At 48.9% G+C, this 44,096-nt stretch carries 39 protein-coding genes and 1 pseudogene; 33 read left to right on the forward strand and 7 right to left on the reverse strand.

Features of this window, described 5'->3' with window-relative positions; all coding sequences use genetic code 11:
- From HYD27_RS28455 to HYD27_RS28525, 15 genes are all read left to right on the forward strand, one after another.
- On the forward strand, positions 1 to 281 hold a 281-nt coding region (locus HYD27_RS28455), incomplete at its 5' end, for a hypothetical protein (protein WP_219220964.1).
- A 155-nt stretch (positions 282 to 436) separates the two neighbouring features.
- The gene (locus HYD27_RS28460) at positions 437 to 742 is read left to right on the forward strand and encodes a nucleotidyltransferase family protein (RefSeq protein WP_219220965.1); all 306 of its coding nucleotides are present in this window, start codon (positions 437 to 439) and stop codon (positions 740 to 742) included.
- Positions 732 to 1,121 (forward strand): HepT-like ribonuclease domain-containing protein, encoded by a 390-nt coding sequence (locus HYD27_RS28465; protein ID WP_219220966.1) that lies wholly within the window; start codon positions 732 to 734, stop codon positions 1,119 to 1,121. Before HYD27_RS28460 ends, HYD27_RS28465 begins: the two co-directional genes overlap by 11 nt.
- Before the next feature lie 1,091 nt (positions 1,122 to 2,212).
- Positions 2,213 to 2,695, forward strand: coding sequence for a hypothetical protein (locus HYD27_RS28470; RefSeq protein ID WP_219220967.1), 483 nt, complete (start codon positions 2,213 to 2,215; stop codon positions 2,693 to 2,695).
- Positions 2,676 to 3,911, forward strand: coding sequence for a MobP3 family relaxase (mobP3, locus tag HYD27_RS28475; protein ID WP_219220969.1), 1,236 nt, complete (start codon positions 2,676 to 2,678; stop codon positions 3,909 to 3,911). The genes HYD27_RS28470 and mobP3 overlap by 20 nt, the downstream gene beginning before the upstream one ends.
- A 99-nt stretch (positions 3,912 to 4,010) precedes the next feature.
- Positions 4,011 to 4,172 (forward strand): hypothetical protein, encoded by a 162-nt coding sequence (locus tag HYD27_RS28480; RefSeq protein WP_219220971.1) that lies wholly within the window; start codon positions 4,011 to 4,013, stop codon positions 4,170 to 4,172.
- A 49-nt stretch (positions 4,173 to 4,221) separates the two neighbouring features.
- A complete protein-coding gene (locus HYD27_RS28485) occupies positions 4,222 to 4,812 on the forward strand; it encodes a hypothetical protein (RefSeq protein ID WP_219220973.1) in 591 nt (196 codons plus the stop codon).
- Between the two features lie 36 nt (positions 4,813 to 4,848).
- The gene (locus HYD27_RS28490; protein ID WP_219220974.1) at positions 4,849 to 5,556 is read left to right on the forward strand and encodes a hypothetical protein; all 708 of its coding nucleotides are present in this window, start codon (positions 4,849 to 4,851) and stop codon (positions 5,554 to 5,556) included.
- A gap of 32 nt (positions 5,557 to 5,588) precedes the next feature.
- The gene (locus tag HYD27_RS28495; RefSeq protein ID WP_219220976.1) at positions 5,589 to 6,440 is read left to right on the forward strand and encodes a hypothetical protein; all 852 of its coding nucleotides are present in this window, start codon (positions 5,589 to 5,591) and stop codon (positions 6,438 to 6,440) included.
- Positions 6,437 to 6,952 carry a hypothetical protein gene (locus HYD27_RS28500; protein ID WP_219220978.1) on the forward strand — a complete coding sequence of 172 codons (516 nt, stop codon included), beginning with the start codon at positions 6,437 to 6,439 and terminating at the stop codon, positions 6,950 to 6,952. Before HYD27_RS28495 ends, HYD27_RS28500 begins: the two co-directional genes overlap by 4 nt.
- Complete coding sequence (locus tag HYD27_RS28505; protein ID WP_219220980.1) at positions 6,903 to 8,507, forward strand: VirD4-like conjugal transfer protein, CD1115 family; 1,605 nt, start codon at positions 6,903 to 6,905, stop codon at positions 8,505 to 8,507. The genes HYD27_RS28500 and HYD27_RS28505 overlap by 50 nt, the downstream gene beginning before the upstream one ends.
- Before the next feature lie 35 nt (positions 8,508 to 8,542).
- Positions 8,543 to 8,863, forward strand: coding sequence for an Mbov_0395 family pilin-like conjugal transfer protein (locus HYD27_RS28510; RefSeq protein WP_219221014.1), 321 nt, complete (start codon positions 8,543 to 8,545; stop codon positions 8,861 to 8,863).
- A gap of 63 nt (positions 8,864 to 8,926) precedes the next feature.
- Positions 8,927 to 9,157, forward strand: a complete 231-nt coding sequence (locus HYD27_RS28515; protein WP_219220981.1) for a DUF6133 family protein — start codon at positions 8,927 to 8,929, stop codon at positions 9,155 to 9,157.
- Between the two features lie 62 nt (positions 9,158 to 9,219).
- Positions 9,220 to 10,056: a conjugal transfer protein TrbL family protein gene (locus HYD27_RS28520; RefSeq protein ID WP_219220982.1), complete on the forward strand. Its 837-nt coding sequence runs from the start codon at positions 9,220 to 9,222 to the stop codon at positions 10,054 to 10,056.
- A 4-nt stretch (positions 10,057 to 10,060) separates the two neighbouring features.
- Positions 10,061 to 10,270, forward strand: a complete 210-nt coding sequence (locus tag HYD27_RS28525) for a mercury transporter (RefSeq protein ID WP_219220983.1) — start codon at positions 10,061 to 10,063, stop codon at positions 10,268 to 10,270.
- A gap of 104 nt (positions 10,271 to 10,374) precedes the next feature.
- Here the strand turns inward: HYD27_RS28525 and HYD27_RS28530 are convergent, their stop codons facing one another.
- Positions 10,375 to 11,634: a HipA domain-containing protein gene (locus tag HYD27_RS28530; protein ID WP_219220984.1), complete on the reverse strand. Its 1,260-nt coding sequence runs from the start codon at positions 11,632 to 11,634 to the stop codon at positions 10,375 to 10,377.
- 167 nt (positions 11,635 to 11,801) lie between these two features.
- Here HYD27_RS28530 and HYD27_RS28535 point away from each other — a divergent pair, with 167 nt between their 5' ends.
- The 18 genes and pseudogenes from HYD27_RS28535 (at position 11,802) to HYD27_RS28620 (ending at position 28,234) form a co-directional block, all read left to right on the forward strand.
- Positions 11,802 to 12,137 carry a hypothetical protein gene (locus tag HYD27_RS28535; protein WP_219220985.1) on the forward strand — a complete coding sequence of 112 codons (336 nt, stop codon included), beginning with the start codon at positions 11,802 to 11,804 and terminating at the stop codon, positions 12,135 to 12,137.
- Complete coding sequence (locus HYD27_RS28540) at positions 12,134 to 12,574, forward strand: prepilin peptidase (protein WP_219220986.1); 441 nt, start codon at positions 12,134 to 12,136, stop codon at positions 12,572 to 12,574. Before HYD27_RS28535 ends, HYD27_RS28540 begins: the two co-directional genes overlap by 4 nt.
- Positions 12,575 to 12,586: 12 nt before the next feature.
- Positions 12,587 to 13,345, forward strand: a complete 759-nt coding sequence (gene cpaB / locus HYD27_RS28545; RefSeq protein ID WP_219220987.1) for a Flp pilus assembly protein CpaB — start codon at positions 12,587 to 12,589, stop codon at positions 13,343 to 13,345.
- Positions 13,335 to 14,186, forward strand: coding sequence for a CpaE/TadZ family protein (locus HYD27_RS28550; RefSeq protein ID WP_219220988.1), 852 nt, complete (start codon positions 13,335 to 13,337; stop codon positions 14,184 to 14,186). Before cpaB ends, HYD27_RS28550 begins: the two co-directional genes overlap by 11 nt.
- Positions 14,183 to 15,526: a CpaF/VirB11 family protein gene (locus HYD27_RS28555; protein ID WP_219220989.1), complete on the forward strand. Its 1,344-nt coding sequence runs from the start codon at positions 14,183 to 14,185 to the stop codon at positions 15,524 to 15,526. The genes HYD27_RS28550 and HYD27_RS28555 overlap by 4 nt, the downstream gene beginning before the upstream one ends.
- Complete coding sequence (locus HYD27_RS28560; RefSeq protein ID WP_219220990.1) at positions 15,523 to 16,461, forward strand: hypothetical protein; 939 nt, start codon at positions 15,523 to 15,525, stop codon at positions 16,459 to 16,461. The genes HYD27_RS28555 and HYD27_RS28560 overlap by 4 nt, the downstream gene beginning before the upstream one ends.
- Before the next feature lie 15 nt (positions 16,462 to 16,476).
- On the forward strand, positions 16,477 to 16,722 hold the full coding sequence (locus HYD27_RS28565; RefSeq protein WP_219220991.1) for a hypothetical protein: 246 nt from the start codon (positions 16,477 to 16,479) through the stop codon (positions 16,720 to 16,722).
- A complete protein-coding gene (locus HYD27_RS28570) occupies positions 16,700 to 17,449 on the forward strand; it encodes a JAB domain-containing protein (protein ID WP_219220993.1) in 750 nt (249 codons plus the stop codon). The genes HYD27_RS28565 and HYD27_RS28570 overlap by 23 nt, the downstream gene beginning before the upstream one ends.
- Before the next feature lie 18 nt (positions 17,450 to 17,467).
- Entirely contained in the window at positions 17,468 to 18,340 is an 873-nt protein-coding gene (locus HYD27_RS28575) for a secretion protein F (RefSeq protein WP_219220995.1), read from the forward strand.
- Between the two features lie 36 nt (positions 18,341 to 18,376).
- A complete protein-coding gene (locus tag HYD27_RS28580; RefSeq protein WP_219220997.1) occupies positions 18,377 to 18,769 on the forward strand; it encodes a DUF4320 family protein in 393 nt (130 codons plus the stop codon).
- Positions 18,766 to 20,016: a DUF6550 family protein gene (locus tag HYD27_RS28585; protein ID WP_219220998.1), complete on the forward strand. Its 1,251-nt coding sequence runs from the start codon at positions 18,766 to 18,768 to the stop codon at positions 20,014 to 20,016. Before HYD27_RS28580 ends, HYD27_RS28585 begins: the two co-directional genes overlap by 4 nt.
- 72 nt (positions 20,017 to 20,088) lie before the next feature.
- Positions 20,089 to 21,837, forward strand: a complete 1,749-nt coding sequence (locus HYD27_RS28590; RefSeq protein WP_219221000.1) for a DUF8193 domain-containing protein — start codon at positions 20,089 to 20,091, stop codon at positions 21,835 to 21,837.
- A gap of 18 nt (positions 21,838 to 21,855) precedes the next feature.
- Positions 21,856 to 22,527, forward strand: coding sequence for a hypothetical protein (locus HYD27_RS28595; protein WP_219221001.1), 672 nt, complete (start codon positions 21,856 to 21,858; stop codon positions 22,525 to 22,527).
- 3 nt (positions 22,528 to 22,530) lie between these two features.
- Positions 22,531 to 23,364, forward strand: coding sequence for a C39 family peptidase (locus tag HYD27_RS28600; RefSeq protein ID WP_309242141.1), 834 nt, complete (start codon positions 22,531 to 22,533; stop codon positions 23,362 to 23,364).
- 4 nt (positions 23,365 to 23,368) lie between these two features.
- Entirely contained in the window at positions 23,369 to 25,183 is a 1,815-nt protein-coding gene (locus HYD27_RS28605) for a VirB4 family type IV secretion system protein (protein ID WP_219221003.1), read from the forward strand.
- Between the two features lie 95 nt (positions 25,184 to 25,278).
- Positions 25,279 to 26,295, forward strand: coding sequence for a hypothetical protein (locus tag HYD27_RS32250; RefSeq protein WP_228745405.1), 1,017 nt, complete (start codon positions 25,279 to 25,281; stop codon positions 26,293 to 26,295).
- A gap of 261 nt (positions 26,296 to 26,556) precedes the next feature.
- A pseudogene (locus HYD27_RS28615) lies at positions 26,557 to 27,021 on the forward strand (IS110 family transposase); the annotation flags it as partial.
- A gap of 952 nt (positions 27,022 to 27,973) precedes the next feature.
- Positions 27,974 to 28,234: a hypothetical protein gene (locus tag HYD27_RS28620; protein ID WP_219221005.1), complete on the forward strand. Its 261-nt coding sequence runs from the start codon at positions 27,974 to 27,976 to the stop codon at positions 28,232 to 28,234.
- 85 nt (positions 28,235 to 28,319) lie between these two features.
- Here the strand turns inward: HYD27_RS28620 and HYD27_RS28625 are convergent, their stop codons facing one another.
- From HYD27_RS28625 to HYD27_RS28650, 6 genes are all read right to left on the reverse strand, one after another.
- Positions 28,320 to 28,700 (reverse strand): hypothetical protein, encoded by a 381-nt coding sequence (locus HYD27_RS28625; protein WP_219221006.1) that lies wholly within the window; start codon positions 28,698 to 28,700, stop codon positions 28,320 to 28,322.
- A 450-nt stretch (positions 28,701 to 29,150) separates the two neighbouring features.
- A complete protein-coding gene (fabD, locus tag HYD27_RS28630) occupies positions 29,151 to 31,451 on the reverse strand; it encodes an ACP S-malonyltransferase (protein WP_219221007.1) in 2,301 nt (766 codons plus the stop codon).
- A 13-nt stretch (positions 31,452 to 31,464) separates the two neighbouring features.
- The gene (locus tag HYD27_RS28635; protein ID WP_228745406.1) at positions 31,465 to 32,151 is read right to left on the reverse strand and encodes an MBL fold metallo-hydrolase; all 687 of its coding nucleotides are present in this window, start codon (positions 32,149 to 32,151) and stop codon (positions 31,465 to 31,467) included.
- 38 nt (positions 32,152 to 32,189) lie between these two features.
- On the reverse strand, positions 32,190 to 32,942 hold the full coding sequence (locus tag HYD27_RS28640; RefSeq protein ID WP_228745409.1) for a 4'-phosphopantetheinyl transferase family protein: 753 nt from the start codon (positions 32,940 to 32,942) through the stop codon (positions 32,190 to 32,192).
- Positions 32,942 to 43,462, reverse strand: a complete 10,521-nt coding sequence (locus tag HYD27_RS28645; protein WP_219221011.1) for an SDR family NAD(P)-dependent oxidoreductase — start codon at positions 43,460 to 43,462, stop codon at positions 32,942 to 32,944. The genes HYD27_RS28640 and HYD27_RS28645 overlap by 1 nt, the downstream gene beginning before the upstream one ends.
- Positions 43,459 to 44,096 (reverse strand): acyl carrier protein (locus tag HYD27_RS28650; protein WP_219221013.1); only part of this gene is annotated, 638 nt, incomplete at its 5' end. The genes HYD27_RS28645 and HYD27_RS28650, both read right to left, overlap by 4 nt.

Raw genomic sequence — 44,096 nt, forward strand, 5'->3', positions numbered from 1 at the left:
ATGCGCTCTGTCCACTCATACTGGCGTTGTTCGGCTTTGGTCATCTGGCAAATCTCCTCGATTTAAGATACGCCTATGATCTCATGCTTTGCCGGGGGTTTATAGGTGGGTTAGGTTTGACGCTTACGATTATAACGCCACTTATCGTGACGGCAGCCCGGCTCCCAACTGGGGGCAGCAGGCTGCCCTTCTTTTTGCAAAAAAGTATGCCAACCTTGGGTTTCAAACTTCTGTGGAAAAACCCCAAACAAAAGATTTTAATGAAGATTTATGCGCATTGAGGTATATAATAGATAGAGAGCATCCCATGGATTCAGAAGAGGTGTCTCTCGCGGAACGGTAATACCCCATTAATTCTTGCAACTGCTCTATTTCCTCCTCTAAGCTTGAGGTGTCATTGTTTGTTAACTCAATTATGTGATTGGCGGGTGAAAATATGAGTACTCTTCAAAAAATTGACGAGATAAAATCAAAACTACACTCTGTATTTGCAAAAGCTCCTGTGCACCGCGCAATCTTGTTCGGCTCCTATGCACGCGGTACCGCAACCGATGAAAGCGACGTCGATATTGTGATCGACAGCCAAGGTCAATTATTAAACCTTCATTTTTACGGCCTGCTAGAGGATATCACCGAGCAATTGGATACATCGGTTGACTTGTTCGAGTGGACCGAACTGAAGCACAATCCTGCCATGTGTGCTGCCATCGAGCAAGAAGGAGTTGTACTTTATGAAAAGTAAAGAACGGATTATTCTCCAGAAGCTGAATAGTTACATCCTGGACGTATTGCAATACGTCCAAGGATATACGTTTGAGCAATTTATGGCCGACAAAAAAACTGTCTCCGCCTGTGCCTTTACCGTATCGCAAATGGGTGAGTTGGCCAAGTACATCAGCGATGAGACACAGGAACGATACCCTGATATCCCATGGAGAAGTATAAGGGGAATGCGAAACCGCATTGTCCATGATTACGAGAACATTGATTTAGCCGTGCTTTGGGGAACCATTACGGCCAGCTTGCCAGAACTCCAAAAACAAATTGAACACATATTGCTTCATCAAACGCAGGATAGTGAACTTCTCTCCCGAGATGAAGATGAGGATCACGAGAGGTAACGCTACACACAATGCCTGGCTAGTCTGCCACGTTCTCCATGAGAAGTGGCTTAGACATTTCAGAATCTATTATCAAATTGCAAAACAAAGATCGTATAAATAATATTAAAGTCCAAGTTCCTTACTTTTCTTGGGAGCTTGATAAAATTAATGCAAACTAACGAACTTCATATTAGACTTTTCGCTTGGGGGGTACTGGTTGTTGTACCGGTACCCCTACTTAACTAAAGTAAGGATGAAGTGTTATGTTACCGATGGAAGCCGAAGTATTGTCTTATTTGATTTGGGGATTCATTATTGTCATGGGTCTTTCCTTTTTTATTGTAATAAGAAAATTATATATCGAAAAAAAATCTGTTTATGATGGTTCCTCTCGCATTTAATCACTTTATCAATTGGTATTATCTTGTGGATTGTTGTTATTAAAGGGAATTCTAATGTACCTAATGAAATGAAATCAGAAGAGAATTCTAAACTTATAGCTGCTGCTGGTGTAACATGGGCATTGAGCATGTTTTTCTTCATGAAGGGAATTCAAAGAGTTACACAAAAAAAATAAACGATCTCTTGGGTCAGTGATTCATTGATGGATGATATATCTTGCCCTGTTAGCATCCAGTATAGGTTATTGTTCTTCTCATTCAGCCGCTACTTATGGTTAAGTATGGTAGAAACTGATCAATTGATTAAGGACAAGGTGGAAAAACATTTGAGATGCTACAAACCTGTATGGAACTATAGATACTTCGAAGTAAATAAAAACTTAACAACGATGTGACTATTTCTATGTTGAGCGTTCTGCATCATCTTTAAAGCCACTCCATACGGATGTGGTTTTTTTGCGTTCCACCTATTTTGAAAGGTGTGATTGACCTTATGCAATCCCCCCTTTTTTCTCACTGGATATGGTTACTGCCGTTCCCTACCCCCAGAGGCCCACCTCTGGGGGTAGGGTGTAAAGGCAGGAATAGCAAAATGTCATTTTGCGAAGGAAACCGCGTGGAAGCAGAGCTTCCACCGACATTTTTGAGGGTTTTCCCCCGGCAATCGAATGTCGCTGGCGGAAGACCCTCTAAAGCGAGGTGCTGCTGTTGGCGCAAACAGAAAAAACCGTGCAAATTACCGTCAAGCTGCCCAGGAAACAATATGAGTCTCTCAAAAAGTATGCAGCTACCAAACATCTAAGTATGGCGGACATTGTCCGAGCCTTTATCACAAAAGGCATGTCGATAGAAGCCTACACCGAGGAGATTGATTTTATCACTGTCATCATCCGGCAGGAAATCAAGATTGCCATTGATGGCCTAAGCAACCGTCTGGCCGGACTGGCCAGCAAGGATCTCATCATGTCCGCTGCCTCCTACTACTCCACCATTGCCATTATTGCCGACCTCATTGACACGAACCGCTACACCACCTTCCGCGAGATCGAAAAGAAAGCCCGCCAGCTTGCCGTCGAGTACATGAAGATGAAGCTGACCGATGCCGAAAAGTTATTCCTCTCTGGTGACACTTTCGACCATAATCTGGAACGCTTACGCGGAGGCGACACCGATGTCAGCCCTGATCTATAAGCAGCGCTTCTTCCACCCCAACCACCCAAAAACGGCTGTTAGCAATTATGTCCACATCGGGTACATCGCTACCCGTCCCGGCGCAGTGCGCCACGAAAACCTGTCCCATGGCCTATTCGGCAAGCTTAAGCCCGGCGAATTACAAGTGTTTCAATCTTGGCAGGAAGTCGCTCGTATCGCCCGTCAAATTTCCAAGGACGGCAAAAACATGTACCGCAGTGTGATTTCTTTCCGTACCGAAACGGCATTGGAATTAGGCCTGACCGATTTTGCCGACTGGCAGCAATACATCGAGCAGCACATCGCCACTCTCGCTACCCACAACCGAATCAAGACAGAAAATCTGTGCTGGGCCGCTGCTTTTCACAACGAGAAGGATCATCCTCATCTTCATGTTGTGTTTTGGGACAAGGGGCAGACGATCATGAAAAATTTCACCCATCCTGAAGTCCCCAACCGTATCCGCAAGCAGCTCATCAAAGACACCTTCGCCTATAAAATCAAGGAGTTTTGCGCTTCTCGGGATCGATTCAAGTCAGGCATAACCGAAGTGACCGACCGAATGGTTGAAGAATTTGAAGCCTACCTGAAGCAACTGAATCCGAAAACATTTCGAGCATTCCAGGAACGTTTCAAGAATGAGGATGAAGACTCCCTGCTACGTTTTCCAAAACATCATTTGGCAGAACCCGCTGCGGTGAAGAGGCTGGCCCACAGGCTGTTTGAGCTGCGCAGCCAGATGCCGAAAACCGGAAGACTCGCTTACAAGCTACTGCCGCCGGAGGTGAAAATAGTTGTAGATGAGTTGGTGCAGGATCTGCTACAAGAAAACCGTTATTTGGCTCAAATGGTAGAGGATTATGTAGAGGCGAAATTGCAGCTTGCCAAGCTGTATACCTCCGACCCTGAGAATCTGGAAAAGCAGCGCAGGAAGTATCAGAACGAGGCGGAAAAGCGAATTGCCAATCGTATCCTCTCCACCATCCGCACCATCATCAAGCTGGAGAAGGAAGCGGACTTCGGTATCAGGCAAGCCCATCGACAGTACACCATGGCCGAACAGTTACTGCTTGGACTGCTGGACCTGATGGAAAGCCTCTCCATGCACGCTGGGCTCGACTACGACGACAAGGCAAAAGTGTTGAGCGGCGATTTATCCAAACAGGCCAAAAAGGAATGGCTGCTGAGGAATAAGGATCGTGGTATGGAACGATAGACCAAGATGTTCACCCGCACGCTCCAAGCAGCGTGTTTTTTTGTGGGAATTTTGTTAATAACCTGTGGATAGTTGAAGGTCCACAAGAGGAAAGGACGAATGAACATGCTCTTTACCGATGGCAAGCTACAAGCCTTTGAACAGATGATGAAACAACTTCCTCGTCGCCCGATGCAAACCAATGATAGAAAACAAAAACCAAAGCCTGCTCCGGTTCCTGCCATATCAGTCCGAAAGGAGAAAACAGATGGAGAACAATAAGCGGCTGCAAGATGTACTGCGTTGTCAGTTAGCTAAAGCAGGATTCACATTGGACTCGCAAACCAATCCGGACGAAGCCTTTGTCGTTTCTTATCATGATCAGCCCACGGCCTTTATTCAGGAAGATGGATTTATTCTTTATCCTGCCGATAGACCCAAGGAGCTTGCCTTCCGCGTAGCCCCGATTGTATCCCAGGTATGGGAAATGGAGCGGGCCTATCAGGAAGCGCCGCCGATGAATGTTCACTCCGTCAGCGAGTACCGGAAGCTCTTGGAATACAATCGGCATGTACTGGCGGCGCGATATGACGGGGAAGGTGAATTTCGTTTCGTCACGTGGGAGATCAATGCTGAGCGAACGGGACTGGCATTGGGACATTACTTTTACCAGAATGAATACGGGAAAGCCAAAGAGGATTTCCTGTCCCGCAGCGGGCTGGCAGAAAAAACAACCTTCATCGGACCTCACGAGCTTTCTGTCATCCGCGCGGCTCTTCTGTACCGCGGCGCTCAGGATCGGGACATGGGAGTAGAAGAACGGGAAGACATCGACCGGCTGCTGCATCAGATTGATGCCCGGCTGCTTCCTATTGATGAGCTTTTGTTGGAGGCCGAGAAGGAAGCCGACAGGGAACGTTAATCGCTGCACACTTTGTTCTCAAGGAGTGATCTAACGATGAAAAGCAAAGCTGAGTTCTACAAAACCTATTTCGCCGCCTTGGCGGAGCAGGGCATCGAGGTTCGCCGCTCCACCTCTGCCGACTATTTGGCTGACCTATACGTAAACGGCCAACTCGTCGCCTTCTATACGCGGATGGACAGCATTGAGAAAAATCCTTTTGTGACCGTCCCGGACCGGCTGATGAGCAGCATTCAGGACCTGGCCCGAAAAACCGCCCTGCAGCTTGGCATCTGCACTGAAAAGCCATTTACGGACAAAGACGCCAAAATCGCTAGTGGCGTCTACAAGCTCAGTGAATACGGTGATGTGACTCTAGCCTGCAAGCATCATCCGCTGTTCGAGTATGTCTTTTCCACCTATCGCTTGGCCCCAGACAATCAAGTGCCGGTGCAGCGCCAATATTTCTATAACAAGGATGAAGCGCTGGAAAACTTCGCCGTTCGCAGCGGGCTGGTGGATGGGAGGAAATTATTGAGCGAATCCGAGTTCGTGCTCATTCACGATGAAATGGTCAAATTCCTCATCACCCCTAATGACAAGTCGATGGAGCAGTTCGAACAGGTGCAGATCCTGATCGAGAAGCTGGAGGACTTCCTGCCCGCCCTGAAAGATCGGGACATCCATCTAAACTATGAAGCGGAATTTGCCCACGACTATGACGGCAACCCGGAACTGCTGGATGTGGCTGAATTGTCCCGGTAACAGCACCCATTCTATAGAAGGAAGTGATTCTCATGCCGCAGCCAGAAACCTCCATTTGGGGAACGATCTTAACCTGCGTAGAGATTGGCCTGCACATCTATGCGATGCAAGCCGAACGCAACAACGGCCTTGTGCTGGACGCCGATTATGCCAAAGAAGCACTCAGCGAAGAGGCGCTGAAATGGGGAGATAAGCAAGGAGAACATATTTACTTTGACGATGTAAAGAGCGTTGTACCGGCCTATGAACTGGCCCAACAAGGAGCGATTACCCATCCCGAGTTAAGCGAGTTAGCCGAACACCCGGAGAAGCTGGCCATGGAGGGCAAGTATTTTGCCCCGGAATATTTTGGCGAGTTTGCACCACCGCAGGACACAACCTGGAAATCCCTCTCCAACCTCCAAGCCTTATGCAACGGGATTTACTTCGTAGATCGAGACAGTCAACCAATGCTGGCCGTGCATCAAACCATCGGGGAACAGGTATTGTCGGAGATGGCGGTGCATGTGTCCTCCGGCCAAGGGGAGTATCTGTTGTATTCTCTGGATCGTTGTGCCATTCCGGTATTTGAATTGTCCGCCTCCCACCCTGCTGTTCTGGCACAGGTCGTCGATGAAGCCAGTCTGCTGCATACGCTGTGTGACGATCACCCGGAGTATGTGGGAATGCACAACCTGCATACCGAGGAATGGGGCCATATTCATGACCAGCCTGCACCAAAGTCGCTGTTTTTGCAGCGGCAATTGGACCAGGCAGCCAATCAGGAGCTACAACTGCTTGGTCAGGCAGAGGTTTACACGCATCAAGAGATGATCCCCACCTTGCAGGCGAGAGAAGCGCCCGAAGATTTTTTTGAACCTGCCAACGAGGAAATGGAGTGGTGAAAACCAAACAAAAGCTGCTGCTGGCGGCACTGCTGTTTGGTTTCGGAGCGGTCTTCAATCTGTTTTTCACCTCCGCTTTGCATGGTGTCTTGTCCGGCACGACGAAATCTCTCGCCCTCCCCTCCTTGGAGCAAAGCTTGGCCAGTCTGCTCACCCACAAAGCCCACTTTTTGCTGTTTTTTTGCCTGCAAGGAATCATTCTACTTCTTGCCGTTCTCTTTTTCGTCGCCAACAATCAGCCCTATCAAAGCAAGCTGAAACAGGTTGCGCCCGGAATCGAAACGCCGGTTCCCGTTGGGCAATATCAGCATGGTTCAGCCCGCTGGCTACGGGAGGAAGAACTGCCTCATGTGTTTGAAAACCAAACGCTTGAACTCTCCCAGCCCTTTCTCCAGCGGCTGATCCAGACCGGCTATGATGACCTGGAATTTCTTAAACGAAAAGACAAGGAGGAATCCCTCGATGAAACTCCCCCACCCGAAGAATATTCCGAAAACGAAGGAAGCGGCTGATCCGCCTGCCGATACCAAAAAAACGCTCAGGCTCTCTTCCGGCGGTATCGTGCTGGGGCTGCGCCAAGAGCATAACCAAGAGCGGCTATACTATATTGGCGATGATGTTCATTCCCTTTGCATTGGAGCCACCCGCAGCGGCAAATCCCGGACTGTGGTGCTGCAAACCATTGGCCTGCTGGGACTGGCCGGAGAGTCGATGGTCATCAGCGACCCTAAAGCCGAGTTGTTCCATTACAGTCATGTCCTGCTACAAAAGCTCGGCTATGACGTGCTAACACTGGATTTTCGTCACCCGGAAAAAAGCCACCACTACAACCTGCTTCAGCCGGTCATTGATGCCACGCTTGCCGGAAATCAGGAACAGGCGGAAATGCTGGCCTGGGATATGACCCAGGTGCTGGTGGGCAAGGCTCAGGGCGAGAAAATCTGGACCAATGGCGAAATGTCCGTGATTGCTGCTTCGATTCTCAGCGTGGTGTGGGATAACGTCAAGCGGCCGGAGTACCAGAACCTGACCAATGTCTACTGGTTTCTCGCGGAGATGTCGAAGCAGATTGGCAATAAAACACCGATGCAGGAGTATATCAAACGGTTGCCGCAAAACCACCCAGCCCGAGCGCTGCTCAGTATATCCGATGTGGCTCCTGCTCGCACCAAGGGCAGCTTCTACACATCGGCTCTGACCACCTTGCGCCTGTTTACCTCCAAATCCATCTACGCCATCACCCACAAAAGCGACTTTTCTTTAGCCAGCCTTGGCGACAAGAAACAGGCGCTTTTTATCATTCTCCCGGATGAAAAAACCACGTTTTATCCGGTCGCTTCTCTAATGGTTTCCCAATTGTATGAACTCTTAACCGCCGAAGCGGATGAGCGCGGCGGACGTTTAAAACGGCGCGTTAATTTTATCCTAGACGAGTTTGGCAACTTTACCCCTATTGCCGACTTCACCAACAAACTGACAGTCGGCGGTGGGCGGGGAATGCGCTTCAATCTGTTTTTACAAAGCTTCGAGCAGCTCAAGGAAAAATACGACGACCACGCCGCCAGCACCATCAAGTCTAACTGCCAGACGTGGATATACCTGCAGGCCGACGATCTGGAGACGCTGCGGGAAATCAGCGAAAAGCTGGGGACGTATACTACCTCCAGCTACCAGCTATCCGCTTCCCACAGTAAATACTCCACGCCAAGCACTTCCCACAGCTTAAACCTGCTGGAGCGGAAGCTATTGACCGTGGATGAGGTGCGGCGTGTCTCCCGGCCTTATCAGATTGTTATTTCCCGCACTCACCCAGGGATGATGTTCTCCCCCGATCTCAGCCAGTGGGCCTTTAACCGCATGATGGGACTGGGAGACAAGGAGCATAACCGCAAGGTGCGGGAAGAACGTGAACATCGACGCCCCATTTTAACAGATACGACCCAGGAGGTGAAACTGTGGAACATCTGGATTTATTACCAAAAGGACATTACCCGACAACTGACCGAGCAGCGGCAACAGGCGGCGGGAGCAGCAGGTGGCTTTATGCCGCCAGCCTCCGACGAATGAGAAGTGGCAAGCAGCGGGCTTGGCTTCCTTTGCGGATGCGCTATACCATCCTAATTGCTTACACCCTCTACTGGAGCCTGCTGTCCTCTCCCTCCGCTTTTGCTGCAGGCGACATAAAGGACAGTAAATTGGTAACCGGAACCGAAAAACTGATCGGAGATGTTACCACTTGGCTGATGATTCTAGCCCCTGTTATAGCTGGCCTGCTCATTATTTATTTCTGCATCCGCCGCTCCGCTGCCGATGAAATGGATCAAAAAAAATGGAATAATCGCATCATCGTTGCCATTGTGTCCTGCATCGGCGTAGTGCTGGGTTCGGCTACGCTAAATATCATCATTGGCTATTACAAGTAAGACGAGCTTGCCCACTGCGGCAGGCTCTTTTCTATTCATCATCAATCAGGAGGTTATGGACAAATGAAAAACGTGTTGAAGAAAGTAAAGGAAAAGAACATGTACGCGGTTGTTGTTATTAAAAACGCGCTTGATAACCGCCGCGGGGAAGGCTTCGTTGATTCCGCCGTGAAAATTTTGATTGCCGTGGTCATTGGAGCTTTGCTTCTGGCCGGGCTGTATCTGCTGTTCAATGGCACAATCCTGCCAACTCTTACCCAGCGGATCAAGGAGATGTTCAATTACAGAGGGTAAGCCCGGACAACCTTCAGCGGAAGCGGCACTAGCGCCGCTTCTTGCGGAAAGGAGGAACCATCTTGGAAAAAATCCTGTTGCTGCTCATTATCGCGCTTTTGAACGGCTCCCTGGTGTACCTGGACAGCTTGCTGAAAGAGATTGTCCCGATCTCACTCTATGCGGAGAAGTACATGACGCTGACCACCGGCGCGAACCTGCTGGAAGACCTGTACAACATTGTGTTTACCTTTGGCGTGGCCCTGATGATACTCAAATTTCTTAAAAAGGGCTTTGAAATCTATGTGCTGTGGACAGATGGCGACCCGGATGAGGAACCGCTGTTCCTCCTGACCAACTTTTTCAAGGCAATGGCCGTAGCCGTTTGCTTTCCCACCATCTACACCTGGCTGGGCAGTATGGTGGAGGACTTGACGGACCAGTTACTCACAGTAATCGGCCAATCCACGCAGTACAACTGGCAAACCTGGATCAATGCGCTGGAATCGGCGGGACTCGTAACCGCCGTGTTCGGCCTGATCTTCATCGTTTGCTTTTTTATTCTCTACTTTCAGTTTCTCATGCGGGGCTTGGAAATGTTCATCCTGCGGGTGGGCATCCCTCTAGCCTGCGCGGGACTGCTCGACAATGACAAGGGTGTATTCCGGGCCTATGCTCAAAAATTCACCCAATCCATGCTGGCGGTGGTGGTTCAGATTGCCCTTGCCAAGCTGGGTGTGGGGCTTATGCTGCAAAATCATGTCTTTTGGGGCATGGCCTGCATGATGCTGGCGATCCGAACGCCGCGTTTCCTCTCCGATTTCCTCATTACCACAGGCGGCGGAGGCAGTGTGGTCAACAACGTCTACCACAGCATCAAGCTGGTCGGCATGGCCCGCAAGCTGACGAAGGCCGGGTGATCGGATGATCACGCTGGAAGAGTTGGCCCAGGCATTGATGAGCCTGATCCGCTTGGGCTGCGTCTGCCGCTTCATCTATACGATGATCCGCCTGTCCGGTGCGGATGAGGAAGCGGCGAAATATAAAAAGCGCGCACGCAATGTCGTGCTGTTTTACATTTTGGCCGAAAGCATTTGGCAGGTAAAGGAGATCATCTTGTTTTACTACCGGTAGCGGAAAGTCTTTACCGGAGATGGGGGACACAGTAAAATCCCTGCGAATCCTCACTAACCAGACTTCACAGGGACAATATGTTCTTGGGGTTTTACCCGCCTATTCTAGGATCGTTCCCAATCCTCCTCGTCTGGCACACCGCTGTAGGCGATGTCCCCCTCAACATCCGTTTTTCGATCATCCGACCAAAGCAGACTCGTGCGGGAATGGACAACCTCTGACAGCATGGCGATCCTTTTTTGCAAGGCAAAGCAAAGGGCGTCACATCTGGCTTCATCAATAAAAAGCGAGCCGCGAAAAAGTTCTCTTATTTCCTCCTCGATGCCTTGCAGCGCGGACAGGTCGAGCCAGTCAAAGGATGTCACCAGCTTGATTTGCTCGTTGTGGTCCGTCTTAAACGGCTTACAGGTCAGCTTTGCCGTCGGTGAAATCAGCGACTGTGGCTTGGAAAACCAGAGGGATGAACCGCTGTCATAAATCGGAGCGGCCCCAATCCACTCCAGGGTTTCCGCATTTCGGATCACGCCAAAATTGTTTTGGTGCCGATCCTCATTGGCAATGATATAGTCCACGACGATCATGCGGTCTAGGAAATCTGTCATCCCGGAAATACCCAGCGCCTCACAGCAGTTCAAGTAATGCTGGTACACCGACACATGGTTAGGCTTGTGCTGAGTCTGCATCACATACCATGCCGTAATCAACTCCGTCTCGGGAGTAATGAAATTCTCGCACACACTGTACGGATAATCGTCCTGCACCATCAGCGTGTAGGGAACATGGGAAATGCCCAGCCGCGCCATGATCCTGCTGGCAACCACTTCATTATAGGGCTCCTGTTGGGTCGCGCCGCTTCCACCTTTAATGAGACAGCGTTTTCCGTCCAGAATACTCCATTTCTTTTTCAACCAGCCGTCCGAGGTATTATCCGGCGACATCAGGCTCATGTGCTCCGATGAGCCTTTACCAAACAGTACATTACCTACATCATCGGAAAAAGGATTGTCGAAAAAGTTAACCTTGGACCAGCTTGTCTCCGAACCGGCGGGGCAAATCCAATAGTGGTCGGATAAACTCAAACCCAAGCTTTTTTCCAGCAGCTTTTGGGTGGTGCTCAGGTTGAGTTCAACAAGAGCTTCTCTAATTCCATCCCGGCTGGCAGGGATGGCGCGGCCTCTCCACCATTCATTCAGGGCGGAACGGTCGATTCGTCCCCGTTTAACCGGTATTCCGGTGGGAACATGACGTTCTTCAATCACATGGCCTATAGCGGAAATCGCGCAGGAGGCTTCGTCAAGCTCGATCTCGGCAACAGGGGTGTTCTTATGCATGAGAACGTATTTTTTGTGCAAGACATCCGCCATACCATCCACTCCATTCTTATCCTGTAATTGTACCGAATAATCCGGTTGGTTTCCATTCCATTTGGTGTATGAGGCATACTCAGTTCCTTCTATTATATCAAGCTAGTGATGCATCAACCATGGCGCTTTCTTTATTTTACAGAAAAAAGGAGGTTTCCCGTCCCCTCATGACACAGGAGCAAACCTTGTACATCCCCATGGGCGTAAAGCCGGAGGCGGAATGGTTTCCTGGCTTTGGCAAGCAGCAACTGGCGCAATCGATCCTGGGTTCCGGCCTTGCTGTTATCTTGTCGGTCCTGATCTGGCTCTTCAAAGGCAGCGTACCCTTTGCTATGGTCACCTTTTTGACCGGCGTATCTGCTTCGGTAATGATGACGACCAAAGACCGGCATAACCTGTCGGTGCTAGATCAAGTCCGCTTTATGATGGTCTTCAAAAGGAGTCAAAAACGGTTTCCGTATCGCGCCATTAATGAATGGCCCTTGCAGGGAGAGAAGCTATGAGTCTCCTGTCCGCAGAGGTTATTCAAGGCATCCTGTTTATGTTATTGCTGCTTTACGCTAGCCTGCGCGACCTGAAAACTCGGCAGATCCCGGACAGTCTTCCCTTGGCAATCGTTATTGTAGGGCTGCTGCGTTTCTCTCCCGTTTACGCTTTCTTGGGTCTCCTGGTCGCTGGCTTGCCTTATCTGATTGCCGCCGTATGCTCCAAAGGCAAAATAGGTGGCGGCGACATCAAGCTGATGGCTGCTTGCGGCTTTGTGCTGGGTCCTGTCTATGGGACACTACAAAGCATCATCGGCTTAACCCTGGTGCTGCTCGCTGCTGCCGGAATTGGATTTCGTGCCGGATTTCAAACCGCCAAACAAACTGCGCTGCCGCTGGCTCCATTTCTGTCAGCAGGCGGCGTTTTGGCGTTTCTCATCCATTTGCTCTCTTAGGAGGTTATCCAGTTGAAAAAGCTTTTCCGAAACCGCACCGTCCTGGGCGCAGCTTGTATCCTGCTGTCCCTGGTGCTGTGCCTGGGCATTGCCCCGCTGTTAAACCAAACGGCCAGCGAACAGACCGATATTGTCCGCATCATCAAAGACATATCGAAGGGAGCAGCCATCACCGCCGATCAGGTAGAAACCGTTCAGGTGGGAGCCTACCATTTACCGGCTGACGTGCTGAAATCACCCGATGCTGTCATCGGCCAATATGCGGCTGTGGACCTAAAAAAAGGTGACTATTTGTTGCCGTCCAAGTTGTCGAGCCTGCCGCTGGACGCTTATCTAAATCGGCTGGACGGTGCCAAACAGGCGATGTCCGTCACCATTAAAAGCCTGGCTGCAGGGTTATCCGGCAAGCTGCAGCCCGGTGATATCGTAGCCCTGATCGCCTCCGACTACGGCGAGCTGCGGTCCACCACCCTCCCGCCAGAGCTGCAATATGTGGAGGTGCTGGCTGTAACCGCCAGCAGCGGTTTGGATGCACAAAACAGCAGCACCTCTGCTGACTCAGAGGAAGAGAAGGAGCTGCCGTCTACCCTGACCCTCCTCGTGCTGCCGCAGCAAGCACAGCTTTTAGCCGACCTGGAGAGTAAGGGAACGCTGCACACGACGCTGGTGTACCGGGGAGATCCTAACACCGCCAAAGCCTTTACCGACAAGCAGGCTGCTTACTTTACTGCGAAGCAAGCAGCCTCGGAGGAGCCTGCCCATGACCAATAAATCCTTGATTGCCGTGTGGGGAAGTCCGAACAGCGGGAAGACCATCACCGTCGTCAAGCTGGCACAAGCCCTTGCCGCCCGCAATCAAAACGTGCTGATCCTCTGCTGTGATGCACTTTGCCCTTCCCTTGCCACGATCGCGCCGCGTGGAGCCGACAATCACGCTTCTCTGGGACAACTGCTTAGCCTTCCGGCACTGACCCAAGAAGAATTGCTGCGCTACGCTCTGCCGCTGGATGTTTCACCGCATATCGCCCTGCTGGGCTACAAAAAAGGAGACACCGCCTTCACGTATGCCGCCTATGACCGGGATCGGGCAGTGGACCTCCTGACCTTGGCCCGCCATCTGGCGGATGTGGTGCTGGTAGATTGCGCCAGTTATCTGTCCGCCGACCCGCTCTCCACGGTTGCTCTTGAACTGGCGGACAGCGTCATTCGCCTGCATCACTGCGACCTGAAAAGCCTGATGTTCTACGCCTCCTACCTGCCACTCTTAGCAGATGCCCGTTTTCGACGTTCCGCGCTGGTTCCGATTTTATCCAACGTGAAGCTGGAGCAGGATCACCGGGAGTACAGCCAAGTTTTCGGCGGCGTTCAGGTCATGCTTCCCCATGTCGCCCAGCTTGAGCAGCAAGCAGCCTCCGCCCGGCTGCTGGAGGATTTATCCGGCAAAGAGGCTGCCGTCTATCAGGCCGCTATCCAAAACATCCTCGGCTTGCTTTTTCCACAAGAGCCGGAAGCTCCATCACGTCCCCGTTCCCCGTCTGCGGTAGATCCCACCGGCAAAATCACTGCCGTGCTGCAACGCTTATGGCCGAAACGTCGAGGTGAAAAGGAATGAATCAAGCTGCGCTCTTTTTCTCGTCCACAGAGTCCAGGCCATTTACCGATGTGCTAAAAGAGGTGCAAATGTATCTTTCCGGCAAATACGCTACCCTGATGAGCCGCCGCCCGGAGGAGCAAAAGCAACAGATCACGGCCTATATGAGCCAATACCTGACCGATCACCGGCTGCATGTGCCCGGAATGACTTTTGATGAGCTGATCGACCGGCTGTACGCCGAAATGGTGGAATACTCCTTTCTGACCCGCTATCTGTTCGCCAGGGAGGTGGAGGAGGTAAATATCAACGGCTACAACGATGTCAAAATTAGCTATACGGACGGACGCATCGTTCCAGCAGACGAGCAGTTTGCCACGCCGGAACATGCGGTAGATGTGATCCGGCGGCTCCTGCACCAGTCGGGCATGATTCTCGACTACTCGCAGCCCATTGTTCGCGGCAGTCTAGCCAACAACATCCGCATCACTGTCTTTGGCGCACCAGTAACAGATAAGGAAAAGGGCATTGCCGCCTCCATTCGGATCATTAATCCGAAAAAACTGGCTCGGGAGGACTTTATCAAGAGTGGTACCGCCACGGCCGAGATGCTGGATTTTCTAAGCCTGTGCCTGCGTTACGGTCTGTCCATGTGCGTCACCGGAGCAACCGGCAGCGGCAAAACCACCCTCATGAGCTGGCTGCTGTCTACCATCCCTTATGACAAACGTATTTTTACGATTGAACAAGGTGCGCGTGAATTTGATCTGGTTGTCACAGACGAAAATGGGCAGGTACTGAATAATGTGGTTCATACCGTGACCCGGTCCAGCGAGGACCCCCGGCAGCACATCGACCAGGAAAAGCTGCTGGAATTTGCCCTGACCGCCAACCCGGATGTCATTTGTGTAGGAGAGATGAAATCGTCTGAAGCCTTCGCCGCACAGGAAGCGGCCCGTACCGGGCATACCGTCATCACGACCACACACGCTAACTCCTGCTTGTCCACCTATTACCGGATGGTGACGCTTTGCACTCAAAAATACGAGATGAACGACAACACCTTGTATAACCTGGTTACAGAGGCGTTCCCGCTGGTGCTGTTCGTGAAGAAGCTGGAGGACAATACACGGCGGATCATGGAGATCACCGAGTGCTGCATCCGGCCCGATGGAACCCGCGACATTATCACCCTGTACCGTTACGCTGTCCATGCCACACGGGAAGTTGCCGGGAAAATCGTCATCGAAGGAGCCTATGAGAAGGTGGATGATATCTCGCACGGCCTGCAAAAGCGGCTGCTGGAAAATGGCCTGCCGGTGTCCATGCTGCAATCGCTTCTTGGAGGTGAAGCCCGATGATGATTCTGCACCTGCTATCCTTTGCTGGTTTGTCCATAGGATGCCTGCTGCTGCTGAACCTCTCTCCCCAACGATTCATCCCGGAGCTTGCCCGACTGTTCGCTCACCTTCCCGCCCGCAAGCAACATCTCAGCAAACAAATCCGGGCGGTGCAGCATCCCAAAAAGTTCAGAGGCTGGCGGGCTACGGTGCAGGAGGCCAGGGCGATTCTCAAACAGACCGGGCAAAGCGACAAGTTGGGCATGCTTTTTGTCGGTTCCCTGATGCTTGCACTTACGGGCGCGCTGCTGGCCATCCTGCTGCACAATGGGTGGCTGCTGCCGGTGCTGGCAGGGGGTTTTGCCCTGCTGCCCTTTTGGGGGGTGCTGTTTACATTCACCTTTTACAAGAAAAGGCTTCATGGCGAACTGGAAACGGCACTATCTATTATCACCACCTCCTATCTCCGCAGTGAAAACATTTTGGCGGCAGTGGAGGAAAATGTGCCATACCTGAATCCGCCTGTAGCCGATGTGTTTCAGGCGTTTTTATCCGAATCCAAGCTGATTCACGCCAATCTCCGTCTGGCTCTCCAAAGCCTCAAAGGCCGGATCAACGACGGCGTATTTCAGGAATGGTGCGATGCGCTTACCGCCTGCCAGGAAGATCGAACACTGAAATCCACCCTGATGCCCATTGTCACCAAGCTGTCCGATATGCGTGTGGTATCGGCGGAATTGGATTATCTGCTCTATGAACCGCTTAAGGAGTTTTTGACAATGGCTCTGCTGATGATCGGCAACATTCCACTGCTCTACTTCCTGAATCGGGATTGGTTTCACACCCTTACCGCCAGTACTCACGGTCATATCGTATTGGCACTCTGCGCTCTGGCGCTGTTTGTTTCATTTGCGGCGGTGATCCGTTTGACCCGACCTTTGGAATATAAGCGATGAGAAAGGAGTGATTTCATGCATTCCGCCGATGAATCGGCCCGTTTGCTGGGCGAATTGCTGGAAGCTACATCGCAGGAAACCGGGCAGATCGCTCTACTTATTCACCAGCATGGGACAACCGTCTTTTGGGATCGGCTGGAGGATTGGAGGCTGCCCGCTGAATTAGGTGAAAAGCTGTTGGCCGTTAAGCATGTCCTTCAGGTAATGACAACTGCTGCTGCGGAAAGGAGCGCCCCCGATGCCCCCGGTCCCTTTAGATGAAATGATCATTGCCGATTATGTCCACTCGCTCCATCAATTGACCGGTATCCCGTTGGGCAAATTGCAGCGTTACGGGACCGCCAACAGCCTGATGAATCCCATCGAGCACCCCCATGTCCTGGAGCTTAACGCCAAACAGCTTCTCAAAGTCGAGCAGCTCCATGCGTTTATCCAAGCCTACCGGGTGCTCCAGTGGGAGGAGGAAAATGCCAAACATAAAATTACCACCCCGGAGCTGGCAGGCAGCTATTTCTCTGCTTTTTTAAGCGGACTCAAGGATCGGGAACGGTTTATGGTTGCTTTTCTGGACAAAAGCAACCAAGTAATTGAGACTCGCATTATCTCCGAGGGAGGCATTGCCGAAGCGCCAGTTTATCCCCGGCAGGTGCTGAAGGCTGCACTAAATTGTGACTGTTCCTCGGTGCTTTTAGCTCACAACCATCCGAGCGGCAGCTTAAGGCCCTCTATGGAGGATGTCCTGCTCACCGAGCGAATGGTAGCCATCTTTGAGCCGTTAAGCATCGACGTCTTGGACCACATCATCATTGGTGGCACAGGTTATGCCTCTCTTGCCAAGCTGGGGCAGATGCCGAAGGTGGCAGAGAAATCCGCCAGCTATGAAATGATTACCCTAAAAAGTAAGGAAGAAGCGGTTCCTTGTTCCGCTGACGAAATGCTGGTCATCGAAACGATAGAAGCTGCCCTTGATGAAGAATGGGAGCGATAAAGGAGGGATGATTCTTTTATGACAGGATTACTGCTGGGCTTCGGTTTGCTGGTTGCGGCCGGAGCCTATTTTCTTTTGGCCGATGTATGTAAACTGCCCACTCTTGCCGCTACCCGCGCTGTCATCCAGGTGGCAAAAATCGGCAAGCACAAAACGTCTTCCCTGCACATCCTGCTGTTCCGATTGTCCGCTTGGCTGGCGGGTAAGCTGCCTCTTAGTGACTACACCAAACGTAAAATGGCTGCGACCCTCCGTTCTGCGGGCATGACTCTGACGCCGGAGGTATACCTCGCTGGAGCGATAGTCAAGGCGGGCCTTATCTTTTGCGGTGGGCTGCTTGTCCTTCCACTGCTCCCACTGCTCTCCCCCTTGTTTGTTTTTCTCGCTATTGCTGTTTTCTTCAAGGAAACCCGTGCCGCTGATGAAGTGGTGCGGAAGAAACGGGAGCAGATTGAAGCGGAGCTGCCCCGTTTTGTGGCGACGATTGCCCAGGAACTGAAGGCCACGCGGAATGTGCTGCGAATGCTGGAGGTGTACGCCAAACATACAGGTGGCAGCTTGCAGAGCGAGCTTCACATGACCATTGCCGATATGAAAAGCGGCAACCAGGAAACGGCGTTGCTCCGGCTGGAATCCCGCATCGGCAGCACCATGCTGTCCGATGTCGTGCGAGGGCTGTTGGCGGTGCTGCGCGGCGACCAGGGCATGGTTTATTTTGACATGCTCGCGCATGACTTCAAATTGCTTGAAATCCAGCGCCTCAAACTCATCGCCATGAAGCGCCCCGGCAAAATCCGCAAATATTCCTTTTATATGCTGGCCTGCTTTATGCTCATGTACATGGTCATTTTGGGCATGGAAATTATGAAGGCAATGGGCAAGCTCTTTTAAACCCATTGCTCGTCCCATGAAGAAAGGAGAAATCCCATGCCATTCATTCGATGTAAACGCGGGGAAGGTTATGTGGATGTAGTCGTGCTGGTGCTGGCGGCTATGCTGTGCGTGGCCTTGGCTGTGAAGGTATTTCCCGTATTCGTGACCAAGCAACAACTGGACACCTTTGCAGCAGAGCTAGTGCGAGAAGCGGAGATTTCGGGCCGGGTCGGTCCTGAAACGACTCAGCGGGCAGCGGAATTGCAGTTACAAACAGGAATAGTTCCCACCATCTCCTGGAGCAGAACCGGGCAGATCCAGATCAATGAAGAAGTGACCCTCACGCTGCAAAGTAGCATGAATATCGGCTTGTTTGGCAGCTTTGGTTCCTTCCCTATCGACCTGACGGCGAAGGCTACCGGAAAAAGCGAGGTGTTTTGGAAGTGAAACGTATCTGGACTAACCGCTCCGGCAGCGGGTTTCCGCTCACGGTGGCGATTGTGCTGGCGATACTTATCTTGTCCTGCGCGATCTATGAGTATCTACGCCTAAGCATCATTGCCAGCGGTGTGCGCGATGCCGTCCAAAGCGCAATCATTGCCGTAGCCACCGAAAATTACAGCAATGTCTATGCCGGACTGCGGCAAGGCTACTCCGGTGGTTTTTCACGCGCCTCCAGCCGATGGACAGAGCAGGTATCTACAGGTCGTATTTATCCCCGGCTTAGTGAAACCCTGGGACTTGCCCAGCAGGGCAATCAGTACGTGAAGGGAACAGGCGATCAGATTGAATACACCCTTTCCGGGCTATCTGTTACTATCCTGAATACACCTTTTGCCCCGGATACCCCGGGCAACATTCGGCAATTCACGGCCCAGGCTGTCATTCATCTAGAGGTGCCCCTCTCCTTTGGCTGGAGCCATTTGCCTCCCATCAAGCCGATTTGCCTATTCAGGCGGTCTATATGCCTAGATTTAGTGAAGCGGGAGCAGACGAGGTTCGCTAAAAATCAGATCGCCGGTTCTATTGGATTTTACAGAATTATACAGTACAATGAAGGTAAGCATAATTCCTTGCAACTACTCTTACTCCTAAGGAGATGCATGATTGTGAAGCGAAAAGCCTTGCTGCTTGCTGTTGGAATTTTGATTGTTGGCGTAATCGGAATATGGACCATCAGTGGCTCGTCCGATCCAAATAGTGAGGACACGAATGCTGCTCCAATCGTTACTCCAACGGCAACAACAATCCCTGACGTAAACGTACTGAACCTTTCCCCCAGTCCAACTGTCCCTCTGAATAGCCCAAGCCCTTCTCCTGTGTTGGTTCCCGATATTACACAACTGCCGGTCCCTTCTGATGCTCCAGTGCTTCAACCCGAAAAAGAAAAGAAGCAAGTCGAAGTCTCGATCACCCAACCGGAAAAGACATCCAAACCCACAGAGCCACCAAAGCCCAAGGAAAAGGTAACCGATAAACCTCAAACTCCTGCGTCCACGCCTAAATACGAGGTAAAGGACACGGAGCCGAATAAGAAAACGGACGAGCCAAAGGCTGGAGATAAAAATAGTAAAGGACAGGTTTATTTTCCCGGATTCGGCTGGGTAGAAGACCAAGGTGGTGGAACTCAAGGTACAACGGTAGGTAACGATGGAGATGAGCTTACCGGGAATAAAGTTGGCTCAATGGACTGACATCCAAATAATAATAAACAGATTCTAAAAGCGCAGCGACCAAGCTGCGCTTTTAGAATTTCACAGGAGGTCATGCATGTGAAAAAGCACATTGCTCCCAGCATAATTTTGACCTTGCTGATACTACTTATGTTCCCTATCAGCAGCTATGCAGATGGAGACGGAGACGGAAACATTGATCACGGCGGTGGCGGGATGGGTAGTGGAAGCGGTCAATATTTTTGGAATACACATGATGAAGGTGTTCGCGTCACAATTGTTAGAGATGATGACAGAACCCCTGTAACCACTCCAGTTGATTTCACAAACCGAACACCTTCCAGAACCTTGATGCATTTTGGAAAGGTAAGCAAGCTGCAATATAGGAATGGCATAAACCTAACACCAAATACAGCTGTCTATAACTATATTCAACCGGAGAAAGAGCTTCCCTTTATTATTAAGTCTGATCGTGGTCAAGCCAGCATAGAAGAAATCAAGAATTACTTTACAGATGAGCTGGTTGTTCGTTATATTGCCGAAGTGACAGCATTTGACTATGACACCCTCATCAATGGCAGCTATAAGCTCCTCCTCGAACCTATTGCATACATCACCTTTAATGGAGTTAAAATGGCCATGACTGCCCATGAAGCAGCCCTTTATGATCAAGTTCTGAATGGCGGATTGCGTTCCAAAATGGTTAGTTTGTCACATCAAAACCTGCCCCTGGCCATGTTTCTGGAAACGCCCGATCTCGGCTTTCCCGCTTGGGATGGATCAACCAGTGACCGCGTCAGCAACGACCAAATTATAACGTCCCTGGGCCTGGGCATTGTTCGCTTCAAGGAAGCTCCAACAACACCGCCGCCCAGCCAGACCCATTATCAGTACCGCACTGATACCGATGTCATTACCTCCATCCGTCTTTCCACTTCCGTGCAAATTACTCCGAAAGACCCGGCCCGCGTCACCTTTTCCCTCATGGGCAGTAGCTACACGGTCACAAACATTGTCATCCCCGAGGGAGAGAGCCAGTTGGTATGGATCAAATGGCGAACACCAAGCACCCCACAAACCGTTACGGTTTCCGTCCAATCCTCACAGGGCAGTGTAAGCCAGAATAGCATCACCGCCTCTATCGTTGATTTAAGCCAAAATCCACCCCCTGATCCGAAAGTAACGGATCGAAGACCGTCCTTTCAACTTCCCTCCATCCATGCTTATTCAACCAAGACAACCGCATCCTGGGGCATCTGGTCAGCCCGTTGGCATGAGTATTGGGTATGGATTCCTAACTGGCAATGGGTTGGAGACGGAAAAGGCGGCGGATATTGGGTCGATTATGGGTACTGGAAGGATAACGGCTGGTGGGATTACGACTGGACGGGCTATACCGCTTCTCTCCTTGCCCATCAATCCGTTGTCCCCGACTCCAAATCCCCCTCACTTTCATCAAACCGCATGAAATCCGGCTATGGCCTGGAGATCAACAGCTTTACTACTCTATCCTCCAATGCGCCGAGCAGTCATATCACTGGTGCACAACATGCCGTTTCCTATTTCCCGGAGTTTGGTTATCAGGCATACTGGCGGCTCCATGATCTTAAGGAACGTGGTTACAACGCCAACTTTTGGCTGAAGCCCAACGAGTATTCCACCTACAATAGCCGCGTGCATTTCAGTCCGATATGGTTCCCGGATGGCCCATATACACCCATCACACGCATTCTGGATGCGTGGACGCCGGATGGAATGCTGACCCTCCAGCTGCAAGACACGATTACGATTTCCGGCAATCTGTTTTCGGACTGGCACATTGCTCCGCAAAAAACAAAATAGAAGGGTGGTGCCGCATCCATGCTGCTGCCTATTCTCATGCTGCTCCTCTGCCTAGTTGGCGGGGGAGCTGTTTTCGTTTACTTGAAAAAAAGCAAACCAAAATCCAGAGAGCAAACGGGTCTCGCCTCGCAAACAGCCCAGCAATTTGTAAATGTTCAAGACATTCGTGGGAACTTCCTGTACACCCAGGACGGCTGGCTACTCTGTTATTTGCGGATCTTTCCCATCAGCTTGGATTTGTTAAGTCCTTCCGAGAAACGAATGATTATTAGCAAATTAACAGCAGAACTCTCCTCTGTCCGTTTCCCGTTTAAGTTTCTTGCCGTCAGCCGTCCAGTCGATATCTCCCCACTGATTTCCGAGCTTGGCGCGTTGCTTCCTGCTGCCGATCCCAAGCAGAAGGAATTGCTGCGACAAGAAATGCTGGAGATGAACACCTTTGCCTTGTCGGGGGAAGTGGTAGAACGGCAATTTTACCTGATCCTGTGGCAGCGCCAGGAAGCAGGGGAACGGGATTTGCAGGAAAAAGCCAAGCGTCTGGTTCAGCATTTTGAGGACGGACAGGTTCAGGCTCACGTGTTAAAGCAGCAGGAGATTGTCCAGCTATGTAATCTGGTCAACAATCCGGCCTATACCCACCTGGAAAACACCGAGCCAGAAGTTGTCATTCCATTTCTCAGGGAGGTGTAAGTCGTGGAACCGGCCACTGCAAAACTGCTTGCAAAGCTTGCTGTTAAAATCGCTGCCGATGAGGATTCCCGAAAACGAATACTGATGCTGATCCTGGCTCTAGTCATCGGGTTTCTACTTCTTGCCGCGATGCTGCTGCAACTGCTCACTTCTCCCATCGAATCACTCAAGCTGATGCTGGGAGCCAATGAAGCACCCGTTGTCGATGAAATGCGGATGGATTACGGCTTCACCCAATCGCTGCAAGAAACAGACGATGGCTATCTGGAGAGCCAAGGCCAGCAATATGAGGGCGTCACCTTCCAGGACGGCAGCCGGGAAGTGGTCTACTATAACCAGATGGATATCCGCTGGGCAAACAAGCCCTACGGTCCACGCGACACCATCGGTGTTTCCGGCTGCGGGCCAACCTCCTTATCCATTGTGGTTTCTACATTAACCCAAACCCCTGTTGACCCAGTCTCTATGTCGAAATGGGCTTATAACAACGGCTATCTGGCGGAAGGCACAGGCAGCTATCATAGCCTCATTCCAGACGGAGCCAAACACTTTGGGCTGCAAGTGGATGGAGCCACAACCCATGAGCAGCAGAAAATCATCGACGCCCTCTCCCATGGCAAGCTGGTTGTTGCCATCATGGGCAAGGGCCATTTTACCTCCTCCGGCCATTTTATGGTGCTGCGCGGCGTAACCGCTGACGGCAAGATTTTAGTCGCTGATCCGGCGAGCCGTAAGCGCAGCGAACAGGCATGGGATTTTTCCATCATTTTAAACGAAGCCCGAAAAAACGCCGCCGCTGGTGGTCCTTTTTGGATCATTAGCGAAAAGGAGTTGTGATTGTATGAAGCAAACACCGTCTGGAAGCTCCGTGAACGCCTCACTCTTGAATGTGATTACACCCATGGGACTAGAGTTTTCCCGAAACGGTTTGGTTATCGGAGAGCAAGCTGCCAAGCTGTACGGCGTCATCCAATATCCACCAAAAGCCGATGTAGGCTGGCTTTCCACTCTCACCAACGTGCCAGCCACGATGGTATCCATCGGCTTTCAGCCCATTGATAACAGTGCCCTTGTTTCCGCTATTTCCAAGTCCATTACGCAGAACCGCAGCCTGGCGGACAGTGCCAAGGACCCGCTCACCCGACAACGCGCCGAAAAAGCAGCCAGTGATGGCGAGAGTATCATGCTGCAAATCGACCAACACGGCGAAACCGTGGGACTGATGAATGTGTTAGTCATGCCTTTTGCAGAGGATGACAAATTGTTTGCGCGCACCTGTCGGCGCGTGGAAAATACCTTTAGCATGATGCGCTGTAAAATACGCACGCTGGCTCACCTGCAGAAAGAGAGCTTCCGGCATCTCTCCCCGATGTATCCAGCCCAAGCCTCTATTGAAAGCATTCTGAACAAAATCATGCCCATGAGTACCTTCGTTGGCGGCTTTCCCTTTGCCAGCAGCGGCTTCAATGATGGAACCGGTTACTATCTGGCTAAGGATGCCAGCGGCGGGCTGGTTATCGTCGATCTATGGAAGCGCGGCGGGGATCGCACGAATTCCAATATCGTCGTTATGGGCGTAGCGGGCGTAGGCAAATCAACAGCCGTGAAGCATATCGCGCTCAGTGAATATATGAAGGGAACCAAAATCATTTTTATTGACCCAGAGTCGGAGTACAAGGAACTTTGCAAGTTACTAAACGGCGACTGGATCAATGCCGGGGGTGGCTCAAATGGCAAGATTAATCCCCTGCAAATCCGTCCGGCTCCCCGCGACGATGGGAATGAAGAATTTCCGCTTTATAAGGATGAGGGCAACGGCATGTCCGACATGGCTTTGCACCTCAAGAACCTGGAGATTTTCTTTAATCTCTACATTCCTGACCTAACCATGATGCAAAAAGCGGTTCTCAAGCAGTGTCTGATTGAATTGTACAACCAGTTCCACATTACCTGGACCACCGATATCTCTAAGCTGCAAAACACCGAATTCCCTACCTTCTCGGACTTGCACCTTCTCATCCATAACAAGGAGAAAACACTCGGTGACGACGTGTATAAGGAACTGTCCCTGCTGTTGTACGACATTGCTCACGGCGGGGATTCTTTTTTATGGAATGGCCACAGCACGATTCAAACCCACAGCCGCTGCATTTGTCTGGATACTCACACGCTGCAAAATACATCCGACAATATCAAGCGGACGCAGTATTTCAACTTATTAACTTGGTGCTGGGAGCAGATGTCTAAAGATCGGACGGAACGGGTGCTGTTAATCAGCGACGAATGCTACCTGATGATCGACCCCAATGTGCCGCAGAGTCTGATTTTCTTAAGAAACGTGGAGAAACGCGCTCGGAAGTACGAAGCAGCTTTAGCAATCATTTCTCACAGTGTTGTGGACTTCTTAGCTCCCGAAATTAAAATGTATGGTCAAGCCCTTCTGGATATTCCCTGCATCAAGATACTGATGGGAACAGACGGAAAAAATCTGCAAGAGACGCGGGAGTTGTACAATTTGACGGATGCCGAAGAGGAATTGCTCGCCAGTAAAAAACGGGAGCATGCCCTGCTGATGATTGGCTCCAAACGACTGCACGCCCACTTTGAAATCCCGGACTATAAGTTTGCCTACATGGGTACGGCGGGAGGGCGATAACGATGGACAAGCGGAAGCAGCTCATTGAGCTTTTCTTCTACATGGGCCTGATGATCGTCGGACTCATTCTACTGCTGATGAGAGAAGGATGAACAATGATTTTATATCTGACAAGCAATGCAAACATCAATCTGTTGGATTTTTTGGAGGACGAACAGGAGTTGCCCGTGAAAAAACTGACCGGGCAATTCTCTTTATTGTCCTTCGTTGTCAAAGATATGCGACATTTTGCCCATGTCCACTATGTCGCCCTGGATCGAACGGCTGTTACGGAATCGGATGAGGAATTAATTCAAGCCTTGCTATCCTATCTGACCATGTATGATATGCGGGTGATTATGGTTGCAGAGGGGCTGCCGACAAACAGTCCCTGCTTGCATCAATTGACGCAAGCAGGAATTCTGAATGTGGTAACCGCTACGAAAATTGAAGCGATCCGGGCGGAGCTTCGGGAATGCTTTTCTGAGAATGGGATGCAGCGTTACCAGCCTGCCCCGCAAGTATTGGCGATACAGGAAGGACTTCCGACTCCCTCAATAAATGAAGAGCTGTACCGCTTTGATTGCACCAATGTCACAATTGCCATTGCCGGATGTGATCGACGTGTGGGTGTAACCACTACAACCTTCAATCTGGCACTTTGGATCAACATTCATGGGGGAACGGCCTGCTATTTGGAGGAGAACACCAGCAAACATCTGGCGCATATTATCCAACTGTTTCAGCCGGATAAAAAAGAAAACGCTTATGTCATAGAAAACATAGATTTCTATTTAACGCCTGAGCTGAATCATACCTATAACTTCATTGTGGTCGATTGCGGAACGTTAAGCGAACGCGCTTTACAAGAGACATTTGTACATGCAGATGTCCGGTTGCTCTGCGGTTCGGCTATGCCCTATGACTTGCCCGTATTCTATCGGGCGATGGAGCGCTGTAAGCCTCTTTCCGTTCAAGCGCTAGGACTGTTTGTTCCCGATGACCTAAAACCTTATCTGGTACAAACCATTAACCAAGATATCCTATTCGGCAATAGTTCCCATGATTTATTTGATCCAAAAACTAATGGGCTATTGTATAAACAGTTACTTCAAACGTATCTAAAGCTTTAACAGCATGTAGATATAACATATAAGACCCTCATGCCGCTGTGCGGCACCACTGAGGAATGAAAATATGGGCGATACTGGGTAATGGGCTGGCGAAGTTAGGTCGGAAATTGTTGGTGATACGAACCCGCATATAAGAAGAACCCCAACGACCCGGTGCATCACAGATTGTTGCTCCCTTCGGGGAAGCACGCAGGGCAGAATAACCTTAGCATTGGTCTTTGCACCGCCTTAATAAGCGCCAGTAGGCAGGAGAATCAAACGATGGAAATCCTCATTGAACGTTGCTGTGGACTGGATGTGCACAAGAAAAGTATTACGGCATGTATCATCACCCCCAAAGGAAAGGAGATTAAAAGTTTTGAAACATTGACCAGATGACTTGTCGATCTGGTGGATTGGATCAAAAGCGAGCGATGCACCCATGTCGCGATGGAGAGTACCGGGGATTACTGGAAACCGATTTATAACCTGCTGGAACTGGAGAAACTGATGCCGGTCGTCGTAAACGCCCAGCATATCCAAGTGGTGCCTGAACGGAAAACGGACGTAAAAGATGCGGAATGGATCGCAAAGCTTCTGCGGCATAGGCTCGTGCAAGGGAGCTATATTCCAAATCGGGAGCAGCGTGAGCTTCGGGAAATCATTCGCTATCGGCAAAGTATCATTGAAGAACGGAGCCGGGAAGTGAATCGTTTGCAGAAGGTACTGGAGGGTGGGAATATCAGACATAACTGTTTGCCTAAAACGGATGCTGTTAATGCTGTGCCTTTCTTTGTTAAATTCCAAGAAGGCTCCATTTGGCCATATCGAAACACTTAATGAATCTCCCTATTTAACAACCAGCTACGGCTTTGTGATTTACTTAAATCCATTTATATTTGATTTTATTGCATGAAACCTGAATTACTTTGAATAATTAAACAAAGGTGTGAAATGTCGGTCAGCTTCTACCGGTTCTTATCCCCATGCAAATTGGAGAGATCAAGCCACCAGAGCTTGGTGATAAAGATTTATTGGAGCATGAGGCTCCACAACCACACTGGAACTTTTTAAAAGGCTAAGGAATTTCAGATAGGGACACGCTGGCATGTATGAACAGAGCGAGGACGATGAAATAACATGGTATGAACTATAATGAAAATATGTGGAAAAGGAACTTAGATAGGAAACCTCAATGCGCCGAATCAGTGGAAGAACGAAGCGAATCAAAACCTGGCCCAGCTCTTTGTAGTTGACTCTCCAAGAAATCACAAAGATGAAAAAAGAATATGGGCAAAAAATCGAAGATCTCTACACCGAAGTGGGCAAGCTAAATCCCCAATTGTCATGGGTAAAAAATCTGGCCGATTACCTCAGCCGAGACGAACGGCTACTCCCCATCACAAAACGCTGCACTCCCCGTTCAAACACAGGCAGACTTACTTGGCCTGAATCGTTTCAGTGCAATACAGTTACTTGAGCTTGTTTGGAATGCATGTTGAGTTTTTTTACAGACATGCCCTTCTATTCCTATGTGGTATTCTCGCTTCATTGTATACTGTCAAACTGATCAGAGTCTGAAGATTGAATTCGTTCTGGAGATGATGAAACGTACCTTTACAAGGCGCATTCCCTCCATTGTGAACTGTGACCAGGGCAGCCATTTTATAAATCCCAAGTAAAAGAAGTTCAAGTCAGCATGGACGGGGAAAGGTTTTGGGCCAAAGACAATATTATGATCAAGCGCTTCTATCGCGGCCTGAAGTACAATGAAATTTACATCAACGACTATGACAGTCTGAGAGAAACCCAGCAGGGAATGAGTGGATTTTATTTGCTAAACTACACGCCGGCTGCTGTGTATAACAAGAAGGTCCATCTATGGATTAACAAGCGAAGGCGCGGAGGGGAATTTGTCCCCCTCCGCGCGTTATCCTCCACCTACAACAGCTCCATGTGATTTCCTTGTACCTTTTCCCACATATTAATCATATCAAATTTGTATCTTGATATCTTATAGCACCATAATCTCAACAATTCATCTTTCATGTGAAAAATCTATTAAAGAATGCTTCAACTATTTTCTGTGATAAAGCATAACCATCAAAAGCATATTCTTCTCCTAACATCTTTTTATAAAATAAGACATCATTATAAATATAATCCTCAATAAACAAAGAAGTCATTAACCTTGAATATTTCTCCATAAAATTAGATTCTCTATTATCGTTTTGAGTAGAATTAAACTGTACTAATTGCAATTGATCCCCTCGGTACGCTAAATGAAGGTTGTAGTCAAAAACATTTGAAGTGTCAGTGTAAATAACATCAAAATCGATACTTACTTTATTAGATATATAATTGTCGTTCTCAAATGAAACAAGGTTATTTTTATCCTTGTTTAATCCTATCTTATTCCCACTCATCATATCACCTCGTAATTATTAAATTCCCCAAAAATTTCATCACGGATTGACCTAAACCCGAACAAAGATAATGTAAAATAGTTGATTCTAGAGTTATATAACTCAACTTTTGCAGAGCGAAAATTGAGTTACTAAAATACTTCGACACTGACCTGAAACGTGGCATGATTTATATGCTCATGGCTCTTTATGCTCACTGAGTAGGTTTTGCTTTGGCTCCTCTTTGTATCACCCTTCCCTTAGACGATGATCTCAAACGGTTTTGACGATTCAGAGTAAAAAGCTCCATTATCGATAAAAGCGTATAGATATCTTCAAAAAGTCAAAAGTATACAATCACTTCTCAATTCAACTTGCTTTCTAATAGATTTCAGCGCTATCCATAAACTGGACGTAGGCAACCTACACATAATCAACAATGAAAATCATTTTACCGCTTTCTTAAATCCTCTAAAATCCCCATTTCGATAGCCGTTCTTTCAATAATTTAGACGTCTCTTCCATAAGATGCTTGCCAATTTCATCTACATGCCGATTTGTCCACCTCTCCCATGGTGTACCCTTCATCCATTGATTAAAGGCTCCCAGCGCAGGACCACAATGAATTTGATAATTCACTTTTTGTTGCTCATCGCCCATCAAGGCAGCCCTAGTACTGTTAGCAAAATACGATTTGAATACGACAGTCATTTTATGCTTGGGATTCCGTTCCGCCTTCTCAATTTCCGCTGGCGAGTAATATTTCTTCACATCCTCATAAACCTGATCCAAATTGCGTTTGAAATATTTTTCTTCTAGTTGCTGTCTAAGCGCCGCGTCTATATCGTCTATAGAAGCAAAAAATTTGTACATATCGTACAGCTTATTGGCACGGACAGGGAAAAACACTCCCTTTTTGAGCACTTGCACCTTTGCCCCTAATTCGAACATATCCCCTGCGGGGGCATAATCGGTATCTTGAACATTCATTTGATTCAGCATGTACTTTACTGAATCGCTGGTCCCCGCTTCAACGGTGCATTGATTGATAGAGCCGGTGACGATGAAATCTGCACCCATGACAAAAGCCGCAGCCGCAGCTTCTGGAGTCCCTATGCCTCCCGCCGTCCCCACTCTGATTCTTTTAGAATAGTTGTATTTCCTCTGCAGTTCGTCTCTCAGCTTCATAATTACCGGAACCAGCACATAGGCTACCCCCATGTCCGTATGTCCGCCGGAATCGCATTCCACGCAAATATCATCCGCCATAGGAACTAAGGGCAGCAGCTTCGCCTGCTCCGAAGTAATCAGCCCTTCTTCTGTCAGTCGTTGTATGAGCTTCCCTTCGGCAGGACTTAAAAAAGCTTCGGCAACCTCCGGACGCGACAGCTTGGCCATAATTCGATGAGTGGTTTCAATCGTTCCGTCAGCCCGGGTCCTTAATCCATGGGCCCGGTATCTAACAAGAGCTGGAGTAATCCCCATGTAAGCTGCGGCTTCAACATTCTGAATACCGTGCTTGAGATATAACTCCACCAGATGCTCTTCCACCTGCGGTTTATCGGGATGGTGAAGCAGGTTCATTCCGTAAGGCTGGCCTTTGACCAATTCCCGCTGAATATACCCAATCGCTGCTTCGATCTCTTGCAGCGATAACCCTCCGGATCCGAAGAAGCTGAGCATGCCTGCTTTGCCCATTCGAACGACAAGCTCTTTGGAAGCAATGCCTTTGTACATCGCACCTGTCACATAAGCATATTGTACACGATAATCTTGCCTGAATTGTTCGCAGCCAAGCGTTACTGCACTCAGCTTAATTTTCCGGTCGCCTAAGTCATCTGTCTGCTGCTTTTCCTTAGATTCATCATTGCGGGCAAGCCAATCGATCGTATCCGTTAGAGTGATTTTCCCTCGCAAGTCCAACGGCTCCGCCTCTGAAGCAATGTTCTGGACCAGGCGGGTCAGGACATTTCCGGGGCCAATTTCTTCAATCTGAGCCTCATGTGCAAGCAAATAGCGGATCGAATCCGTCCAACAAACCGGAGCAGCCAACTGGCCGACCAAGTTGGATTTGACCTCATCTTGTGCGTACGGCATTCCCGTTAGATTAGCGAGCACAGGGATTCGCAAACTATTAAAGGTAAAGTGGTCCAAGTAGCGGGCAAACTGCGTCTGACATTCCTTCATATATCTGGAATGAAATGCACCGCTCACTTTCAATACGACGTACATGGACGCACCGGCAGCCTCGAAAAACCTTCCGGCCTTTTCAATGTCCTGTTTAGGGCCTGTAATGACAATTTGCCGTGGCGCGTTGTAATTGGCAATATCGATGGACGACAATCGGCTATCGTGAAGCACCCTCATAACCTGATCGCCTGTTAAACCGATTACCGCCGCCATTGCCCCTCCCTCAATCTTAGACATCAATTGTCCCCGCTGCTGAACCAGCTTCAGTCCAGTTCCAAAATCAAATGCTCCGCCTGCATATAGTGCCGTATATTCCCCAAGGCTATGCCCCGCCAGCACGTCCGGCTCTTTCCCTGCTTCTTCAACTTGCTGCATATAACTAAGCACACTTACAGCATATAAGGCTGGCTGTGTATATTGAGTCTGATTCAGACATTGATGCCGATCTTCCAGACAAAGGTCTTGTAGCGAGTAACCAAGTATTTCATCGGCTTGAGCAGTTAATTCATGATAACGGTCAAACAACGAAGCGCCCATGCCTTTCACTTGCGAGCCTTGTCCGGGAAACACATATGCTCTCACAGCAGAATTCCTCCTAATACGGGTTCCTGATCACTTGATTTTTTCGCATACGGAAAGAAATGAAATGCTCTTGCTTGTCCAATTGCAAATAAATGTTGTATTCCAAAATGGATTCAAAGGTTTGCCCCGGAGGCTTGCCATAAGAATGGCCCGGATAGACCTTAGTGTACGGGGGCACTACCCGCTTGATCATCTGCAGACTGCGGAACATTTGCTCTGCATCTCCGCCGGGCGTGCTGCAAATGCCGCAGCCTTCAGCAAACAATGTATCCCCGGAAATTAGAGACTCGTCAAGCAGATAACAAACACTGCCTGCAGAATGGCCCGGTGTAAGCAGAACCTCAACCCTCGTTCTGCCGATACAGAGACAATCCCACTCATCCAACAGGTTCAAATTACTAGCGAAGTACTGATAGTATTCGGCTTCCTTCCTTGACACATAGACCTGTGGATCATACATTCGAACTAAAGGCTCTACCAATTGAATATGGTCATCATGCGTATGGGTTATCAGAATGGATTTGAGATTGACCTGCTTTTCCATTAGCCATGTCTGAACCTTATGCCACTCCCCTGAGGGATCCACTATCGCCGCATACCTTGTTTCACGATCCACGATTAAATACACGTAGTTCCTCAAAAAACCATACTCCACCTTTAATTGATGCATTTCATAAGTAGATCTTCTTTCAAATGTCAATTCTCTCTGCGTCCTTTCCTATGCTGCAATAAATACACTTAAATGGATTCTCCTGCGAATGAGATTTCCGACTTACGCGGGAAACATAAAGAGCACATATAATCTCCCCACTTAAAGGCAACTGACTTATATTGAAAAAAATTGCGAAATGTACATACAAGTGTTATACCATTAGAGCCCTTTTCGAATCTTGCCGCATCGATCTCAAATATATGCAGAGGAGTTGTGAGTCCCGTTCTAAGCGTCTTGGACAAAGCCTCCTTTGAAGCCCATAACGCAGCAGCCGAATCCCTTCTGCTCCATGGCCAGCTCTCAAGCAAACGTCTTTCGAAATCGGTCAACTGCTCAAGCACTGTCTCCAATAAAAGCCCAGGTACATGCTCGATATCTACTCCCATCGGATGTGCTTCTTCGTATGCCGCGGCTGCAGCAACCTCCCCGCTATGCGAAATTGTTACGCCTATTTGTGACGCCTTGGGATGCCCGACAATCGGTTGCTGAAACACCCCGTGACCGACATGAACTTCATGCATCGCAAGAGATGGATCGAAAGAGTGAATGGCAACCTTGGCAGCATACCTGCCCATATAATAATCCTGCCGCCTCTTCTCATAAACCAGTGCAGAACCGTACGCAAGCTCCGAAGGATGAAGCACCAGTTCCATCCTCGGAAAGGCCTCTTGGTCGGATTTGGAATACATGCAGAGAGCTGCACGGTAAACTTGCGGATCTCTTGAAAAATGCAACTTCGATACCCTTGCAGCATGCAATCGTACCCCTTCATTCGTCATCAACGATCTGAGCCCCCGATAACAACAGACTCCTTTATAGCGTAATCTTTAAGCAATTCAACTGGATGCGATTCCGTAAGCGCTATCCATTTGCTCGAAGCCACAAGGCCCTCATGTTGAAGGAAGAGCTTAACAAGTCGGTTGAACGAAGACGGATTAGTGATATTGGCACAATGCCCCCCTCGCAGAAAGCGAACATGTACGGCCTTTGGTATATGCTCCGCGATAATATCAGATTCATGACAATTGACAACAGCATCGAACCTGCCTGATATGACCAGAACGGGAATATCAATGCTGTTAATTTCAGGAATTGAAGTATAGCTGGTTAAGCTAGCGTTGGGCAAGTATTCAAATGCAGATTTGTTCACGCATTTGCTCGCTAGGTAAAGCTTATAATATTGATCGGCGTTACGCATATTTCCGAAATCCGCCTTAAATTTTTCTTCTAGCGATTGCTCCGAAGTATCCGCCGAGTCGGTGCGCGTAAAACTGCATCCCAGCGTCAATGTACGGAATCTTGCAGGGTATTGCTTAATCAATTCTTGCGCAATTAATCCTCCGAAGGAGAAACCCATCGCATGGATCGGTACCTTGATAGCAATTGCATCAAGCACTTCAATAATCGTCCTTGCGGCAGTCGGCGGGTTAAGCAAGTCTTTCATTCCTTCGCTGAAGCCGCTGCCCGGCAAATGGATAACCAACAGCTGGTATCGCTTGGACAAATCAGCCAATTGATGGATTAAGCTCATGCCAGATATACCAAAACCCGGAATGATGAGCAATTGGGGGCCTTTTCCTATCGACATGATCTCCACTTTCCGCTTCCGGACTTCTACTAACAGATGAAGGAACGTTTTGGAGCTCTGTGGTGCAGCTACTTCTTCAGGTTCTATTGTTGATAATTTCTCCGGCAATCGATAATTCGCATCCTGATACCAGTGCGAGCATTGCAGTAAATAAAGCCTTAATGCTTCTTTCGTGCGAATATCCTGCTTGTCAATCAAATAGATACCGGGAGCATATTCTACCGCTATCTCAGCAGCAATCTCGTTTGCAAAGTCGGCGCTGACACCAGCTTCCTGCATTTGAGCAATCTCAGGTTCAATCAGGAGCCCGATATACCGGGCTAAAGATCTGATCGTTGAGTACTCAAAGAAAATAGTCGGATTAAGCTCAAGATCAAATTCTTCGTTTATAAGACTGGATAATTCCGTAATCGTCACTGAGTTAAATCCGTAAGCATCCAACTTTTCAGTCACATCTAGTCTTTCCGTATTCACTTGAACCATATTGGCAACCATGCCCTTAATTCTCTCTTCGATATCCTGGAAAGCGTTACGATCCGGACTCTTCGTTACATCTTGAAAAACAGGCTTCGCAGATCCCTGCAGCTCAGCAGTGATTTCTTCACCTGCATCGCTCGGTGATAACCATCGCTGAATACTACCATCATTTCCTGCAAAAACGGCTACATGACTGCATTCTTGATTTAACACACCCTCTAGCACTTTTAACGCATCCGTGGTCGTTAAATATTGCATACCCAGCGCTTGAAGCATCTGACTCTCAGCTTCGCGACTGCCCAAATGCATGCCGCCGTCTTCCCATATCGGCCAATTAATCACATAACTCACCCCGGAGACAAGCCCTTGTCTGCGCCGTTCTTCCCTATAGACCGTATATTCATCCAATACATTGTTAGCTGCGGAATAGTCACATCTTCCATAGTCGCCCAATATAGAGGAAGTCGAGGAAAACGCTAGGAAGAAACGTAATGGCTCCCGCTCAGTAACACGGTCAAGCACAATTGTCCCAGTTAGCTTTGGGTCAATAATTGGGATCATATCTTCCGCTGATTTATGCAAAAAGTCCTTTTGACTCATAATACCTGCCGCATGAATGACCCCATCAATGGAACCTATCTCCAGATTCCATTGCTGCTGGGCGTGCTTCAGTTCGACTTCTCTTGTCAAATCACAAGCACAATAAACAACCTTGCATTCATTACTTTGCAATTCATCCACAAAAGCACGATGCTCCTCATTTAATGCCGATCTTCCTAGCAAGACAACATTGGCATGATAGGTTTGTACAAGATAGCGAGTAATGATTTTACCAATCCCACCCATCCCGCCGGTAATCAGATAATTCCCGCCCATTCGTATAAGCGACCCTTCGTGATCCGTTAAACCAATGGGTTTGAATCTCTGCTCGTACCGATTATTCGTATCCGGTAACAACTTAACTCTTGTGCTCTCTGAAGCTTCAAACAACTCGCACAACAAGCGTTCCGGCTGTTTTTCAATCATCCGAACGGGCAGTTGGACTGTCTTTATCCTTATCGAAGGCATATGAATCTGCAGCGAATGGGCAAATCCACGTATCGTGCTTGATAGTACACGATCCAGCCCATCTGTGAGCGACTCGCAAGCAAGCAGCGTTACTTCCTTCTTATCCAACACCTCTTTCCAAGCCTTCAACAGGTGGAACACAGCGATCGCGCTGTAATTCAACTCGGCATGCAAAGTTTCGCGGATATCATGATGAAGAAACATCTCTTCAAGAGTAGTTTCCCTATCGGAAGCCGAGCATCCCATAATGATATGCGTAGGAAATTGGCCGTGATCAACCAAGTCGCGTAAGAGTCTCGCATAATCACTCGACTGATCGAATCTTATCGTGTAGGCAGACTCCCCAATCTGTTGAAACCCCTCACCTTGCTTAACAAGTACAACTTTAGCCGGAGCAGCCTTCTTTATCATGTTCCTGAACCGTTTTCCATTCAAATCAAAAATAACGATTAAATCCGCCTGATCTCTTGGTGTGAAGTTATCATTAATAGAATTAGGTTCCCAAGCAGGGATATAATAACGAATAGCTGGAACCGCTCTCTCCTCACTGGCCAGAATCACGGGCTTCTCCTCATTCGTTAACTGACTTGCCGACTGTTCTAATTGGGCTGCTCGCGCAGTGAACCCTTTCAATTCAATAAGAATGTTACCCGTAGTAGATAATAACTGGCAGTTTAGTTTCCGTATACCAGAATTTCCACCTTCATTCGAATTCGCCCGAGGTGTCAACGTAATATGTGCGCAGCATTCCCGTTCCAACGGCGCGTACATGATCGCTTCCTCCAGGAAGAAAGGAATATGCGTGTTAGGGCTGGATAGTTCCTGCTCCGATTGAATGCAGATACCGCCCTGAAATGCCGCATCCAATAATGCAGGGTGGAATCCATAAAGGTTGAAACTGCTTTCCAGCGAAGCCGGCAGCTTTAGACTGGCCAGTGCCTCATTCGCATTGTAACGAACAGATTGGACCATCTTAAAGGCCGGGCCATAGTTAAGCCCGCCCGCCTGATAATATTTATACATATCAATTCCTTCTAAGTAACCATCCATTCTTGCATGCAGCAGTTCAAGAGAAACCGGGGACGGCGCCTTCATAGTCCCTGTAATAATTCGGCATGAGCCATGTACCGACCGCTGATTCTGATCGTCGACAGAACTGAACTCGCATCCAATACCTTTTCCATTACGGGAAAGTTCCGTCACCATCGTAAGCGGTGCAGCTTCAAGTTTAAACACTCGGCTCCACATCATGTTGCGGATACAAAGTACCGGTTCTCCCGTTGCCTGCGATGCTGCATATCGGGCTGCTTCCAAATAGGCCATACCCGGGAGCACTTTCTGATTCAGCAACACATGATCATTCAAAAAGAACTCGTGTCCATCAAATGCTGTTGAGAATAATGTCCGATCAAAGGTAGATACATTATGCCCGACGAGCGGGTGCAATTGATGACGTTCCGACATCAAGCACGGTTTAGCGGGTGTTTTCACCCAATAACGTTCTGGGTGAAAATCATAGCCAGGAAGCGGTAACCTATATACAGGTTGTGTTGGCACTAATGTGCTCCAATTTACCAATTGTCTCGAAACCCAGCTCCGTGCAGCCTGATGCAAAGCGTTGTTAGAAGAATGCTGTTCTTCTCGTTCAGATGGAATGACGGTTGCAACGTTGGCAAATGTACTGTAGATCTCCGGGTGGATAGTTGCTTCGGATTGACTCAACCATATCTGAAGTTTCGAACATAAATCCGAAGGAGAGTGAACCACTAGAGCAAGTCGCTCCTTCAACGGTTCACGTCCCACTTGCAGTGTATACGCCATATCACACAGACGGTACGGCACCACTTTGTGATAACATTCAGGCTTAACCGAATCACCCAGTTTCCGGATCAGACCGCCGATAGTTTCTCCTTCCAGTCCGCTCTCCGGTCTCAACGGTGGATACCCCAGCTCGCTCAGCTTCTGGAAAAGCCTTGTCCAATCGAAATAATCAACGATATAATCGCCGAGATTATGCTCGTCTCCAAGCAATTCTTGTGGCACATGGACCAACTCTTCCAATATCCGGTACACATCCGGTCTAACCCGGTCAATCGTTGTGTCATCAACTTGAGAAACTGCAGCTGACCCCCTCAATTCCACAAAATCATAAAATCGCTTGACCGTTCTGCGAAGCGACGGGGCATCCATTGCCGAGAACACGAATAATTCGCTTCCTCCGGCAGAACCGTCGAATACCTTTAGATGATCGTTATGGTGCTCCTCAACAATCACATGTCCGTTCGAGCCTCCAGCGCCAAAAGCACTGATTCCTGCCAGGCGCGGCCGTTCGATAATCGTACCGTTAGCAAGCTTTTTTGTAACGGCAGGCCACGGCGCAATAGATCGTTGTAAGATAAACGGAGTTTGGGAGAATTCAATGTCCGGATTTATTTCGTCTGTATGCAAACTCGGTACAAGGAGCTTATACTTCATCTGCAAAAGTACCTTTGTCAGCCCTGCCATACCTGCGGCAGCCTCTAAATGACCAATATTGGATTTTACCGATCCGATCGCACAATACTGCTTCTTCTCCGTAAACATCCCGAAAGCCCGTGTCAACCCTTGTATTTCAACCGGATCACCAAGCGGCGTACCCGCACCATGAGCTTCCAGGTAGCCGATTTCCTCCGGAGAAACACCGGCCTGATCCAAAGCGTCCATGATCACCGCTGTCTGCCCCTTCGGATTCGGTACCGTATAACCATTGCTGCGGCCGCCGTGATTAATGCTGGTCGCTCGAATAACCCCATAAATATAGTCGGCATCCGCTTCAGCAGCAGCTACTGGCTTTAACAACACAGCTCCTACCCCTTCGCCCGGAACATAACCATCGGCAGACTTGCCAAAGCTATGGCAGCGTCCCTTTGGCGAAGCAAACTTGCTTAAACTAAGCTGTACTTGTTTATATGGATGCAAGATCAGGTTCGCACTCCCGGCGATGGCCAAATCGCATTCGCCCCGCTTCAAGCTTTCGCTGGCCAGATGCAAGGCCGTAAGAAAAGATGAGCACATCGTATCGACGGCCAGACTTGGCCCATCCAAATGCAGCAAATAAGAAATACGATTCGCAATAGAAGCATACGAATTTAGAGGACTCACCAATTCGCCAGCAATCTCGGTCTCATGCAGCTGATAATGACCGTTTGTCACGCCGACGAATACCCCTACTCGTTTCCCCTGCAGTGTCTCCCTTGTATATCCTGAGTCTTCTAGTGTATGCCACACTTCTTGAATGAACAAACGCTCCTGAGGGTCCATCCACTCGGCTTCTTTGGGCGAAATTCTAAAGAAGAGCGGGTCGAAGTGATCATATTCCGAAAGATAGCCGCCATATCCTGGGACTGTATCTCTCTGATTATCCCACCGGCCAGGAGGGGTCTTTTCAATACAGTCTGTTCCCTCTCTCAAGCGATCCCAAAATGCCTCCAGATCAGGTGCCTTTGGATAGATACCGCTCATCCCAATGACAGCAATGTCTCTGCGTTGGTTTGCCGCTGCCTCTCCATCCGGCTCATGCTCATTCTCAATCGATTCCGTCAATTTCTCAACCTCAGATGATGACGCAGCGATATTATCGAATAAATCCCTGCATTCGGATGCGTAGCGATCATTCAAATACAACGCCAGATCATCCAAGGTAAATACTTCAAAAAAGACGGTTTTGGGGAGTCCCGGAAATACCTTCACCAATCTCGCCGTAACATTCGTGATCATCAAGGAGTCCATTCCCAGCGATTCGAATTCCGATTGTCCATCCAAATCCTCGGCCGGAATGCCCGTTTCCTGTGAAATGATTCTCCGCAGTAGAACGACAAGTTCGCTGCTGTACGTCTTGGTATCTCTATTCGCAAGCGCGTAATCCAAGCCTTTCAAGTTCCTTTCCGTCTGTTTCGGCAGCGAAGGAATAGAAGACTTGACCGCCCGACGGATGGTAGACGGCTCTCCGCTCAGAATCAACAGGTTCGCATAATCCGACTGAAGCCAGCGCTCGATTGCAGCCGTTCCCTGTTCGGTTGTAACCGGCTGTACACCAAAATCCCGTTGCATATAACGCAGCAGTTCAGGCTCGGGGTGCATTCCACCATTCAACCAATGAAACCAATTCGCGCTCAATAAATAAGGCCGTTTCATGCGGCTCATTAGTGAGAGATGGTCCATAAAACTGTTCGCGTATGCATAATCAGTCTGCCCTTTGCCGCCAAACAATGACGCAATAGACGAGAATAACATAATGAAATCGTTTGTTATTGGCTGCAAATATTTCAATAAATGAATCGTTCCTACAACCTTTGGACCGATCACATGCTCGATTTGTTCCTTGCGCTTGTCCTTCATTAAGTCATTCGAGATAGAACCGGCGCAGTGAAAAATACCATCTATCCACATACCGCTCGTCTTCAAGCCACCGGCAACTGACTGAACTTCCGCAGATACCGTCACATCGGCCTGTATATACCGAGCATCGCCGCCCGTTTGATGCAAACGGTTCAATAACGCTTCTATTTCTCTGTTTATAGGAGACCTGCCCATGAGAATTAAACGAGCATGGTAAGCTTGCGCCAAATAAATAGCCAGCGCTTGTCCTATTCCTTGCGTACCGCCTGTAATTAGATAAGTTCCCCCCGTCCTCAGCGTGGCGGGCTGCGCATTCACAGCCGGAAGCTGTACTTCGAATAGCGAGGAAATCCGCCGCTCCCCTGATACATAGCGTACATAAGCCGATCCTCGGGATAAAACCAGATCATTTAATTCCATACAAAAAAGCGTGTCCCAATCATAAGCCGCGTCCACCGTTTCTTGATGCTCCACAATGCGAACAGCAAACCGGGGTTGCTCAAGCACAATAGCCTTTGCCAGCCCTTCAAGAGCTGCAAAGAACGGTTGTGTCATTCCCTTAGCAGACTGGAATATAAACACGATATCCACAGCGGTTGCCTTAACCTGCAATAAAGAACGGGCGATCTGAAATAAAAGATAAAAACTTTGCGCCAATTGTTCCTCATAGCCAGCTTCGTCATTCCAATTCCGCTGTATCTGCGCATCCAGATGAATTACCAACTTCACGCGCTCCAGTTGAACTTGATCAAGTCCTTGCACGATTGAAGCAACACGTTCCCCCAATTGCTGACATCCATCCTGCCAATCAGATGGGGACACCGTTATAACTTGTACACGACTAGCTGGTATGACATTCCCCTTAGCACGATCCGTTACGATAATTAAAGGTTCCTTACTATCGTTAGCTACATTTTCCAAGGGAGATATTACCCATTTTTTGGTATAAAAAACAGTTTGATTCCCGCAAGATTCTTCATCTTCCTGATGGACAACATCAGCAATGTGCGATGACAGCATCTTGTTCTCTGGTATATCCAGCCAATAACGGCGCTTTTGGAATGCGTACGCGGGCAACGTAATACACTTTACATCCTCATCCCGGTACAAGTGGTCCCACTCAAGATCTGCGCCCTCTTTATACCGCCGCATCACTTCCTGCAATCGCTCAAAATACCACTTACCCGTCTTATCCTTACAGTCAGCTATCTCGGATAATAACCCTGTCGGGCCCGAGTTGCCTGATAGGACTGCTCCCTGGATCATTCTTTCATTATGTGCGGTTAAATCGGTAATCGCTGCTTGTAACTGCTCCACAAAGTCGGTCAAACTGCGGACAATAAACGCTGTTCTGATTGAATAATGCTTTCTTCGGCAGCCGAGCGTATACGCAGCATTAGATAATTCCAGATCGTTTCCATCCATTATTCTTCTGGACAATCGAATCATTTGTGCTATCAAAGCATCTGATGTCCGAGCAGACAATGGAATAATGTACGGCCGATTATCGCGTGCCTTCCTGCGTAGAGCACGCGGTGACTCGCTTACGACGATATGGCAATTCGTCCCGCTGAAGCCAAATGAGCTTACCGCCGCCCTCAACTTCCCATCATTGGCGCTGGGCCATGGAATTAGCTCTTTATTTATATAAAATGGACTTTCTTTCAAACGAATATTCGGGTTTTCTTGTTCAAAGGTAATACAAGGAGGAATCTGCTTGTGCTTCATAGCAAGCAGCACCTTAATCATGCTGGCAATGCCTGCCGCAGTAGCAGCATGACCAATATTAGCCTTAACAGAGCCGAGCGCGCAGAATTGCTCTTTGCTCGTGTATTTGCGAAACGTGCGAGACAGCGCCTCGAACTCGATAGGATCTCCCAGAGGCGTGCCAGTCCCGTGTGCCTCTACATACGTAATGGATTCCGGGTTGATATCAGCCTGGCGATATAACTTTTCTTCCAATTCGGACTGAGAGAGTGAGCTTGGTGCCGTAATGCCATTTGTTTTACCATCCTGATTCAGTGCACTAGCGTTGATGACACCAATAATCGGATCTTTGTCCTTAATCGCCTGGTTCAGCGATTTCAGCACGATCACCCCAGCCCCTTCTCCCGGTACAAATCCGTTGGCGCGGTGGTCAAACGCGTAACAAGCTCCGTCCGGAGACAGCATCTGGGCATTGCTGCTTACAATAAAGAAATTAGGTGTTGTTCCGATGAATACACCGCCTGCCAGAGCCATATTACATTCGCCGGACAAAATACTTTGACAAGCCAAATGAATCGATACCAGAGAAGAGGAACAAGCAGTATTGATAGCAATGCTAGGTCCTTTTAAATTTAAAAAATAAGAAATACGTGAAGCCAGGACGGAGCTGTCATTACCCCAGAATGATTGCGGACCTACTTGGACCTCTTCACTTTTCATCCGATCCTGGTAATCACTTTGTCCTACACCAACAAAAACACCACACGCGGATCGGGAAACCGCATCGTTTGCGTAACCCGCCTCCTCCATAGCCTCCCAGCATGCTTCCAGAAACAAACGTTGCTGTGGATCTGTTACTTCTGCTTCCTTGTCCGTCATTTGAAAGAACCTGGCATCAAACTGATCAATATCGGATAAAAAACCACCGGAGCGGCAATACGTTTTACGATATTCTCCGGGATTCCCGCTATACAGATCATCTATATTCCAACGATTCTTCGGGACCTCCTTAATTCCAGATCGTCCTTCAGAAAGCAGTTTCCAAAACTGCTCGCAATCTTCTGCTTCCGGGAAACGTCCGGACATTCCGATAATTGCGATTTCCCGATCATCATTATCTATATCCGCTGGCACAGCAGTCGCACCAACAGTTACCGGTTGGGCCGAACTAATCCTTTTCAGCCGCAGACAAGGACAGCGTAAAACCATTTCACCGTTATCCCGAATAATAGCCGCATCAAAGGTTAAATAATCTCCCTCAGCATGGGAAAGTTCCAAAAAACCTTGAAGCGGACGGCGGACGATAAGTTGAGAATCATTTACGGCCTCTCTTTCCATATCAAGCCGATCTAGTTCGACCGGTATATAGAAACCATCCTGTTGAGGGTATCGCTGCTGAGCAAGTTTAATTCCGCCTAGAATAACGCTGTTCAACAAAGTCGGATCCAGTGTCAGAGAACCCTTTCCCTGCGGAAAAATACGAAAGGCTACCCGATTTCCGGAGAAGGAGAAGTCAAATAAATTCCGATAAAATCCGCCAATATGCGCATTCACATCAATTGAATATATTAATTCATCCGCCAAATGCTCCCAATTCCCCTCTGCAAGCACAGGATAGGAACAAAAGGGGACTGGTTCGTTGATAGAGTCGCTAATATTTCCCTTCAAATAAACTTTGGGAGGGACGCCGTCGGCGTCCCTCACCAAAAATGATCCATTGCTTCCACGATACTCAACCATGAGCTTCTTGATACAGTGGCTGCCGACAGGTTCACTCAAGGGCTCCAAGGCAACAAGATTTGTTAGGCTAATCCTAGAGATATTCCGTTCACGGGAGAACACTCCATAGACGAGCTCTACTAACCCGTCGATCGTCATTACCTTCTGATCAAACAAAATATGATTAGCGGATGAAGGATGAGCCGCCAGACTCAGCTCCAGCGGTATGACTCGAAGCTCCTCCCTATCGCGTGCCTGTTCTCTTTTCAACTCTAGCAAACGAGTATATCCATCCTCAGCGGATATACTGCCCTTTTGAATCATCTCAAGAATGTTCCATTGTTCTTGTTTCATTGGCTTCATATTATCCTCTCCAGATACGCATTGACTTCCTCAATCGATTTTGCTCCCTGCTGGAGCTGATGCAGCACATTCCTTAGCGTATCCTCCGGTTCCAATTCTGAAGTTGTAGGTGCTGCCATCCCCATGTGAATCTGATCCCTATATTCGTTGTAAATATAACCGGACAAATCCGTAATCGTAATGTAATCGAACAATACGATTGCTTTCAGCTGAATTCCCAACCGCTCGTTCAGAGTGGTAATCACATTAATTCCGGTAATTGAATCGATACCGTAGTCTTTAAACGGTTTATGCGGATCAAGGTTACTTTCTGTAATACCCAATGCATAATAGAAGCTCTCTTTGACAACCGATTCAATAAATTCGAGTGATAGTTGCGCAGGTTGTAATCCAGTTGCAGCTGCTGCACTCTCCGCAGGAGCTTTCGTCATTACAGAAGAACCTGAATGATCAGTTAATATCGCATTTTGATAGGAATTATTTACCGGATCAGCGACACCGTCGTTATACGATACGATCAGATCTAGTGCAGATTCCAGCTCATCGCCAGTATTGTATGTGCTCGTTCGCTCGAATCCTTGCTTACCCAGTTGTTTCATCCACTGTTTCTGGCTCAGCAGCGGACTGCCTTCCA

Source organism: Paenibacillus sp. S150, assembly GCF_019352175.1.
In the GTDB taxonomy this organism is placed as follows: Bacteria; Bacillota; Bacilli; order Paenibacillales; family Paenibacillaceae; genus Paenibacillus_AQ.

What these genes read in the sequence shown, in the direction of transcription:
- HYD27_RS28460 (WP_219220965.1), top strand. Translation starts at nt 437, where the DNA reads ATGAGTACTCTTCAAAAAATTGACGAGATAAAATCAAAACTACACTCT.
- HYD27_RS28465 (WP_219220966.1), top strand. Translation starts at nt 732, where the DNA reads ATGAAAAGTAAAGAACGGATTATTCTCCAGAAGCTGAATAGTTACATC.
- mobP3 (WP_219220969.1), top strand. Translation starts at nt 2,676, where the DNA reads ATGTCAGCCCTGATCTATAAGCAGCGCTTCTTCCACCCCAACCACCCA.
- HYD27_RS28480 (WP_219220971.1), top strand. Translation starts at nt 4,011, where the DNA reads ATGAACATGCTCTTTACCGATGGCAAGCTACAAGCCTTTGAACAGATG.
- HYD27_RS28490 (WP_219220974.1), top strand. Translation starts at nt 4,849, where the DNA reads ATGAAAAGCAAAGCTGAGTTCTACAAAACCTATTTCGCCGCCTTGGCG.
- HYD27_RS28495 (WP_219220976.1), top strand. Translation starts at nt 5,589, where the DNA reads ATGCCGCAGCCAGAAACCTCCATTTGGGGAACGATCTTAACCTGCGTA.
- HYD27_RS28505 (WP_219220980.1), top strand. Translation starts at nt 6,903, where the DNA reads ATGAAACTCCCCCACCCGAAGAATATTCCGAAAACGAAGGAAGCGGCT.
- HYD27_RS28510 (WP_219221014.1), top strand. Translation starts at nt 8,543, where the DNA reads ATGCGCTATACCATCCTAATTGCTTACACCCTCTACTGGAGCCTGCTG.
- HYD27_RS28515 (WP_219220981.1), top strand. Translation starts at nt 8,927, where the DNA reads ATGAAAAACGTGTTGAAGAAAGTAAAGGAAAAGAACATGTACGCGGTT.
- HYD27_RS28525 (WP_219220983.1), top strand. Translation starts at nt 10,061, where the DNA reads ATGATCACGCTGGAAGAGTTGGCCCAGGCATTGATGAGCCTGATCCGC.
- HYD27_RS28530 (WP_219220984.1), bottom strand. Translation starts at nt 11,634, where the DNA reads ATGGCGGATGTCTTGCACAAAAAATACGTTCTCATGCATAAGAACACC.
- HYD27_RS28535 (WP_219220985.1), top strand. Translation starts at nt 11,802, where the DNA reads ATGACACAGGAGCAAACCTTGTACATCCCCATGGGCGTAAAGCCGGAG.
- HYD27_RS28540 (WP_219220986.1), top strand. Translation starts at nt 12,134, where the DNA reads ATGAGTCTCCTGTCCGCAGAGGTTATTCAAGGCATCCTGTTTATGTTA.
- HYD27_RS28550 (WP_219220988.1), top strand. Translation starts at nt 13,335, where the DNA reads ATGACCAATAAATCCTTGATTGCCGTGTGGGGAAGTCCGAACAGCGGG.
- HYD27_RS28555 (WP_219220989.1), top strand. Translation starts at nt 14,183, where the DNA reads ATGAATCAAGCTGCGCTCTTTTTCTCGTCCACAGAGTCCAGGCCATTT.
- HYD27_RS28560 (WP_219220990.1), top strand. Translation starts at nt 15,523, where the DNA reads ATGATGATTCTGCACCTGCTATCCTTTGCTGGTTTGTCCATAGGATGC.
- HYD27_RS28565 (WP_219220991.1), top strand. Translation starts at nt 16,477, where the DNA reads ATGCATTCCGCCGATGAATCGGCCCGTTTGCTGGGCGAATTGCTGGAA.
- HYD27_RS28570 (WP_219220993.1), top strand. Translation starts at nt 16,700, where the DNA reads ATGCCCCCGGTCCCTTTAGATGAAATGATCATTGCCGATTATGTCCAC.
- HYD27_RS28575 (WP_219220995.1), top strand. Translation starts at nt 17,468, where the DNA reads ATGACAGGATTACTGCTGGGCTTCGGTTTGCTGGTTGCGGCCGGAGCC.
- HYD27_RS28580 (WP_219220997.1), top strand. Translation starts at nt 18,377, where the DNA reads ATGCCATTCATTCGATGTAAACGCGGGGAAGGTTATGTGGATGTAGTC.
- HYD27_RS28590 (WP_219221000.1), top strand. Translation starts at nt 20,089, where the DNA reads ATGCATGTGAAAAAGCACATTGCTCCCAGCATAATTTTGACCTTGCTG.
- HYD27_RS28595 (WP_219221001.1), top strand. Translation starts at nt 21,856, where the DNA reads ATGCTGCTGCCTATTCTCATGCTGCTCCTCTGCCTAGTTGGCGGGGGA.
- HYD27_RS28605 (WP_219221003.1), top strand. Translation starts at nt 23,369, where the DNA reads ATGAAGCAAACACCGTCTGGAAGCTCCGTGAACGCCTCACTCTTGAAT.
- HYD27_RS32250 (WP_228745405.1), top strand. Translation starts at nt 25,279, where the DNA reads ATGATTTTATATCTGACAAGCAATGCAAACATCAATCTGTTGGATTTT.
- HYD27_RS28620 (WP_219221005.1), top strand. Translation starts at nt 27,974, where the DNA reads ATGGACGGGGAAAGGTTTTGGGCCAAAGACAATATTATGATCAAGCGC.
- HYD27_RS28625 (WP_219221006.1), bottom strand. Translation starts at nt 28,700, where the DNA reads ATGAGTGGGAATAAGATAGGATTAAACAAGGATAAAAATAACCTTGTT.
- HYD27_RS28640 (WP_228745409.1), bottom strand. Translation starts at nt 32,942, where the DNA reads ATGACGAATGAAGGGGTACGATTGCATGCTGCAAGGGTATCGAAGTTG.
- HYD27_RS28645 (WP_219221011.1), bottom strand. Translation starts at nt 43,462, where the DNA reads ATGAAGCCAATGAAACAAGAACAATGGAACATTCTTGAGATGATTCAA.